The organism is Pseudomonas sp. UBA6562 (assembly GCF_002434265.1).
Classification (GTDB): Bacteria; Pseudomonadota; Gammaproteobacteria; order Pseudomonadales; family Pseudomonadaceae; genus Aquipseudomonas.
In genome coordinates this window covers 1-40,547 of sequence record NZ_DJJS01000009.1, presented here as the reverse complement: position 1 = coordinate 40,547, position 40,547 = coordinate 1, and the positions used below count along the sequence as shown (strand labels likewise).

Annotated in this window: 38 protein-coding genes; 20 read left to right on the top strand and 18 right to left on the bottom strand. The window is 64.3% G+C overall.

The window, feature by feature from the left end; genetic code table 11:
• Nucleotides 1-44: 44 nt before the first annotated feature.
• The 8 genes from B4M43_RS19240 to B4M43_RS19205 all read right to left on the bottom strand — a co-directional run bounded on the left by B4M43_RS19240 (nucleotide 45) and on the right by B4M43_RS19205 (nucleotide 9,862).
• The gene (locus tag B4M43_RS19240) at nucleotides 45-1,967 is read right to left on the bottom strand and encodes a PrkA family serine protein kinase (protein WP_296269071.1); all 1,923 of its coding nucleotides are present in this window, start codon (nucleotides 1,965-1,967) and stop codon (nucleotides 45-47) included.
• 280 nt (nucleotides 1,968-2,247) lie between these two features.
• A complete protein-coding gene (gene glpE, locus B4M43_RS19235) occupies nucleotides 2,248-2,577 on the bottom strand; it encodes a thiosulfate sulfurtransferase GlpE (protein WP_296269070.1) in 330 nt (109 codons plus the stop codon).
• 11 nt (nucleotides 2,578-2,588) lie between these two features.
• The gene (locus tag B4M43_RS19230; protein ID WP_296269069.1) at nucleotides 2,589-3,455 is read right to left on the bottom strand and encodes a symmetrical bis(5'-nucleosyl)-tetraphosphatase; all 867 of its coding nucleotides are present in this window, start codon (nucleotides 3,453-3,455) and stop codon (nucleotides 2,589-2,591) included.
• Complete coding sequence (gene apaG / locus B4M43_RS19225) at nucleotides 3,455-3,835, bottom strand: Co2+/Mg2+ efflux protein ApaG (protein WP_296269068.1); 381 nt, start codon at nucleotides 3,833-3,835, stop codon at nucleotides 3,455-3,457. The genes B4M43_RS19230 and apaG overlap by 1 nt, the downstream gene beginning before the upstream one ends.
• 121 nt (nucleotides 3,836-3,956) lie before the next feature.
• Complete coding sequence (rsmA, locus tag B4M43_RS19220; RefSeq protein ID WP_296269067.1) at nucleotides 3,957-4,763, bottom strand: 16S rRNA (adenine(1518)-N(6)/adenine(1519)-N(6))-dimethyltransferase RsmA; 807 nt, start codon at nucleotides 4,761-4,763, stop codon at nucleotides 3,957-3,959.
• Nucleotides 4,760-5,749, bottom strand: a complete 990-nt coding sequence (pdxA, locus tag B4M43_RS19215; protein WP_296269066.1) for a 4-hydroxythreonine-4-phosphate dehydrogenase PdxA — start codon at nucleotides 5,747-5,749, stop codon at nucleotides 4,760-4,762. The genes rsmA and pdxA overlap by 4 nt, the downstream gene beginning before the upstream one ends.
• Nucleotides 5,746-7,065 carry a peptidylprolyl isomerase gene (locus tag B4M43_RS19210; protein ID WP_414707881.1) on the bottom strand — a complete coding sequence of 440 codons (1,320 nt, stop codon included), beginning with the start codon at nucleotides 7,063-7,065 and terminating at the stop codon, nucleotides 5,746-5,748. Before B4M43_RS19210 ends, pdxA begins: the two co-directional genes overlap by 4 nt.
• On the bottom strand, nucleotides 7,046-9,862 hold the full coding sequence (locus tag B4M43_RS19205; protein WP_296269065.1) for an LPS-assembly protein LptD: 2,817 nt from the start codon (nucleotides 9,860-9,862) through the stop codon (nucleotides 7,046-7,048). Before B4M43_RS19205 ends, B4M43_RS19210 begins: the two co-directional genes overlap by 20 nt.
• Before the next feature lie 131 nt (nucleotides 9,863-9,993).
• On the opposite strand from B4M43_RS19205, the gene B4M43_RS19200 reads away from it, so the two are divergent.
• The 3 genes from B4M43_RS19200 to B4M43_RS19190 are packed head-to-tail and all read left to right on the top strand — an operon-like array spanning nucleotide 9,994 to nucleotide 12,456.
• Nucleotides 9,994-11,013 carry an aminoglycoside phosphotransferase family protein gene (locus tag B4M43_RS19200; RefSeq protein WP_296269064.1) on the top strand — a complete coding sequence of 340 codons (1,020 nt, stop codon included), beginning with the start codon at nucleotides 9,994-9,996 and terminating at the stop codon, nucleotides 11,011-11,013.
• Nucleotides 11,010-11,681 carry an N-acetylmuramate alpha-1-phosphate uridylyltransferase MurU gene (murU, locus tag B4M43_RS19195; protein WP_296269063.1) on the top strand — a complete coding sequence of 224 codons (672 nt, stop codon included), beginning with the start codon at nucleotides 11,010-11,012 and terminating at the stop codon, nucleotides 11,679-11,681. Before B4M43_RS19200 ends, murU begins: the two co-directional genes overlap by 4 nt.
• A 1-nt stretch (nucleotide 11,682) precedes the next feature.
• Nucleotides 11,683-12,456, top strand: a complete 774-nt coding sequence (locus B4M43_RS19190; protein WP_296269062.1) for a TerB family tellurite resistance protein — start codon at nucleotides 11,683-11,685, stop codon at nucleotides 12,454-12,456.
• A gap of 120 nt (nucleotides 12,457-12,576) precedes the next feature.
• Here B4M43_RS19190 and B4M43_RS19185 read toward each other — a convergent pair whose 3' ends face one another.
• Entirely contained in the window at nucleotides 12,577-13,584 is a 1,008-nt protein-coding gene (locus B4M43_RS19185; protein WP_296269061.1) for an alpha/beta hydrolase family protein, read from the bottom strand.
• A gap of 98 nt (nucleotides 13,585-13,682) precedes the next feature.
• On the opposite strand from B4M43_RS19185, the gene B4M43_RS19180 reads away from it, so the two are divergent.
• The 9 genes from B4M43_RS19180 (at nucleotide 13,683) to trpE (ending at nucleotide 24,412) form a co-directional block, all read left to right on the top strand.
• Complete coding sequence (locus B4M43_RS19180) at nucleotides 13,683-16,076, top strand: PAS domain-containing sensor histidine kinase (protein WP_296269060.1); 2,394 nt, start codon at nucleotides 13,683-13,685, stop codon at nucleotides 16,074-16,076.
• Nucleotides 16,073-16,702: a response regulator gene (locus B4M43_RS19175; protein ID WP_296269059.1), complete on the top strand. Its 630-nt coding sequence runs from the start codon at nucleotides 16,073-16,075 to the stop codon at nucleotides 16,700-16,702. Before B4M43_RS19180 ends, B4M43_RS19175 begins: the two co-directional genes overlap by 4 nt.
• Before the next feature lie 185 nt (nucleotides 16,703-16,887).
• Nucleotides 16,888-18,012 (top strand): ABC transporter ATP-binding protein, encoded by a 1,125-nt coding sequence (locus tag B4M43_RS19170; protein ID WP_296269058.1) that lies wholly within the window; start codon nucleotides 16,888-16,890, stop codon nucleotides 18,010-18,012.
• Between the two features lie 40 nt (nucleotides 18,013-18,052).
• Nucleotides 18,053-19,087, top strand: a complete 1,035-nt coding sequence (locus B4M43_RS19165; protein WP_296269057.1) for an ABC transporter substrate-binding protein — start codon at nucleotides 18,053-18,055, stop codon at nucleotides 19,085-19,087.
• Between the two features lie 62 nt (nucleotides 19,088-19,149).
• Nucleotides 19,150-20,397 carry an ABC transporter permease gene (locus tag B4M43_RS19160; protein ID WP_296269056.1) on the top strand — a complete coding sequence of 416 codons (1,248 nt, stop codon included), beginning with the start codon at nucleotides 19,150-19,152 and terminating at the stop codon, nucleotides 20,395-20,397.
• A 12-nt stretch (nucleotides 20,398-20,409) separates the two neighbouring features.
• Nucleotides 20,410-21,237: an ABC transporter permease gene (locus B4M43_RS19155; RefSeq protein ID WP_296269055.1), complete on the top strand. Its 828-nt coding sequence runs from the start codon at nucleotides 20,410-20,412 to the stop codon at nucleotides 21,235-21,237.
• Between the two features lie 131 nt (nucleotides 21,238-21,368).
• Nucleotides 21,369-22,043: a ribulose-phosphate 3-epimerase gene (rpe, locus tag B4M43_RS19150; protein WP_296269054.1), complete on the top strand. Its 675-nt coding sequence runs from the start codon at nucleotides 21,369-21,371 to the stop codon at nucleotides 22,041-22,043.
• Nucleotides 22,040-22,858: a phosphoglycolate phosphatase gene (locus tag B4M43_RS19145; protein ID WP_296269053.1), complete on the top strand. Its 819-nt coding sequence runs from the start codon at nucleotides 22,040-22,042 to the stop codon at nucleotides 22,856-22,858. Before rpe ends, B4M43_RS19145 begins: the two co-directional genes overlap by 4 nt.
• A gap of 72 nt (nucleotides 22,859-22,930) precedes the next feature.
• On the top strand, nucleotides 22,931-24,412 hold the full coding sequence (gene trpE, locus B4M43_RS19140; protein WP_296269052.1) for an anthranilate synthase component I: 1,482 nt from the start codon (nucleotides 22,931-22,933) through the stop codon (nucleotides 24,410-24,412).
• 59 nt (nucleotides 24,413-24,471) lie between these two features.
• Here trpE and estP read toward each other — a convergent pair whose 3' ends face one another.
• Entirely contained in the window at nucleotides 24,472-26,373 is a 1,902-nt protein-coding gene (estP, locus tag B4M43_RS19135; protein ID WP_296269051.1) for an esterase EstP, read from the bottom strand.
• A 370-nt stretch (nucleotides 26,374-26,743) separates the two neighbouring features.
• Here estP and B4M43_RS19130 point away from each other — a divergent pair, with 370 nt between their 5' ends.
• The 4 genes from B4M43_RS19130 to B4M43_RS19115 are packed head-to-tail and all read left to right on the top strand — an operon-like array spanning nucleotide 26,744 to nucleotide 29,968.
• Nucleotides 26,744-27,337, top strand: coding sequence for an aminodeoxychorismate/anthranilate synthase component II (locus B4M43_RS19130; RefSeq protein ID WP_296269050.1), 594 nt, complete (start codon nucleotides 26,744-26,746; stop codon nucleotides 27,335-27,337).
• A 16-nt stretch (nucleotides 27,338-27,353) separates the two neighbouring features.
• A complete protein-coding gene (gene trpD, locus B4M43_RS19125) occupies nucleotides 27,354-28,403 on the top strand; it encodes an anthranilate phosphoribosyltransferase (RefSeq protein WP_296269049.1) in 1,050 nt (349 codons plus the stop codon).
• On the top strand, nucleotides 28,400-29,233 hold the full coding sequence (gene trpC / locus B4M43_RS19120; RefSeq protein ID WP_296269048.1) for an indole-3-glycerol phosphate synthase TrpC: 834 nt from the start codon (nucleotides 28,400-28,402) through the stop codon (nucleotides 29,231-29,233). The genes trpD and trpC overlap by 4 nt, the downstream gene beginning before the upstream one ends.
• Before the next feature lie 30 nt (nucleotides 29,234-29,263).
• Entirely contained in the window at nucleotides 29,264-29,968 is a 705-nt protein-coding gene (locus B4M43_RS19115) for a lipoate--protein ligase family protein (RefSeq protein WP_296269047.1), read from the top strand.
• Here B4M43_RS19115 and crp read toward each other — a convergent pair.
• The gene (gene crp / locus B4M43_RS19110; protein ID WP_296269046.1) at nucleotides 29,965-30,609 is read right to left on the bottom strand and encodes a cAMP-activated global transcriptional regulator CRP; all 645 of its coding nucleotides are present in this window, start codon (nucleotides 30,607-30,609) and stop codon (nucleotides 29,965-29,967) included. The genes B4M43_RS19115 and crp overlap by 4 nt on opposite strands.
• Nucleotides 30,610-30,793: 184 nt before the next feature.
• Here crp and B4M43_RS19105 point away from each other — a divergent pair, with 184 nt between their 5' ends.
• The gene (locus tag B4M43_RS19105; RefSeq protein ID WP_296269045.1) at nucleotides 30,794-31,216 is read left to right on the top strand and encodes an OsmC family protein; all 423 of its coding nucleotides are present in this window, start codon (nucleotides 30,794-30,796) and stop codon (nucleotides 31,214-31,216) included.
• 47 nt (nucleotides 31,217-31,263) lie between these two features.
• Here the strand turns inward: B4M43_RS19105 and B4M43_RS19100 are convergent, their stop codons facing one another.
• The 5 genes from B4M43_RS19100 to hemJ all read right to left on the bottom strand — a co-directional run bounded on the left by B4M43_RS19100 (nucleotide 31,264) and on the right by hemJ (nucleotide 34,775).
• Entirely contained in the window at nucleotides 31,264-32,307 is a 1,044-nt protein-coding gene (locus tag B4M43_RS19100) for a DUF2157 domain-containing protein (RefSeq protein ID WP_296269044.1), read from the bottom strand.
• Nucleotides 32,308-32,330: 23 nt separating this feature from the next.
• Nucleotides 32,331-32,978, bottom strand: a complete 648-nt coding sequence (gene coq7 / locus B4M43_RS19095; RefSeq protein ID WP_296269043.1) for a 2-polyprenyl-3-methyl-6-methoxy-1,4-benzoquinone monooxygenase — start codon at nucleotides 32,976-32,978, stop codon at nucleotides 32,331-32,333.
• Nucleotides 32,979-33,072: 94 nt separating this feature from the next.
• A complete protein-coding gene (locus tag B4M43_RS19090; RefSeq protein WP_296269042.1) occupies nucleotides 33,073-33,411 on the bottom strand; it encodes a histidine triad nucleotide-binding protein in 339 nt (112 codons plus the stop codon).
• 78 nt (nucleotides 33,412-33,489) lie between these two features.
• Nucleotides 33,490-34,272: an SDR family NAD(P)-dependent oxidoreductase gene (locus B4M43_RS19085; RefSeq protein WP_296269041.1), complete on the bottom strand. Its 783-nt coding sequence runs from the start codon at nucleotides 34,270-34,272 to the stop codon at nucleotides 33,490-33,492.
• A gap of 80 nt (nucleotides 34,273-34,352) precedes the next feature.
• Complete coding sequence (gene hemJ, locus B4M43_RS19080) at nucleotides 34,353-34,775, bottom strand: protoporphyrinogen oxidase HemJ (RefSeq protein WP_296269182.1); 423 nt, start codon at nucleotides 34,773-34,775, stop codon at nucleotides 34,353-34,355.
• Between the two features lie 145 nt (nucleotides 34,776-34,920).
• Here hemJ and argC point away from each other — a divergent pair, with 145 nt between their 5' ends.
• On the top strand, nucleotides 34,921-35,955 hold the full coding sequence (argC, locus tag B4M43_RS19075; RefSeq protein ID WP_296269040.1) for an N-acetyl-gamma-glutamyl-phosphate reductase: 1,035 nt from the start codon (nucleotides 34,921-34,923) through the stop codon (nucleotides 35,953-35,955).
• Between the two features lie 149 nt (nucleotides 35,956-36,104).
• Entirely contained in the window at nucleotides 36,105-36,455 is a 351-nt protein-coding gene (gene erpA, locus B4M43_RS19070; RefSeq protein WP_296269039.1) for an iron-sulfur cluster insertion protein ErpA, read from the top strand.
• A 61-nt stretch (nucleotides 36,456-36,516) separates the two neighbouring features.
• Here erpA and B4M43_RS19065 read toward each other — a convergent pair whose 3' ends face one another.
• On the bottom strand, nucleotides 36,517-37,608 hold the full coding sequence (locus B4M43_RS19065) for an anhydro-N-acetylmuramic acid kinase (protein WP_296269038.1): 1,092 nt from the start codon (nucleotides 37,606-37,608) through the stop codon (nucleotides 36,517-36,519).
• Nucleotides 37,609-37,611: 3 nt separating this feature from the next.
• Nucleotides 37,612-39,021 (bottom strand): peptidoglycan DD-metalloendopeptidase family protein, encoded by a 1,410-nt coding sequence (locus tag B4M43_RS19060; protein ID WP_296269037.1) that lies wholly within the window; start codon nucleotides 39,019-39,021, stop codon nucleotides 37,612-37,614.
• A 211-nt stretch (nucleotides 39,022-39,232) separates the two neighbouring features.
• Here B4M43_RS19060 and tyrS point away from each other — a divergent pair, with 211 nt between their 5' ends.
• Nucleotides 39,233-40,426, top strand: a complete 1,194-nt coding sequence (tyrS, locus tag B4M43_RS19055) for a tyrosine--tRNA ligase (RefSeq protein ID WP_296269036.1) — start codon at nucleotides 39,233-39,235, stop codon at nucleotides 40,424-40,426.
• Nucleotides 40,427-40,547: the final 121 nt, after the last annotated feature.

Here is a 40,547-nt window from a genome sequence, read left to right as displayed (position 1 = left end):
CCGGTGCTCCATGGCTTGGCAGCCGAAGCTTGCCACTTGCCGCCTTACTGCGATTTCCTGACCCGCAGGTACCATTCCGATAGCAGACGTACCTGCTTATCGGTATAGCCACGTTCCACCATCCGCGTGACGAAGTCGTTGTGCTTTTTCTGGTCCTCTTTGCTCGCTTTGGCGTTGAAGCTGATGACCGGCAGCAAGTCTTCGGTGTTGGAGAACATCTTCTTCTCGATCACCACCCGCAGCTTCTCGTAGCTCAGCCAGCTCGGATTCTTGCCGTTGTTGTTGGCGCGCGCGCGCAACACGAAGTTGACGATTTCGTTGCGGAAGTCTTTCGGGTTGCTGATGCCTGCCGGCTTCTCGATCTTCTCCAGCTCCTCGTTGAGGGCTACGCGGTTGAGGATTTCCCCGGTTTCCGGATCGCGGTATTCCTGGTCCTGGATCCAGAAGTCGGCGTACAGCACATAGCGGTCGAAGATGTTCTGGCCGTACTCGCTGTAGGATTCCAGGTACGCGGTCTGGATTTCCTTGCCGATGAACTCGATGTAGCGCGGCGCCAGGTATTCCTTGAGGAAACGCAGGTAACGCTCGCGGGTTTCGGCGGGGAATTGTTCCTGCTCGATTTGCTGCTCCAGCACATACAACAGGTGCACAGGGTTGGCCGCCACTTCGTGCGGGTCGAAGTTGAAGACCTTGGACAGAATCTTGAAAGCGAAACGCGTGGACAGGCCGTTCATGCCTTCGTCGACGCCGGCAGTGTCGCGGTACTCCTGGATCGACTTGGCCTTGGGGTCGGTGTCTTTGAGGTTTTCGCCGTCATACACCCGCATCTTCGAGTAGATGTTGGAGTTTTCCGGTTCCTTGAGCCGTGACAGCGAGGTGAACTGTGCCAGCATCTTCAGCGTGTCCGGCGCGCAATGGGCCTTGGCCAGCGAGCTGTTGGCGAGCAGTTTGTCGTAGATCCTGATCTCGTCGCTGACCCGTAGGCAGTACGGCACCTTGACGATGTAGATCCGGTCGATGAACGCCTCGTTGTTCTTGTTGTTGCGGAAGGTATGCCATTCCGATTCGTTGGAGTGCGCCAGCAGAATCCCGGTATAGGGAATCGCGCCCAGGCCTTCGGTGCTGTTGTAGTTGCCTTCCTGGGTGGCCGTGAGCAAAGGGTGCAGCACCTTGATCGGCGCCTTGAACATCTCGACGAATTCCATCAACCCTTGGTTGGCTCGGCATAGCGCGCCGGAATAACTGTAGGCGTCGGCGTCGTTCTGCGGAAATTCTTCGAGCTTGCGGATGTCGACCTTGCCCACCAGCGCCGAGATGTCCTGGTTGTTTTCGTCGCCCGGCTCGGTCTTGGCGATGGCGATCTGGTTGAGGATCGAGGGGTAGAGTTTCACCACGCGGAACTTGGAAATGTCGCCGCCGAATTCCTGCAGGCGCTTGGTGGCCCAGGGCGACATGATGGTGCTCAGGTAGCGCCGACTGATGCCGTAATCCTCTTCGAGGAGGTTGCCGTCTTCTGTAGCGTTGAACAGCCCCAAGGGCGACTCGAAGACCGGCGAGCCCTTAATGGCATAGAAGGGTTCCTTTTCCATGAGTTGCTTGAGCTTTTCGGCCAGGGACGATTTGCCGCCGCCGACAGGGCCAAGCAAGTAGAGGATCTGCTTCCTTTCTTCCAGGCCTTGAGCGGCATGCCGGAAGTAGGACACGATCTGGTCGATGCATTCTTCCATGCCGTGGAAATCGGCGAATGCGGGATAACGGCGAATGACCTTGTTGGAAAAGATGCGTGACAACCTGGAGTTGGTCGAGGTGTCGATCAATTCCGGTTCACCGATAGCCGTCAAAAGCCGTTCGGCTGCCGAGGCGTAGGCGCGGCGGTCTTCCTTGCACAACTCGAGGTACTCCTGAAGCGAGAGTTCCTCCTGTCGCGTCGACTCGAAACGCTGTTGGAAATGGCTAAAAATGCTCATGACGTCACCTCGCTCGATACGTGGAGCCGACGTCGGATCATTCAGCTGATGCTGGCATGCAAGCGGTGCTACCGATTGCCGTTATCCCCCCAGAACACCCTTGTAACGCTGCCGATGACCCGCGCGCCGGTGTACCGGCTCTCCCCTGTTTGGATGGCCTGGGCTTAAGGATAGTTGGTTCTGCGCAAGGTCAAGGGCGGGAGGGAAAGATCGTCTCTTGCAAGGCCTTCGGTCGAGGCGCAAGCCCGCGGCGAACGCGGGCTGCAGGGACTGTGAAAATTTATTCCGGCTGGCCCTGGGCGACCTCGTCGGGGTAGGTGCCGCGCCACAGTTCGAAACCACCGTCGAGGCTGTAGACGTCGGAGAACCCCTGCTGGATCAGGTACGCCGCAGCGCTCTGGCTGGAGTTGCCGTGGTAGCAGACCACCAGGGTTGGCGCATCGAGATCGGCCTGACGGATAAAGTCGGCGACCGAGTGGTTGTCCAAGTGCTGGGCGCCCTGGATGTGCCCGTTGGCGAAGGCCTGCGGGTCGCGGATATCGACCACCACCGCGCCTTGCTCACGCAGGGCTTGGGCTTGCTCGGGGGGAACGCGCTTGAACTCGCTCATGGATGTCTCCTTCAGGGCTGGGCTATGGGGTGGGCAGGGACGGCCGCAGTGCGCAGTGCGCCGCCTTCGGCGCAATCGCAACGGTGGTATTCGCCGCTGTCGAGGTCGTACAGAGTCATGGCGCCGCCCCAGACGCAGCCGGTGTCCAGCGCGATCACGCCAGGCTCGCTGACCCGTCCTTCGAGCGCGGCCCAGTGACCGAAAATGATGTCGACGTGCCGTGAGCGGCGGCCTTTATGGGCGAACCAGGGTTTGTATCCCTTGGGGGCGTCGTCCAGGCCTTCCTTGCTCTTGAGGTCGAGCTTGCCTTCGGCCGTGCAGAAACGCATGCGAGTGAAGTAGTTGGTGATCACCCGCAGGCGCTCCACGCCGGTCAGGCGCTTGCTCCATTTGTTCGGCTCGTTGCCGTACATGCCGTCGAGGAAGGATTTCAGACGTTCGTCGTCGCGCAGTACCTGCTCGACCTCGGCGGCCAGCTCCAGCGCCGTACCCAAGGTCCACTGCGGGGGAATGCCGGCATGCACCATGGCCACACCGCGCGGCTCGTCGTAATGCAGCAGTTTCTGCTGACGCAGCCAGCCCATCAATTGCTCGGCGTCTGGCGCTTCGAGCACTTCGCGCAGGGTGTCGCCTTTCTTCAGTCGATCGATGTTGTGCCAGGCCGCCAGCAGGTGCAGGTCGTGGTTGCCGAGCACACAGACCAGCGAGTCGCGCAGGCTGTAGAGAAAGCGCAAGGTTTCCAGCGATTCGGGGCCGCGGTTGACCAGATCGCCGACCAGCCACAGGCGGTCGGCCGAAGGGTCGAACTTCACGCGCTGCAACAGGCACTTGAGCGGTTGCAAACAGCCTTGCAGGTCGCCGACCGCGTACACCGCCATCAGTGCAGCGCCCCAGGCACGGCCAGACGGAAGGGTGCGATCGCGGCTTCGAACTGCGTGCCGTCGTCGGCCAGCATCTGGTAGCTGCCCTGCATGGTGCCGACGCGTGTGGCGATCACCGAGCCGCTGCTGTAGGTGTGGGAACCACCGGGCGCAATGGAGGGCTGCTGGCCGACGACGCCGGCGCCGCGTACTTCCTCGACCTCGCCATCGCCGTTGGTGATCAACCAATGGCGGGAGATCAGAGTGGCGGCCACGCTGCCGGTGTTCTGCACGGTGATGGTGTAGGCGAAGGCGAAGCGCAGAGCGTCGGGGTCGGATTGGTCTTTGAGGTAACGGGTCACGACGCTGACGTCGATCTGGTAACGGGGATCGGACATGCAAGGGCCTTGGACAGAGAGAGGCGGCGACGGCAATGGTTGCAGTCTAGGGCATTGATGGGGATACCGGCCAGCCGATGGGCCGACCGGTATCCCTGGTGGAGCGAGCCTACCGTCGCGCTCAGGCGCCGGCTTGCTGGGCGGCCAGCTGATCGGCCAGGCGCACGAAGGCGCTCAGGTCGAGCTGCTCGGGGCGCAGGCTGCCATCTACACCTGCAGCTTCGATGGCGGCGTTTTCGAGCAATCCCTTGAGGGTGTTGCGCAGGGTCTTGCGGCGCTGGTTGAAGGCTTCGCGGACCACGCGCTCGAGCAGGGCAGGGTCCTTGGCCGGGTGCGGCGGCGTCGCGTGCGGTACCAGGCGCACGATGGCCGAGTCCACTTTGGGCGGCGGGTTGAACGCGCCAGGCCCGACATTGAACAGGTGTTCGACCCGGCAATGGTACTGCACCATGATCGACAACCGCCCCCAGTCGCCGCCGCCTGGGCCGGCGGCCATGCGTTCGACCACTTCCTTCTGCAGCATGAAGTGCATGTCGCGGATCAGGTGGGCGTGGGCCAACAGGTGGAAAATCAGCGGCGTGGAGATGTTGTAGGGCAGGTTGCCGACCACCTTCAGGCTGCGCTCGGGCACCTGCAACTGGTTGAAGTCGAGCTTCAATGCATCGCCCTGGTGCAGGCGGAAGTTGTCGCGGTCGCGGAACTTGTGCTGCAGGATCGGCACCAGGTCTTTGTCCAGTTCGACGACGTCCAGGTGCGCGCCGCTGTTGAGCAGGCCCTCGGTGAGGGCGCCCTGGCCAGGGCCGATTTCCAGCAGGTGTTCGCCCGGTTTGGCGTGGATGGCGCGCAGGATGCGGTCGATGACGCCCGCGTCGTGCAGGAAGTTCTGCCCGAAGCGCTTGCGCGCCCGGTGTTGGTAATGCTCGTTCATGGTCGGTTCTCGGCCATCTGGTAGGCGGTTTGCAGCGCAACGTGCAGGCTGCCGGTGTCGACGCGGCCGGTGCCGGCGAGGTCCAGCGCAGTGCCATGGTCGACCGACGTGCGTACGATCGGCAGGCCCAGCGTGACGTTCACCGCAGCGCCGAAGCCCTTGTACTTGAGTACGGGCAGGCCTTGGTCGTGGTACATCGCCAGCACCGCGTCGCAGTGCTCCAGATATTTGGGGGTAAACAGGGTATCGGCCGGCAGGGGGCCGCGCAGGTCCATGCCTTCGCTGCGCAGGCGCTCCAGCGCGGGTTCGATGATGTCGATTTCTTCGCGGCCCAGGTGGCCGCTTTCCCCGGCATGGGGGTTGAGGCCGCAGACCAGGATGCGCGGTCGGGCGATGCCGAACTTGTCGCGCAGGTCGTCGTGCAGAATGCGCGCGACCCGCTCCAGCCGCTCGGCGGTGATGGCGTCGGCCACTTCGCGCAACGGCAGGTGCGTGGTCACCAGTGCGACCCGCAGGTCACCGGTGGCGAGCATCATCACCACTTGCGCGGTGTGGGTCAGCTCGGCCAGGAATTCGGTGTGGCCGGAAAAGGCGACGCCCCCTTCGTTGATCACGCCCTTGTGCACAGGGGCGGTGACCATGCCGGCGAAGTCGCCGTTCAGACAGCCCAGGCCTGCACGCGTCAGGGTTTCCAGCACGAAGGCAGCATTGGCCTTGTCGAGCTCTCCAGCCACCGCAGGGTGGGCCAGGGGGGTGTGCCAGACGTAGAGGCTGCCGGCCGGTGCAGGCGCGTCCGGCCACTGCCCAGGGCCCACCGGACGCAGGTCGATCGCCAGCCCCAACTGCGTGGCCCGCTCGGCGAGCAGGTCACGGTCGGTGATGGCGATCAGGGGGTGGGGCTGGGCCTGCGTGGCGAGCAGCAGGCACAGGTCAGGACCTATGCCGGCCGGCTCGCCCGGGGTGAGCGCGAAGCGCAGTGGCTTCACTGCGCAGCCTGGTCGGCGCCAGGCAGCTTGATCTCGACGTAGGCTTCGTCGCGAATCTGGCGCAGCCAGGTTTGCAGCTCTTCGTCGTACTTGCGGTTGCGCAGCACGCTCAAGGCTTGTTGCTCACGCGCTTGTTCGGTGCTGTCGGTCGCACGACGACCCAGGACTTCCAGCACGTGCCAGCCGTATTGGGTGCGGAACGGACGGGTCACCACGCCTTGCTCGGCGGAGGCCATCTGCTCGCGGAACTCGGGCACCAGACTGTTCGGGTCGACCCAGTTCAGATCGCCGCCGTTGAGTGCCGAACCCGGATCTTCCGAGAAGCTTTTCGCCAGTTCGGCGAAGTCTTCGCCGTTCTTGATGCGCTCGTAAAGACGTTCGGCCAACTGCTCGGTGGCCGCGTCGCTACGGATCTCGGTGGGTTTGATCAGGATGTGGCGCACGTGCACTTCGTCGCGCAGCACGTTGGCGGTACCGCCGCGCTTCTCCTCGAGCTTGAGGATGATGAAACCATTGGGAATGCGAATGGGCTGAGTGATGTCGCCTGTGCTCATGCTGCCCAGCAGTTTGGCGAAGTCTGGTGGCAATTGCCCGGCTTTGCGCCAGCCCATCTCGCCGCCTTCCAAGGCGTTTTCGCTGGCCGATTGGGAAATCGCCGTCTGACCGAAGTCCGCGCCTTGGCGCAGTTTCTGGTACACATCGCCAGCCTTGCGCGCAGCCGCCTGGATGGTGTCGGAGTTGGCGCTTTCGGGGGTGGGGATGAGGATGTTGGCCAGTCGGTACTCTTCCGACAGCTGCATCTTGCCCATGTCCGAGGCGAGGAAGTTCTTCACTTCCTGCTCCGACACCTGGATGCGTTCGGCGACCCGGCGCTGGCGTACGCGGCTGATGATCATCTCGCGCTTGACCTGCTCGCGCGCGTCGTCGAACGACAGACCGTCGCGCGAGAGCGCGGCGCGGAACTGGTCCAGCGACATGCCATTGCGCTGGGCGATGGTGCCGATGGCCTGGTTCAATTCTTCGTCGGTGATGCGAATGCCGGAACGCTCGCCCAGTTGCAGTTGCAGGTTCTCGACGATCAGTCGTTCGAGCACCTGCTGCTGCAGCGCGCTGGCCGGCGGTACGCCAGCGCCGCGCTTGGCGATGGTCTGTTGGACTTCGCGGGTACGCTGGTCCAACTGGCTCTGCATGACCACGTCGTTGTCGACGATGGCCACCACACGGTCCAGGGGCTGCACGGCGGCATGCACCGCGCCACTCAGCATTGCGACGCCCAGCAGCGCTGGGCGGAGGCGATCAAAAAGCTTGTTCTTCACGTTCGCGGTAACCTTGAATGCCTTGGTCGAGGAAGGATTCGACTTTCTTGCCAGCTACGCTGCCGAGGCCCTTGAGGACGACTTGCAGGAAGATGCCGTGGTCACCCTTCTCGTTTTGTGGGGCCGCCTGGCTGTAATCGTCGAAGTCGAGCCAGTAACGGTTGATCAAGCGCAGTTTCCAGCAGCAGTTGTCGTACTCGAAACCACCCATGGCTTCCAGGGTGCGGTTGCGGTTGTAGTCGTGCTGCCAGCGGGCGATGACGCTCCACTGTGGGACGATCGGCCAGATGACCGAGAAGTCGTGCTGCTGGATCTTGTAGTAGTCCTTGACGTAGTTCGCATCGCCAGGATTGCCATAGTCGCCGCCGCCCACTTTCCAGGTGCCGGTCGAAGAGTCGAAGACGACCTGGTCGTTGCGGTAGCGGTAACCGAGGTTGACGATCTTGTTCGGCTCGTCTTCGGGCTGGTAGTGGAACATCGCGCTACCCGAACGGGTGCTGTGGCTGTCCGGATCCCAGTTGAAGTCGGAGTTGAAGCGCCAGTCGCGGTTGAAGCGGTAGCCGTAGACCAGAGCGTAAGGCGAAACGTCCGAGGTGCTGTCCTGGCGGGTGCGATAGTCGATGCCCGGCAGTTGCACTTCGCGGTCCTTGAAGTACAGGGCTTGGCCGATGCTGAAGGTCTGGCGCTCGAAGCCGTTGTCCTCGATCCAGCGGGTGGTCACGCCCAGCGATAGCTTGTTCTCGTCGCCGATGCGGTCGGTGCCGGAGAAACGGTTGTCGCGGAACAGCGAGTCGTAGCTGAACAGGGTTTCCGAGGTGTCGAAGATCGGAATGTCTTTCTGGTCTTCCTTGGGCACGTACAGGTAGTACATGCGCGGCTCGAGGGTCTGGCGGTAGTTGGTGCCGAACATCGAGGTGTTGCGGTCGAAGTACAGGCCGCTGTCGACGCTCAGGATCGGTATCGAACGGTCGATCGAGCTGCTGTAGCTGCCGTAACCTGCTTGCGAAGATTGCGCCAGCGCCTGAGCCTTGCCTTGGCTGTCCAGATCCAGATCGTACTGGGTATAGACGTATTTCAGCTTGGGCGTGACATAGCCGTAGCTGTTTTCCATCGGCAGGCTCATGGACGGCGCGAGGTTCAACCGCGTGCCGTTGGCCCGTGCGATGCCTGTGATGTTTTCATCGATGCGCTTCCCAGGGTATCCGGCATCGCCCGCGCTCAAATCGAGGAAGCCGTCTTTGTTGCGAACGAGACCATCTTTCAAATCTCGCTCGAACCGTACCGCTTCCGTCTCGTAGTCGAAATTCAACCCGCCCGGCTGGAACGGCAGCGTGCCATTCAGGGTGATCTGCGGTAGGCGGTTATAGGGCGTGATCTGCGAAATGGTCGCCATCTCATAGGCATGCGCATTCAACCGTGCGGTGTAACTGTCGCCACGGTAGGTCAGCGCGCCCTGCTGATCGAGAATGTCTTTGCTCTCGACGCCGATCTGGTCGGATTCCAGATCCTGGAAGTAGAACGGGTCGCTGATGTCGGTGTAGTTCACCTCGGTCATCAGGCGCTCGTTCAGACCGCCTTTGTGCTGCCAGTTGACCATCCAACGGCGGTCCTGGTAGTCGGTCTGGTCTGTGCGCTCGTCGCTGCGGTCGTTCAGGTAACCGCCGCCGAACTGGCCTTCGCTCGATTCGGTGAGGTAGCGGAACTCGCCTTCCATCAACATGCCGCGCTTGGTCATGTAGCGCGGGTACAACGTGGCATCGTAGTTCGGTGCCAGGTTGAAGTAGTACGGGGTGACCAGCGTGAAGCCGGAGTCGCTGCTGGTGCTGAACGACGGCGGCAGGAAACCGGACTGGCGACGGTCGTCGATGGGGAAGTAGATATAAGGTGTGTAGAACACCGGAATATCCTTGACCCGCAGGGTGACGTTGGTCGCGGTGCCGAAGCCGGTGGCCGGGTTCAGCGTGATGTTGTTGCCCTTGAGCTGCCAGGCGTTGCTGCCCGGTTCGCACGTGGTGTAGGTGCCGTCCTTGAGCCGGATGATGGCGTCTTCGGCGCGTTTGGCGTACAGCGCGCTGCCGCGGATGTGCGACTTGTGCATCACGTACTCGGCGTTGTCGACCTTGGCCGCGCCCGTGTCGAGCTGCACCTCGGCCTGGTCGCCGACCACCAGCGAGCCGTTGTCGCGCAGCTTGACGTTGCCCTTGAGCTCGCCGCGGTTCTCGGTCTGGTACAGGTTGGCCTCGTCGGCCTGCAGCTGCATGCTGCCCTGGCGCATGACCACGTCACCGGCCAGGGTAGCGACCTGCTGTTCCTGCTGGTAGCGGGAAACCTTGGCGTTGAGGTAGGTCGGCGACTCGTCCTTGGGCGTGGTGTCGTTCATGCCCGGGCGGGTGGGCTCGACGTAGGCGCCGCCGCAGTACGGGCCGGTTTCGGCCAGCTGTGCGGGGGTGAGCTTGTCGCGCGGGACCCAGTCGAGGTGGCTGTAGTCGGCGCTGCGCGACTTCAGGCCACGGCCCTTGGCCTCGGTCACCAGCACGGGCTTGTCCTGTGCGGCGTCGCTGCTTTGCGCGACGTCGCCCTGGTCACCGGCGGCTTGCGCGGCGCCCTTGTGCACAGGCCGTGGGGGGAGGTTGTCCTTGGCTTGCGGCTTGCAGTCCCAGCCACCCGAGGCGGACACTTGGCAGGCGAACTGCTCGGCGGCCATCACCTGCGGCGCGGCCAGGGGTTGCAGGGCCAACAGGCCGCCGGTCACCAGCAACGGAAACTTTCTACGAAACGCGGGGGATTTCAATGCCATCTTATTAGTCCGGGCTTCCTGCGTGCCATCTGCCCGCGTGTGGGGGCCGCACGCCTCTCGATGGTCTGAAAAAGATGCTGGATAATAAAGCATGACCCGCTTGACGGCTAGGGCCGTCGGAGACCCATGTAATGCCCGAACACGATGTACGCCTGCAACACCTGACCGAGTGGCTGAATGAGCAGCTGCCGATCCTCTTCGCGCACAATGGCTGGGGCGCCGTCCCCGCTGGAACATTGACCGCAGCCAGCAGCGACGCCAGCTTCCGCCGTTACTTCCGTTGGCAGGGCGGCGAGCGCAGCCTGGTGGTCATGGACGCCCCGCCCCCCCAGGAAAACTGCCAACCGTTCGTCGATATCGACCGGCTGCTGGGCGAAGCCGGCATCAACGTGCCGCGCATCCACGCCCAGGACATCGCCCGCGGCTTTCTGCTGCTGAGCGACCTGGGGCGCCAGACCTACCTGGACGTGATCGATGCGGACAACGCCGACAGGCTGTTCGGCGATGCCATCGAGGCGTTGCTGGCCTTCCAGCGGATGCCTGCCCAGGCACCGCTCCCCCACTATGACGACGCACTGCTGCGCCGCGAAGTCGAACTGTTCCCGCAGTGGTACGTCGGCCACGAACTCAAGCTGACCCTGACCCCTGCCCAACAGGCGGTCTGGCAGCAGGTCAGCCAGCAGCTGATCGACAGCGCCCTGGCGCAGCCCAAGGTATTCGTGCACCGCGACTACATGCCGCGCAACCTCATGCTCAGCACGCCCAACCCCGGCGTGCTGGACTTCCAGGACGCGGTCTACGGCCCGGTCACCTACGACATCACCTGCCTGTTCAAGGACGCCTTCGTCAGTTGGCCGCAGGCGCGGGTCGACACCTGGCTGCGCAGCTATTGGACTCAAGCGCGGGCGGCGGGCATTCCGGTCCAGACCGACTTCGACGCTTTCCAGCGCGCCAGCGACCTGATGGGCGTGCAACGCCACCTCAAGGTGATCGGCATCTTCTCGCGCATCTGCCACCGCGACGGCAAACCGCGCTACCTGGCCGACGTGCCGCGCTTCTTCGCCTACATAAAGGCAGTGATCGAACGCCGCCCGGAACTCGCCGCCCTGGGCCAGTTGATCGACGAGTTGCAGGCCGAGGCCCGCCCATGAAGGCCATGATCCTGGCCGCCGGCAAGGGCGAGCGGATGCGGCCGCTGACCTTGCACACGCCCAAGCCCCTGGTGCCGGTGGCCGGACGACCGCTGATCGAGTACCACCTGCGCGCCTTGGCGGGCGCAGGCTTCGCCGAGGTAGTGATCAACCATGCCTGGCTGGGCCAGCAGATCGAGGACCACCTGGGCGACGGCAGCCGTTTCGGCCTGCGCATCCGCTACTCGCCCGAGGGCGAGCCGCTGGAAACCGGTGGCGGCATCTTCCAAGCGTTGCCCTTGCTGGGCGACGAGCCCTTCGTGCTGATCAACGGCGATATCTGTACCGACTACGACTTCGCTGCCCTGCGCCGGCCCTTGCCCGGCCTTGCGCACCTGGTGTTGGTCGATAACCCCGGCCACCACGGACGCGGCGATTTCCGTCTGCTCGACGGCCAGGTGCAGGATGGCGACGAGCACGCCGGCAACCTGACCTTCAGCGGCATTTCCGTGCTCGACCCGGCGTTGTTCGAAGGTTGCCGGCCGGGGGCCTTCAAACTGGCGCCGCTGCTGCGCCGGGCGATGGGGCAGGGGCGCGTGAGCGGCGAGCATCATCGTGGGCGCTGGGTCGACGTCGGTACGCCGGAGCGTCTGGCCGAAGCCGAACGCCTGATCACCGGGCGGCCTTAGCATGTGGTGGCCAAGCACGTTGCTGGGCGCAGGCGCGGGCTTTGCCGTGGCGAGCATTCCAGGCGCCTTGCTCGGGGGGCTGCTCGGCCAGGCCATGGACAGGCGCCTGCGCGTGCGCTGCTGGGCCGATCTGGTCGGCCGTCTGCGCGGCCATGGCCCGCTGGGCGACGAAGAGCTCTTGTTCGTGCTGCTAGGGCGCCTGGCCAAGAGCGAAGGGCGCATCGAGCAGAGCCACGTGCGTCAGGCCCGCGAGGAAATGCAGCGGCTGAACCTGTCGGAGCCGGCGCGGCTGCGGGCGATCGAGGCGTTCAACCGCGGCAAGGCCGGCAAGGACCGCTTGGGCCATCACCTGCGCCGCATCAAGCAGCAGGCCCACGCCAGCGAAGGCACGGTGCGCGCCTGCTGGCGCATGGTCTGGGCCGACGGCAAGGCCGGGCGCCGCGAACAGGCGTTGCTGGCCGACTGGGGCGCGCAGTTGGGGCTTGGGCGTTTGCAGGTGCAGGCCCTGGCCCGCGACTACGCACCAGGAACGGCCCGGCCCGGCCCGATCGAAAAGCCGGCCTTGACCTATGCGGCCGCGCTGCGCTTGCTGGGGGTGGCTGCCACCAGCGAGCCGGGTGCGATCAAACAGGCCTACCGGCGGCTGCTCAGCCAGCACCACCCCGACAAGCTGCAAGGCCGGGGCGCCAGCGCCGCCCAAGTGCGCGCAGCCACCGAACGCACGCGCGAGCTGCACCTGGCCTACGCGGTGGTGCGCAAGCGGCACGGGTTGTAAACGACGGGGCCGTGCCTGGCGAGCCTTCCTAGCGCTCGCGCGTGCGTTGCTTGAGCGCGTCGGCACCTGCTCCGTGGGTGCACGCCGTGCCAGGGCAGCGGCCCTGGCGCGTCTCTGCGTTCACGGTGTTGCGCCCAGCCATCCCTTGACCCGCCTGAACACCTGCTCCTGCTGCGCGGCGCTGTCACCGGGCGCGGCAATCAGCGACAACTGCCGATACGGGCTGTCCTTGACCCGCTTGGTCGCCTGCAGGCGCTGCTCGGCCGCGCGTTTGTCTTGGTCGCGAATGGCGTAATAGATGTCGGCGGTGGGCACCTTCAGCGTCGGCAACAGACTCTGTAGCGTGTCGTCGACGCGCGCCGGGGTTTGCGCCGCCACCATCACCAGTTTCTGCACTTCGGCGGGTTGCTGTTCGCTGACGAAGCGTGCTGCCCAATAGGCGCCGCTGCCGTGCCCGAGCAGCACGATGGTCTGCGCGTTCTGCGACTGGGCATAGGCGATCGCCGCCTTCAAGCGGGCGAAGATGCGTTCGGCGTCGGCCTGCGCGTGCTGGTCGCCCGCCTGCGCCGCGTCGGTACTCTCGGCGCTGTCGGGCTCGGGCGAGGTGGCCTGGGCGACATTGGCGTTGGCGTCGTCCGGTGTGTCCTTGGCCGGTGCCGTCTGCCCGTCGGCAGGCGCGGGTGTGGTGCTGGGCGTCTCGACGCGCGCCTGCGCCTGTTCGGCGACTAGGTCGGGCAGGGTCACGCTCAGGCTGTGCCAGCCGCTGTCGGGCAGCTTGCGCCGCAGCGGGCCGACGCCATTGGGCCAGTCTGCGCTTTCGCCGGCGCCGGGCACGATGATCACTGCCCCCTTGGGTTCGGCATCGTTGGCCGGTTTCCATAGGGCCAGGAAGCTGTCGCCGCCGGCTTCCAGGGTCCGCTGCTCGTCCTTGGGCACCAGGCGCTGCAAGGCCTGGGCTTCGTCCGCGCTGCGCTCGGCCAGGGGCGGCCTGGGCGCTGGCGCGGTGGCCGACGTCGCCGGGGCAGCCTCGGGCGCTGCCGGCGCCGGTTCGTCGGCGGCGTGCGCAACGGGCAACAGGGCAGTAACCAGGCAGAAGGCCACCAGCGACGGGCGATAAAGTGAGAACATCGGCTTACCCAGCGTCAGAATGTTCCTTGCAGACTAATGGTATTTTCCTTCTCCGGCCACGCATGATGGCCACCCCTTTGCCAGGATGCGCGTTAGCGATGAATCCCGTTCGTTGGCTGTTGCTGCTCTGCTGCTGGTGCCTGTTCAGTGGGGCGGCCGTGGCGCAGGCGCCGGCGGTCAGCCTGGAGCCGGCGCAGCGGCAATGGCTCGATGCCCACCGCAGCCTGCGCGTGGGCCTGGTGCTGCAAGCGCCCTATGCCCAGTTCGACCGCCGTCTACAGCAGTTGTATGGGGCCAACGTCGAGCTGGTCACCTGGCTGGCCCAGGCCTTGCGGCTGGACCTCACCTGGCGCAATTTTCCCGATCAGGCGGCGCTGGAGCGGGCCGTGCAGGCGGGCCAGATCGACTTCGCCCCCGGCCTGACCCAGACCCAGGCCAGCCTGCGCCTGTGGCTGTTCAGCGATCCCTATATGCGCATCCCGCAGCGCGTGGTCGGCTTGCGCACCGGCGCGGTGGCCGTGGAGCTGGAGCGCCTGGGCGTCGACGAGCGCGTGGCGGTGCGCATGCCCAGCGCGCTGGCCGACTACCTGCGCAGCAACTATCCGCAACTCAACCTGCAAGGCGTACCCAACGAACGCACGGCCTTGCAGTGGACGGTGGGCGGGCAAACCGCCTATGCGGTGCTCGACGAGGCGCAACTGAGCCGGCTGTCGCGCGAAAGCGAATTCGCCGACCTTGCAGTGGTGGGCGATATCGGCCTGCCGCAACTGCTGCGCATCGGTTCGCGGCCCGACTGGCCGCTGCTGGCCGAGGTGCTGCAGCGCGGCGTGCAGGCCATGCCCGGCAAGACGCTGGAGCAGATCCATCAGCGCTGGCTGCAGCCAAAATACCCGCGCTTCGCCGAATCCGCCGGGTTCTGGCAGAACCTGGCCTTGCTGCTGAGCATGCTGCTGTTGTGCGCCGCGGCCATTCTGGTCTGGCAACGCCGTCAGCAGCGCCAGCTCGAACGGCACCTGCTGGCGACCCGCGAGAAACTCACCGAGCGGCAGTTGCGCGAAGAGTCCCTGCGCCTGAGCCAGTTCTCCCTCGACCAGAGCGCCATCGGCATTCTCTGGGTCAACTGGGACAGCCACGTGCGCTACGCCAACCAAGCCGCCGAACGCATGCTCGGCTACCGCGAAGGCGAGTTGCTGGAACGGCCGTTGATCGACATCGAACCCAGCCTGCACATGGACCGCTGGCTGGAGGTGTGGAAGCGCGCTCGCAGCGGTGACGACATCGAACATGTCGAAAGCCATTGCCAGCGGGTCGACGGCACGCTGCTGCCGGTCGACCTGTCGATGTCGTTTCTGCGCTTTCGCGATGGCGAGTACTTGGTGGTGTTCCTCACCGACGTCACCGAGCGGCGCCGCGCCCTGGCCGCCCTGCGCGAAAGCGAGGCCCGTCTGAAGGGCATCGCCGGCAACGTGCCCGGTCTGGTCTTTCGCCTGGAGCGCGACCCCAGCGAAGGCCGCCTGGAGTTTCCCTACATCAGCGAAGGCAGCCTAACGCTGGTCGGCTATTCGCCGGCCAGCCTGCAGCACCCGGACATGGGGCTGCGCGGACTGGTCCACCCCGACGACCGCGCCGACTACCACCGCGTGCAGGACCTGGCCTTGGCCAATGACCGGGATTGGTCATGGCAGGGCCGCATCCTCACCCGCGAGGGCGAGCGGCGCTGGGCCGACATCAAGGCCAGCAGCCGGCACCTGGGCGACGGCCGGGTGGTGTGGGACGGCGTGGTCTGGGACATCACCCAGAGCAAGCGTGCCGAACAGGCGCTGGAGCGCTCGCAGGAACAGTTGCGCGAGCTATCGGCGCACCTGGAAAGCGTGCGCGAAGAAGAAAAGGCGCGCATCGCCCGCGAGGTGCATGATGAGCTCGGGCAGATGCTGACGGTGCTCAAGCTTGAGGTGTCGATGTGCGAACTGGCCTACGCCGAACTCGACCCTGGTCTACAGGAGCGGCTGTCGAGCATGAAACGCCTGATCGCCCAGCTGTTCCAATTGGTACGCGATGTGGCCACGGCGTTGCGTCCGCCGATCCTCGATGCCGGCATCGCCTCGGCCATCGAATGGCAGGCGCGCCGCTTCGAGGCGCGCACGCAGATTCCCTGCCTGGTGCGGGTGCCCGAATCGCTGCCGGCCTTGAGCGACGCCAAGGCCACCGGGCTGTTTCGGGTGCTGCAGGAGGCGCTGACCAACGTCATGCGCCACGCCCAGGCGCACACGGTGCAGATCGAGCTGGTGCACGAGCATCCGTTGCTGCGCATGACCGTGATCGACGACGGCGTGGGTTTCCGCCCAGACGCTTCGCGACCGACCTCGTTCGGCCTGGTCGGCATGCGTGAGCGGGCCTTGATGCTGGGCGGTAGCATGACCTTGGACAGCGAGCCCGGCGAAGGCACCAGCCTGAGCGTGGCCATTGCAGTGGAACAGGAGGAACGCGCGTGATTCGAGTAGTGGTGGCCGAAGACCACACCATCGTCCGGGAAGGCATCAAGCAACTGATCGGCCTAGCTCGCGACATGCAGGTGGTGGGCGAGGCGGGCAATGGCGAGCAGGTGCTCGAGACCTTGCGCGGTACGCCGTGCGAAGTGGTCTTGCTGGACATCTCCATGCCCGGCGTCAGCGGCCTGGAAGCGATCGCACGGATTCGCGCGCTGAACGACCCGCCGGCGATCCTCATGTTGTCCATGCACGACGAGGCGCAGATGGCCGCACGTGCGCTGAAAGCCGGTGCGGCAGGGTATGCGACCAAGGACAGCGACCCGGCGCTGCTGCTCACCGCCATCCGCCGTGTAGCGGCCGGCGGGCGCTACATCGACCCGGCACTGGCCGACCGCATGATCTTCGAAGTCGGCCTGACCGACTCGCGGCCGTTGCATACCTTGCTCTCGGAGCGTGAGTTCTCGGTGTTCGAACGCTTGGCCCAGGGCGCCAACGTCAACGACATCGCGCAGCAGTTGGCGCTGTCGAGCAAGACCATCAGCACCCACAAGGCGCGGCTGATGCAAAAGCTGCAAGTGCATTCGCTGGCCGAACTGGTGAAATACGCCATGGCGCACAAACTGCTGTGACCCGTGGCCAGGGGCGGGCGGTCCGCGCTTCCAGGTAGCTATCCAAACGCGACAGACGTGTAGGGATCGCCCTACACGCAATCTTCCATTCGGATGATGGCATTCTCTCAGCACCGCCGATTTTCCCCGCTCCGCACCTCCACTAGCCTGTGCACACGGCAGTCATCCAATAAAAAGGTGCAGGTATGAGTGAGGTGAATTCGAGCGGCGCGGTCGGCGAGACGCTGGTCAGCTTTCGCGGCGTACAGAAGAGCTACGACGGCGAAGCGTTGATCGTCAAGAATCTCAACCTGGACATCCGCAAAGGCGAATTCCTCACCTTGCTCGGCCCGTCCGGTTCCGGCAAAACCACCAGCCTGATGATGCTGGCCGGTTTCGAAACGCCCACCGCCGGTGAAATCCAGCTCGCCGGGCGCTCGATCAACAACGTGCCGCCGCACAAGCGCGACATCGGCATGGTGTTCCAGAACTACGCGCTATTCCCGCACATGACCGTGGCCGAAAACCTCGCTTTCCCCTTGAGCGTGCGCAACCTGAGCAAGACCGACATCAGCGAGCGGGTCAAGCGCGTGCTCAACATGGTGCAGCTCGACAGCTTCGCCAAGCGCTATCCCGGCCAACTCTCCGGCGGCCAGCAGCAGCGTGTGGCCCTGGCCCGGGCATTGGTGTTCGAACCCCAACTGGTGCTGATGGACGAACCCCTCGGCGCCCTCGACAAGCAGCTGCGCGAACACATGCAGATGGAGATCAAGCACATCCACCAGCGCCTGGGCGTGACCGTGGTCTACGTGACCCACGACCAGGGCGAGGCGCTGACCATGTCCGACCGCGTGGCGGTGTTCCACCAGGGCGAGATCCAGCAGATCGCCGACCCGCGCACCCTTTACGAAGCGCCGAGCAACACCTTCGTCGCCAACTTCATCGGCGAGAACAACCGCCTCAACGGCACCTTGCTGCAACGCGACGGCGAACGCTGCCAGGTGCAGCTCGGCCGTGGCGAGCGGGTCGAGGCGCTGGCGGTGAACGTCGGCCAGCCGGGCGAGCCGGTGACCCTGTCGATCCGCCCGGAGCGGGTGCGCCTCAATGGCCACAGCGAACAGTGCGCCAACCGTTTTTCGGGCCGCGTGGCCGAATTCATCTATTTGGGCGACCACGTGCGCGTGCGCCTGGAGGTGTGCGGCAAGACCGATTTCTTCGTCAAGCAGCCGATCGCCGAGCTCGATCAGAGTCTGGCCGTGGGCGATGTGGTTCCGCTGGGTTGGGCGGTCGAGCACGCACGTGCCCTGGACCCTGTCGCCCAAGCCCATTGAAGGTGTCTGTCACCAACGTCCTACCGTGGAGAGAACAATAATGCACAAGCAGTTGAAACTGACCGCCCTGGCACTGGGCCTGACCCTCGCCGGCCAAGCCATGGCCGCCGACCTCACCGTGGTGTCCTTCGGCGGCGCCAACAAGGCCGCGCAGGTCAAAGCCTTCTACGAGCCATGGGAAAAGGCTGGCAAAGGCAAGATCGTCGCCGGCGAGTACAACGGCGAGATGGCCAAGATCAAGGCCATGGTCGACACCAAGAGCGTGTCGTGGAACCTGGTCGAGGTGGAATCGCCGGAACTGGCCCGTGGCTGCGACGAGGGCATGTTCGAAGAACTCGACCCCGCCCTGTTCGGTAACGAATCCGACTACGTGAAAGGCGCCATCCAGCCTTGCGGCGTCGGCTTCTTCGTCTGGTCCACGGTGCTGGCCTACAACGCCGACAAGCTCAAGACCGCACCGACCAGCTGGGCCGATTTCTGGGATACGAAGAAATTCCCAGGCAAGCGCGGCCTGCGCAAGGGCGCCAAGTACACCCTGGAATTCGCCCTGATGGCCGACGGCGTGGCGCCCAAGGACGTCTACAGCGTGCTGGGCACCCAAGAGGGTGTGGACCGCGCCTTCAAGAAGCTCGACGAGCTCAAGCCGAGCATCCAGTGGTGGGAAGCCGGCGCCCAGCCGCCGCAGTTCCTGGCCTCGGGTGACGTGGTCATGAGTTCGGCCTACAACGGCCGCATCGCTGCGGTGCAGAAGGAAAGCAACCTGAAGGTGGTGTTCAACGGCGGTATCTACGACTTCGACGCCTGGGCCATCCCCAAGGGTGCGAAGAATGCCGAGGAGGCGAAGAAGTTCATCGCCTACACCCTGCAGCCTGAGCAGCAAAAGGTGTACTCCGAGAACATCGCCTATGGCCCGGCCAACGGCAAGGCGGTCGACCTGCTGTCAGCCGAGGTGAAGCAGAACATGCCCACCACGCCGGACAACATCGCCAATCAGGTGCAGATCGACGTGGCCTTCTGGGCCGACAACAGCGAACAGCTGGAGCAACGTTTCAACGCTTGGGCTGCGAAGAAGTAATTCGCGCTGTGGGGCGCCGGCCTGGCCGGCGCGCCTGGTTTTTCCTGATCCCGGAGTCCGTCATGGCCATTGCAGTGCCCCTCAATGAAGGCGCAGGTCCCAACCTCAAGCAGCGCCTCAAGCGCGCCGAGCGGGTCAACCGCTGGAAGGCGCAGGCGTTGATCGCGCCGCTGGCGTTGTTCCTCCTGCTGGTGTTCCTGGTGCCGATCGCGGCGCTGCTGTACAAGAGCGTCGGCAACCCGGAGGTGGTTGGCGGCTTGCCGCGCACGGTGCAGGTCATCGAGCAGTGGGACGGCACCAGCCTGCCGGGCGAAGACGTCTACCGCGCCCTCAGCCAGGACCTGGCCGAAGCGCGCAAGAACCAGACCTTGGGCGACCTGTCCAAGCGCCTGAACATGGAGCTGGCCGGCTACCGCAGCCTGCTGGCCAAGACCGCGCGTGCGTTGCCGCTCAAGAGCGAGCCCACCTCCTATAAAGAAGCCTTGCAGGGCATCGACGAGCGCTGGGGCGACCCCGCCTACTGGCAGGCGATCCGCCGCAACACCAGCAGCGTGACCTCGTTCTATCTGCTGGCCTCGGTCGACCACCGTATCGACGACCTGGGCGAGCTGGCCAAGACCTCGCCCGACCAGGCCATCTACCTCGACATCTTCGCCCGCACCCTATGGATGGGCGTGGTCATCACCGGCATCTGCCTGCTGCTGGCCTACCCGCTGGCGTACCTGCTGGCCAACCTGCCGACCCGGCAGAGCAACCTGCTGATGATCCTGGTGCTGCTGCCGTTCTGGACCTCGATTCTGGTGCGCGTCGCCGCGTGGATCGTCTTGCTGCAATCGGGCGGCCTGATCAACAGCGCGCTGATGGCGCTGGGCATCATCGACCAGCCGCTGGAATTGGTCTTCAACCGCACCGGGGTGTACATCTCGATGGTGCACATTCTGTTGCCGTTCATGATCCTGCCGCTGTACAGCGTCATGAAAGGCATTTCGCCGAGCTACATGCGTGCGGCCATTTCCCTGGGTTGCCACCCGTTCGCCAGTTTCTGGCGCGTGTACTTCCCGCAGACCTATGCCGGGGTCGGCGCCGGCTGCCTGCTGGTGTTCATCCTGGCCATCGGCTACTACATCACCCCGGCGCTGCTCGGCAGCCCCAACGACCAGATGGTCAGCTACTTCGTGGCCTTCTACACCAACACCAGCATCAACTGGGGCATGGCGACCGCACTGGGCGGCCTGCTGTTGCTGGCCACCGTGTTGCTGTATCTGATCTATAGCTGGCTGGTCGGCGCCAGCCGCCTGCGCCTGAGCTGAGGAGCGTTCGTCATGCTGAGCCCTTACATGTCGCCCGTGGAGCGGGCGTGGTTCTACGGCCTGCGCATTCTCTGCGGCCTGGTCCTGTTGTTCCTGGTGTTGCCGGTGCTGGTGATCGTGCCGCTGTCGTTCAACAGCGGCAGCTTCCTGGTGTACCCGCTGCAAGGCTTCTCGTTGCAGTGGTACCAGGACTTCTTCGGCTCGGCCGAGTGGATGCGCGCCCTGAAGAACAGCGTCATCGTCGCCCCGGCGGCCACGGTGCTGGCCATGGTCTTCGGCACCCTGGCGGCGATCGGCCTGACCCGCGGCGATTTTCCCGGCAAATCGCTGGTGATGGCCCTGGTGATTTCGCCCATGGTGGTGCCGGTGGTGATCATCGGCGTGGCCAGCTACCTGTTCTTCGCCCCGCTCGGGCTGGGCAACAGCTTCCTGTCGCTGATCCTGGTGCATGCGGTGCTGGGCGTGCCATTCGTGATCATCACCGTGTCGGCCACGTTGCAGGGTTTCAACCACAACCTGGTGCGCGCTGCGGCCAGCCTCGGTGCCTCGCCGCTGACCGCGTTCCGCCGGGTGACCTTGCCGCTGATCGCGCCGGGGGTGATTTCCGGGGCGCTGTTCGCCTTCGCCACCTCGTTCGACGAAGTGGTGGTGACCCTGTTCCTCGCCGGCCCCGAGCAGGCGACCTTGCCTCGGCAGATGTTCAGCGGCATCCGCGAGAACCTCAGCCCCACCATCGCTGCGGCGGCGACCTTGCTGATCGCCTTCTCAGTAGTGCTCTTGCTGACCCTGGAATGGCTGCGCGGGCGTAGCGAGAAGCTGCGCACCCAACAGCCGGGCTGAGCACATCTATAAGGGAGCTGGCGCCTGCCTGCTCCCCATTGCCTCGGCCGATGCGGATTGATACCAATCAGCGCCGAAGCATTTCCCTGAGTTACAATGCGCGCCACCGTGATTCCGCCAACAGGTGCGCCATGCAGCCCTACGCTATTGCCCCCTCCATCCTTTCCGCCGATTTCGCTCGTCTGGGCGAGGAAGTCGACAACGTACTGGCCAGCGGCGCCGACATCGTCCACTTCGATGTGATGGACAACCACTACGTCCCCAACCTCACCATCGGCCCCATGGTCTGCTCGGCCCTGCGCAAGCATGGCGTCACCGCGCCGATCGACGTGCACCTGATGGTCAGCCCGGTCGACCGCATCATCGGCGACTTCATCGAGGCCGGCGCCACCTTCATCACCTTCCACCCCGAAGCCACCCAGCACATCGACCGTTCCCTGCAGTTGATCAAGGACGGCGGCTGCAAGGCCGGCCTGGTGTTCAACCCGGCCACCAGCCTTGACGCGCTCAAGTACGTGATGGACAAGATCGACATGGTCCTGCTGATGAGCGTCAACCCAGGCTTCGGCGGGCAGAAGTTCATCCCCGGCACCCTCGACAAGCTGCGTGAGGCGCGTGCGTTGATCGACGCCAGCGGGCGCGACATCCGCCTGGAGATCGACGGCGGCGTCAACGTCAACAACATCCGTGAGATCGCCGCCGCCGGCGCCGACACCTTCGTCGCCGGGTCGGCCATCTTCAACGCCCCCGACTACCGCGAAGTGATCGACAAGATGCGCGCCGAACTGGCCCTGGCGCGCCCATGAGCGGCTTCGAGCAGCTGTTCCCAGGCACGCTGCCCCGGCTGGTGATGTTCGACCTCGACGGCACCCTGGTCGACTCGGTGCCAGACCTGGCCAGCGCCGTGGACCACATGCTGCTCGAACTGGGCCGCCCGCCGGCGGGCCTCGAAGCGGTCCGCCAATGGGTCGGCAACGGCGCCCCGGTGCTGGTGCGCCGGGCGCTGGCCGGCGACATCGAGCACGCCTCGGTCGACGACGAGCTGGCCGAGCGGGGCCTGGCGCTGTTCATGGAGGCCTACGCCCGCAGCCATGCGCTGACGCAGGTCTACCCCGGCGTGCGCGACACCCTGCGCTGGCTGCGCGCCCACGACGTGCCGATGGCCTTGATCACCAACAAGCCCGAGCGCTTCGTCGCACCGCTGCTCGACCAGATGAAATTGGGCGAATTCTTCAAGTGGATCATCGGCGGCGATACCCTGCCGCAAAAGAAGCCCGACCCGGCCGCACTGCTGTTCGTCATGCAGATGGCCGGCGTCAGCCCGCAGCAGGCATTGTTCGTCGGTGACTCGCGCAGCGACGTGCAGGCCGCCAAGGCCGCGAGCGTCCCCTGCGCGGCGCTCTCCTACGGCTACAACCATGGCCGCCCGATCAGCGAAGAGGCGCCGAGCCTGGTGATCGACGACCTGCGCCTCCTGATCCCCGGTTGCGTCGTCACAGCCACTGGGATAACGTTGCCCGACCTCAAACCGTCCAAGCACAGAGAGCCTCCCGTGGTGGTCACCGGCAAATTCTGGATGAAAGTCATCAAGGCCCTGGCCCGCTGGCGCTGGCGCGCCTGACGCCCCCCGCCGACACCTGTCGGCCCGCCCGTTCGCCTTCATCCATTGCTGTCCGCCCACTTGAGGCTACCCATGACCCGCGAAGACTTCCTGCGCCTGGCCGCTGCCGGCTACAACCGCATTCCCCTGGCCTGCGAAACCCTGGCCGACTTCGACACGCCGCTGTCGATCTATCTCAAGCTCGCCGACCAACCCAACACCTACCTGCTCGAATCCGTCCAGGGTGGCGAGAAGTGGGGCCGTTACTCCATGATCGGCCTGCCGTCGCGCACCGTGTTGCGCGTGCACGGCTATCGGGTGAGCATTCTGGAAGACGGCGTCGAGGTGGAGCAGCACGAGGTCGAAGACCCGCTGGCCTTCGTCGAAACCTTCAAAGACCGCTACCAGGTCGCCGACATTCCCGGCCTGCCACGCTTCAACGGCGGCCTGGTCGGCTACTTCGGCTACGACTGCGTGCGCTATGTGGAAAAGCGCCTGGGCGCCTGCCCCAATCCCGACCCGCTGGGGGTGCCCGACATCCTGCTGATGGTCTCGGACGCAGTCGTGGTGTTTGACAACCTGGCCGGCAAGATGCACGCCATCGTATTGGTAGATCCGGCCGACGCGCAGGCCTACGACCTCGGCCAAGCCCGTCTGCAAGCCTTGCTGGCCACGCTACGTGAGCCGATCACGCCGCGCCGTGGCCTGGACCTTTCGGCACCGCCGGCCGCCGATCCGCAATTCCGCTCCAGCTTCACCCAAGGTGACTACGAGCGCGCAGTCGATACCATCAAGCAGTACATCCTCGCCGGCGACTGCATGCAGGTGGTGCCGTCGCAGCGCATGTCGATCGATTTCCAGGCCGCGCCCATCGACCTGTACCGCGCGCTGCGCTGCTTCAACCCGACGCCCTACATGTACTTCTTCAACTTCGGCGACTTCCACGTGGTCGGCAGCTCGCCGGAAGTGCTGGTGCGGGTCGAAGACGAACTGGTCACCGTGCGCCCCATCGCCGGCACGCGCCCGCGCGGTGCCAACGAGGAAGCCGACCGCGCGCTGGAAGACGACCTGCTGTCGGACCACAAGGAGATCGCCGAGCACCTGATGCTGATCGACCTGGGCCGCAACGACGTGGGCCGGGTTTCGGCCACCGGCAGCGTGCGCCTGACCGAGAAGATGGTGATCGAGCGCTATTCCAACGTGATGCACATCGTGTCCAACGTCACCGGTCGCTTGCGCGAGGGCTTGACGGCGATGGACGCCCTGCGCGCGATCCTGCCGGCGGGTACCTTGTCGGGGGCGCCGAAGATCCGCGCCATGGAGATCATCGACGAGCTGGAGCCGGTCAAGCGCGGCGTATATGGCGGGGCGGTGGGCTACTTCGCCTGGAACGGCAACATGGACACCGCCATCGCCATCCGCACGGCGGTGATCAAGAACGGCGAGCTGCACGTGCAGGCCGGCGGCGGCATCGTCGCCGACTCGGTGCCGGCGTTGGAGTGGGAAGAAACGCTGAACAAGCGTCGGGCGATGTTCCGCGCCGTGGCCTTGGCTGAGCAGACGCCCAACGTCTGACCCGTCCGGGATGGAAAAACGGCGCTCACGATGAGCGCCGTTTTTCGTGGTGCCGGGGGTTAGAAGTCCAGGCTCAGCGCCAGGCCCACCCCTTGTTGCGTCACGGCATCGCTCTTGCGCCAGTCGTAGTTGCCGCGCAGGGTGAGGCCCGGTGCCAGGGCCTGGCTCAGGCCCAGGCGGGCGCGGGTCAGGTTGCTGTCCGGGCGGTAGCCGGTGAGGGTGAAGTCGTTGTCGGGCAGGCTGGCCAGGTGCAGCGTCACGTCCTGTTGGTCGTTCTCGAACTCATGCTCGCGTGCCACTTCGGCGAACAGCCGGGTGGTCGGCGCCACTTGCAGGCTGCCGCGCAGGCCGGCGCCGAGGCGGCGCGAGGTGCGTTCCTGGTCGTCCACGCCCAGGGCCGTGGCGCGTTGGCTGCGCTCCTCGTAGCCATCGACCTTGACCCGTGCGTAGTCGGCGCTCAGGAAAGGCGACAGCTGCCAGCGGCTTTCGACCGGTGCCAGGTCGAATCCCACCCGACCGGTCACCGCCCAGGCCTCGCCATCGGTGTCGCCTTTCTCGCTGCGCTCGCTCACGCCCAAGGCGAAGGTACGTTTGAGGTCGCCATAGTCCAGATGCCCGGCGGTCAAGGCGGCATCGGCCCACCAGCGGTTCTGACGAAACTCGGCGAAGGCGCTGGCCAGGTAGCTGTCGAGGCGATAGGCCGAGTCCTGGGCGCCGGCTTCCAGCTTCTGCCGGTACACGCCACCGGCCAGGCCCACCCGCCAGGCCTCGTTCAGGCGATAGCTGCCGCCCACGGTCAGGTTGTAACCGCGGCCATCGCCTTTGGCGGCGCTGCGCTGGCCGTCGAAGTCCAAGTTCTGGACGCCGGTGGCGACGATGGCCTGCCATTGGCCGATGCCTTGCCAGGGCGTCTGCCATTGCGCGCGTAGCTCGTCTTGCTGGGCGCGGACACCGGCGTGGGCCATTTCCGGCAATAGCGTCAGTTCCCATGGGGCGGCGAGGATCGAGTAGCCGTAGTCGGCGATCAACCGCTGGCCGGCGATGGTGGGGTGGACCGAATCGTTGAACAGCAGCTTGGTCGGGTCGGGTGTAGTGCCGCCTATGCCGTAACGCGGGTTTTGTGTGCAGCCGTCGCCGCTGTAGCAGGTGGCGATCAGGTTCTGGTCGGTCGCCAGGCCGAACTCGCTGGGGTTGGCGAGCGCTTCCTTGAGCAGGGCAGGGACGTTCAGCGGGATGATCTCAGCATCGATCTGCCGCAACTGCGCCACCAACGCTTGGTTGAACACCCCGGACAACTGCGACAGCGGGCCTTGCATGGGTGTGCCGCCGTAGTTCGGCGTTTGCCCCAGATCGGGCAGCAGCCACACCATCATGTAGCGCGCGCCGCCCTGTTGCAGCGCTTGGGCGCTGGCCGCCAGGCGTGTGCCGGCCGCCGCGGCGCCGGCGGGGCTGGTGACCAGGCCTTGCAGGAAGTCGTTGCCACCGCCGGTGAGGTAGTACAGCGCGTTCGGGTCGGCGCGCAGGCCGTTGGCCAGGTAGCCGGGGCGCTCGCGCAGCACCAGGCCGGCGAAGGGTTTATTAGGCGGAATCACCAGTTCCGAGGTGTCGGTGATCGAATCGAGCACCTGCTGGGTGGTGTAGCCGCCTACGGCCCAGTTGTTGCCGTCCGGCAGCCGGTTGATCTTGTTGTACAGCGATGTGGAGGGGCCGAGTTCGCTGGCGCCAAAGCCCAGCTTGCCGCCGAGGATCATCGGCGACACGGGCGCGTAGTCACCCTTGGCCTCGCGGTTGGTGAAACGCAGGCCGGTCGCTTGCCCGGTCGCGTCGGGAAACTGCCCGGCGTCGCTCAGGCTGTCGCCGAAGACCCTCAACGTGGAGTAGGGGGTGGATGCCGCCATGGCCTGGCTGCCGGCAAGCACCAAAAGGCCCAGCAGCGTTCGCAGGAAAGGAGGTTTGCGCATGTGTGGATTCCGCTTCGTTGTTGTTATTGGATCGAGCCGGTCGAACATAGCAAATCCGCACATCGGGGTAATTCAACACTTCGTTTACCAGGCGTTGCGGCCTTGTTGCGCCCGCTTCGCCGGTAGGCTACTGTGCGATCTCGAATGAGCGAGACCTATCCCGTGTTGATCGTCAGCAAACTCTTGATGCGCGTTATCAAGGCCCACGCCCGTTGGCGTTGGCGCGCCTGACTTTATCCCCTGCCGGTTAGCCCGGCCCGTTTCCGATTGCTTCTCCAATGCGTCGATCACTGCCCAGGCAAATGGCCCGCGGCTGTGTCCGACCTCGAAGCACATATTCAAAGTCAGTGGAATCAAGAGGTTCAGCCCGATGTTACTGATGATCGACAACTACGACTCCTTTACCTACAACGTCGTCCAGTACCTGGGCGAGCTCGGTGCCGAGGTCCAGGTCATTCGCAACGACGAAATGACCCTGGCCCAGATCGAGGCGCTCGCCCCCGAACGCATCGTCGTCTCGCCAGGGCCTTGCACGCCCAGCGAGGCCGGGGTTTCCATCGAAGCCATCCTGCACTTTGCCGGCAAGCTGCCGATTCTGGGCGTGTGCCTGGGCCACCAGTCCATCGGCCAGGCCTTCGGCGGCGATGTGGTGCGCGCGCGCCAGGTCATGCACGGCAAGACCAGCCCGGTGCATCACCACGACCAAGGCGTGTTCGCCGGCCTCAACAACCCCCTCACCGTGACTCGCTACCACTCGCTGGTGGTCAAGCGCGACACCTTGCCCGACTGCCTGGAAGTGACGGCCTGGACGGCGCTGGAAGACGGCTCGATCGATGAAATCATGGGCCTGCGTCACAAGACCCTGAACATCGAAGGCGTACAGTTCCACCCCGAGTCGATCCTGACCGAGCAGGGTCACGAACTGTTCGCCAACTTCCTCAAGCAGACCGGCGGCCGCCGTTAAGGACAACCCAGTGAGCATGGACATCAAAACCGCGTTGAACCGTATCGCCAGCCATCTGGACCTGAGCACTGCGGAAATGAGCGACGTCATGCGCCAGATCATGACCGGGCAGTGCAACGAAGCGCAGATCAGTGCCTTCATGATGGGCATGCGCATGAAGAGCGAAAGCATCGACGAGATCGTCGGCGCCGTGACGGTGATGCGCGAGCTGGCCAGCAAGGTCGAACTCAAGACCCTCGATGGTGTAGTCGACATCGTCGGCACCGGTGGCGATGGCGCCAACATCTTCAACGTCTCCACCGCCTCGGCGTTCGTCCTGGCCGCGGCCGGTTGCACGGTCGCCAAGCACGGCAACCGCGCCGTGTCGGGCAAGAGCGGCAGCGCCGACCTGCTGGAGGCGGCCGGCATCTACCTCGATCTGACCCCGGTCCAGGTGGCGCGCTGCATCGACAGCCTGGGCATCGGCTTCATGTTCGCCCAGAGCCATCACTCGGCTATGAAGTACGCCGCCGGCCCCCGCCGTGACCTGGGCCTGCGCACGTTGTTCAACATGCTCGGCCCGCTTACGAATCCGGCTGGCGTCAAGCACCAGGTGGTCGGGGTATTCAACCAGCAGTTGTGCCGTCCGCTGGCCGAGGTGCTGCAGCGCTTGGGCAGCACCCACGTGCTGGTGGTGCATTCCAAGGACGGCCTCGACGAATTCAGCTTGGCCGCGCCGACCTTCGTCGCCGAATTGAAACGCGGTGAAATCAGCGAGTACTGGGTCGAACCCGAAGACCTCGGCATTCAGAGCCAGAGCCTGCATGGCCTGGCCGTCGACACCCCGGCAGCCTCGCTGGCGCTGATCCGCGACGCCCTGGGGCGGCGCAAGAGCGAGAGCGCGCAGAAGGCGGCGGAAATGATCGCCCTCAACGCCGGCGCCGCGCTGTACGCCGCCGACCATGCACCGAGCCTCAAGACCGGCGTCGAGATGGCGCACGATGTGCTGTACACGGGGCTGGCCTGGGAGAAGATGCAGGAGCTCGGCGCGTTTACGGCGGTATTCAAAGTGGAGAACCAAGCATGAGCCTACCCACGGTGTTGGAAAAGATCATCGCCCGCAAGGTCGAGGAAGTGGCCGAGCGCAGCGCGCGCGTCAGCCTGGCGCAACAGTTGGAGCTGGCCAAGGCGGCCGATGCGCCGCGCGGTTTCGCCCAGGCGCTGGTCGAGCAGGCCAAGCGCAAGCAGCCGGCGGTCATTGCCGAGATCAAGAAGGCCTCGCCGAGCAAGGGCGTGATCCGCGAGCATTTCGTGCCCGCAGAGATCGCTGCCAGCTATGAGAAGGGCGGCGCTACATGCCTGTCGGTGCTGACCGACATCGACTACTTCCAGGGCGCCGACGCTTACCTGCAACAGGCCCGCGCAGCGTGCGGCCTGCCGGTGATCCGCAAGGACTTCATGATCGACCCTTATCAGATCGTCGAGGCCCGCGCGCTCGGCGCCGACTGCGTGCTGTTGATCGTCGCCGCACTGGACGATGCGCGCATGGCCGAGCTAGCCGCCACGGCCAAGGATGTCGGGCTCGACGTGCTCGTGGAAGTGCACGACAACGCCGAATTGGAGCGTGCACTGACCCTGCTCGATACCCCGCTAGTGGGAGTCAACAACCGCAACCTGCACACCTTCGAAGTCAGCCTCGAGACCACCCTCGAACTGCTGCCGCGCATTCCTCGCGATCGCCTGGCCATCACCGAGAGCGGCATCCTCAATCGCGCCGATGTCGAATTGATGGAAATCAACGAGGTGTATGGCTTCCTGGTCGGCGAGGCTTTCATGCGCGCCGAGCAACCGGGCCTGGAACTGCAACGCCTGTTCTTCCCCGGGCGCCCGGTGCAGAGCAGCCAAGCCCTGGATTGATCATCGACGATGGCTGACGGCGAGCGCGATATGACCCACCCCGTAATGGCGTTTGCCGTCGAGCAAGGCCTCCAGGCCGAGCAGGACCTCCTGGCAGCAGTCTGTCGGGGCGAGCAGGAAACGGCGCTGCTGTTCTGGCAGCCCACCGACCGCGCGTTGGTCATGCCCCGGCGCATGAGCCGGCTGCCCGGTTTCACCGATGCGAGTGCGGCGTCGGCCGCCAGCGGCTGGCCCGTGCTGTTGCGTGAGACCGGCGGCGAACCGGTGCCGCAGTCGAGCGCCACGGTCAACATCGCGTTGGTCTACGCCGCGCCGCGCAGCGAGGGCGACCACGGGCGTATCGAGTTGGCCTACCAGCGGTTGTGCGAACCTTTGTGCCAGGCGCTGCGTGCGTGGGGTGGGGAGGCTTCGGTGGGCGAGATCGACGGCGCCTTCTGCGACGGCCGCTACAACGTCAACCTAGACGGCCGCAAACTGGTCGGCACCGCCCAGCGCTGGCGCCAGGGCTTGGGTGGCAAGCGTCCGGTGGTGCTGGTTCACGGCGCGTTGCTGCTGGAAAACGAGCGTGAATCGATGGTCGCTGCGGTCAATCGTTTCAACCTCCATTGCCAACTCGACCAACGTTGCCGCGCCGACAGCCACATCGCCCTGCGCGAAGCGGTGCCACACCTCCCTGTGTTCGAACCGCTGGCGCAGGCCTATACGCAGTTGCTCGCGGCCATTCCCCGGGACTAGCGGGTGCCGTAGACCACCATCGTCTTGCCCTTGACGCTGACCAGGTTGCGCTCTTCCAGGTCTTTGAGCACGCGACCGACCATTTCCCGCGAGCAACCGACGATGCGACCGATTTCCTGACGGGTGATCTTGATCTGCATGCCGTCGGGATGGGTCATGGCATCGGGTTGTTTGCACAGGTCCAGCAGGCAGCGGGCCACGCGTCCGGTCACGTCGAAAAAGGCCAGGTCGCCGACCTTGCGCGTGGTGTCGCGCAGTCGTTGGGCGATTTGCCCGCCAAGCGCGTAAAGAATGTCCGGTTCCTGACGCGCCAGCTCGCGAAAACGCTCGTAGCTGATTTCCGCCACCTCGCACTCGCTTTTGGCCCGTACCCACGCGCTGCGTTGGCGCGGCTGGCCGGTGCTTTCGAACAGGCCCAGCTCACCGAAGAAATCGCCGCTGTTGAGGTAGGCGATGATCATTTCTCGTCCTTCGTCGTCCTCGATCAGGACCGTGACCGAGCCCTTGACGATATAGGCCAGCGAGTCTGCTGTGTCACCCGCGCAAATGATGTTGCTCTTGGCCGAATAACGGCGGCGCTGGCAGTGCACCAGCAGTTTGTCGATGTTCTTGATTTTGGCGGAAAGCGCGGACGCGACCATCACGAAATCCTGTTCGGTGAAGCGAAGGGGGAGAGAAAAAGGATTACTGGCTATGTGCCGGTGATTTGGCGCCAGATTATCAGACACTTCCTACAGCAACGCCAGAAATCCCCACATCGCTTTTCCGTTGTCCAGACAAGGTCTAAGCTGGCAGCCTTTTTCCAAGCTTCCTGGAGTTTCACAGATGAAGGCACGCATCCAATGGGCCGGTGACGCCATGTTCCTCGGCGAGTCGGGCAGTGGCCACGTAGTGGTCATGGACGGCCCACCCGAAGCCGGTGGCCGTAATTTGGGCGTACGCCCCATGGAAATGCTATTGCTGGGCCTGGGGGGCTGCAGCAGCTTCGACGTGGTGAGCATCTTGAAGAAGTCGCGTCAGGCGGTGGAAAGCTGCGAAGCGTTTCTCGAAGCCGAACGCGCCGACGAAGACCCTAAGGTCTTCACCAAGATTCATCTGCGTTTCGTGGTCAAGGGGCGCGGGCTGAAGGAGGCGCAGGTCAAGCGCGCGGTCGAGCTGTCGGCAGAGAAATACTGCTCGGCATCGATCATGCTGGACCGCGCTGGTGTGGAAATTACCCACAACTACGAAATCGTCGAACTGGGCTGAGCTTCGCTTCAGGGCGTGGCTCATGCGGCCGCGCCTTCGATCGGCCCTCAGCGCCGTAGCGCGGGAAAGGCCTGTTGCACCCAGCCTGGCAGGCGATCGCGCAGCCGTTCGGTGAGCCGCTCGCGACGCTTCTGATAGGCCAGGCCGCCCGCAATCACGCCCAGGCCGAGCAACGTCAGCACCAGAGGGAACAGCAGCGAATCGGCGAACACGTCATGGGCGAGGTAGCCCAGGTACAGCGCCACGCCCAAGGCGCCGAAGGTCATGAAGACCGGTCGGCGCAGCAGCAGCGCCAGCGCCATCAGCACCAGGTTGATCAGGCAGTAGCCGAACTTGCCCAGCTCGCTGCCGCTGTCCAGCGCGGTCAGTCCACCCCAGAAGGCCAGCAGGCCTGCCAGGTAGCCCCAGTGGGCATAGTCGTCACGGGTTCTTCCATCGATCAGCACCGACACCAGCAGCAGTGCCAGCCCGAACCAGAGCGACACCTCATGGCGTTGCGTCCAGTCCAGCTCAGGGCTGTACAGGTAAGCGCTGAGGTCCATGGACATGAACCACAACGCCAGCGCCATGGGCATCACGATGAACGGAAAGGGCACCGCGCGCAGCATCAATAGGCCTGCGACCACCGTACTGGCTTCCATCAGCAGCCATTGGCCGCGCACGTAGCCGTAGTAGTCGGGATAGTCCGCCATCCCCTCGGCGAACGGCCAGAACCCCGTGACTCGCTGCAAGGCGAACACCGCCAGAGGCACGATGCTGACCGCTACGGCGGCCAGGGCGCCTGCGGCGATTGGCTGGTCTCGGCGCCGCAAGGCCAAGGCGAGGGCGGTGAGCGAAGCGACGTAGAGCGAGCTGATCGCCAGCAGGGCGCCATCGCCGATGCTCATCCAGGCGACGGTGAGCAGCCAGCCCATGGCCGCCATGATCAGCACCGCTCCACCGTAGAAAGCCGCGTGAGCCGACTGAAAGCTCGGTCGAGCAGCGCCACCTTGTGCCTTCAGGAAGGTCAACAAGGCCTGGTCCTGGCCGGGCTGGAGAACCCCAGCCTCGACCGCGCGGGCCAGGTCGTCGGCGTCGAAGCGCTGCTGCATGGCGTGACCCTCGGCGTTGGGTGTCAGATCCGGTAGGTGCTCTTGGTCATGACCTTGGCCAGCAGGCTCATGCCCAAGCGCACCGGCGCCGGGAAGCGGTAACCGCCGGCATCGAGCGCAGCCTCGGCGTGGTGTTCCTCGTCCGAGCGCATCTGCTCGAGAATGGCACGGGATTTGGCGTCCTCGGCTGGGAGTTGCTGCAGGTGTTCGTCCAAGTGCTTGCAGACCTGGCGCTCAGTGGCCGCGACGAAGCCGAGGCTGACCTTGTCGCTGACCAGCCCGGCGAAGGCACCGATACCGAACGACATGCCGTAGAACAGCGGGTTGAGCACGCTGGGATGGCTGTTCAGCTGGCGGATGCGCTGCTCGCACCAGGCCAGGTGGTCGATCTCTTCCTCGGCCGCATGCTCCATGGCGCGCCGCACTTGCGGCAGCTTGGCGGTCAGGGCCTGACCTTGATAGAGGGCCTGGGCGCAGACTTCACCGGTGTGGTTGATGCGCATCAGCCCGGCGATGTGGCGGCTTTGACGGTCGTCGAGCTCGACGTTCGGTTGCACGATCGCCGGCGACGGCCGGGAAGGTTGGCCGCTGAAGGGCAGCAAAGTGCGCATGGCCGTGTCGGCCTGCAGCAACAAGCGGTCGAGCGGCGAGTAGTGACGTTCGGTAGCCATCGGGCACCTCCGCAAAAGTGTGCCCGACAGTCTACCTCAAACGTGGGAAAGGCGATTGCCCAGGGTCATCTCCCTGACGCTCGCCTTGTAGGCCTCAGCCTGGAGGCCAATTCATCTGGCGCTGACCCAGCACATGCAAGTGGATATGATAGACGGTCTGGCCACCCAGTTCGTTACAGTTCATCACCACGCGGAAACCCTCCTCGCAACCCTGTTCGACGGCCAGGCGCTGGGCGGTGAACAGGATATGGCCAGCCAGGCCCTTGTCCTCTTCGGTCAGGTCATTCAGGGTGCGGATGGGCTTTTTCGGGATGACCAGAAAGTGCACCGGGGCCTTGGGGTCGATGTCGTGAAAGGCCAGCACCTGATCATCTTCGTAGATGATCTTGGCCGGAATTTCCCGGTTGATGATCTTGGTGAAAATCGTGTCCACGACGCTGCTCCATGATGATGGGGTTGGCGGGGCAGTGTACCCAGCCAGACGCCTGCCGCCCATCACTCCTGCAATCGGCTAACGCAGGCCGGAAGGGCAGTAGCGCCGGTGCAGCATGCCGGCCAGCTTGCGCGTCAGCCAACGCGGCAACAGGCGCGGCATGAAGGCCAGCCAGCGGTTGCGGCGGCCCGGCATGATCAAGGCACGGTTCTTGTCCAGCGCGCGTACGGTGAACAAGGCCACTTCTTCAGGGGAAAGGCAGCGTGTGCTGCCTTCGAGGCGTTCGATAGGCCGCTGCGCCGAACGCACGGGCCCGGGGCACAGCAGCGACACCTTGATGCCGGTGCGTTTGAGCTCCTCGCGCAAGGCCTCGGTGAAGCTCATCACGTAGGCTTTGCTCGCTGCATAAGCGGCCATCCACGGGCCTGGGGCGACCCCGGCCAAGCCAGCGACGTTGAGAATCTGCCCGCCGCCATGCACGGCCATCAGGTTGCCCACTGCGTGGCACAGACGGCTTAGGGCCAGCACGTTGACCTCCAGCAGATCCTGCTCGTCGGCCCATTCATGGGCGAGGAACGGGCCGTAGGTGCGCAACCCGGCACAATTGACCAGCAGGTCGATGCGACGCTCGCCCTCTTCCAGCTCCAGTACGAATCCGGAAAGACGCAGCGGCTGGCTCAAGTCGCAGGCCCGGAACAGCACCTCCACACCGAAGCGTTGGGTCAGCTCGAGGGCGACCGCTTCGAGCGGCTCGCGCTGCCGTGCCACCAGGATCAGATTGCGCCCACGCCGCGCCAAGGCTTCCGCCAGCGCCAGGCCAAGGCCGCTGGACGCTCCGGTGATCATGGCGTAACGGGTCATGCAGCGCTCCTGGGGCGGCTAGGGGGCGCTAGTGTACAGCGTGCCCCCCGCAGTGCCACGGCCTGTTTCGCCAAAGCCGGTCAAAACGGTTTGACCACCACCAGCGCGACGATGAGCAGCAACAACAGTACCGGTACTTCGTTGAACCAGCGGTAGAACACATGCGTGCGTGTGTTGGTGCCGGCGGCGAAACGTTTGCGCTGCGCACCGCAGACGTGGTGGTAGCCGGTCAACAGCAGCACCAGGGTCAGCTTGGCATGCATCCAGCCCTGGCTGAGCCAGCCTGGGGTGAGGTAGAGCATCCAGATACCGAAGACGAAGGTCGCGATCATCGCCGGGTTCATGATGCCTCGGTAGAGCTTGCGCTCCATGGTGACGAAGCGTTCGTGGCTGATGCTGTCGGTGCTTTGGGCGTGGTAGACGAACAGCCTTGGCAGGTAGAACAGGCCGGCGAACCAGCAGACCACGCTGACGATGTGCAGCGCTTTGATCCAGAGATACAGCATGGGAAGGCTTCCTTCAGGTTTTCACGGTGCGCAGATAGTAGTAGCCCTGTATCGCCAAGCGTTAATCGAGTGTTGTGGCAGGCGTGTGCGACCCCTATCATCGAAGGCTTTCCAGTGGCTTCGTTGATAAGGGGCAAGCGTCATGATCAAGGTCGGTATCGTCGGCGGCACGGGTTACACCGGTGTCGAACTGCTGCGTCTGCTGGCGCAACACCCGCAAGCCGAGGTGGCCGTCATCACCTCGCGATCGGAAGCGGGCACGGCGGTGGCCGACATGTATCCGAACCTGCGCGGCCACTACGACGAGCTACGCTTCACCGTGCCCGACAGCCAGACGTTGGGCGCCTGCGACGTCGTCTTCTTCGCCACCCCCCATGGGGTCGCCCACGCCCTGGCCGGCGAACTGTTGGCCGCTGGCACCAAGGTCATCGACCTGTCGGCCGACTTCCGTCTGCAAGATCCCGTCGAGTGGGCCAAGTGGTACGGCCAACCCCATGGCGCTCCGGAACTGCTCGCCGATGCCGTGTACGGCCTGCCGGAAGTCAACCGCGAAAAAATCCGTCAGGCACGCCTGATCGCGGTGCCGGGCTGCTACCCAACCGCCACGCAACTGGGCTTCCTGCCTCTGCTCGAAGCCGGTGTGGTCGATGCCAAGCGTCTGATCGCCGACTGCAAATCGGGTGTCAGCGGGGCCGGGCGCGGCGCGGCGGTCGGCTCGCTGTTCTCCGAGGCAGGCGAGAACATGAAGGCTTATGCGGTCAAAGGCCATCGTCATTTGCCGGAAATCAGCCAAGGTCTGCGCCTGGCGGCGGGCGGCGACATCGGCCTGACGTTCGTACCGCACTTGACGCCCATGATCCGCGGCATCCACTCCACGCTCTATGCCACGCTGCTGGACACGTCGGTCGATCTGCAGGCGCTGTATGAAAAACGCTATGCCGATGAGCCGTTCGTCGACGTCATGCCGGCCGGTAGCCACCCGGAAACCCGTAGCGTGCGCGGTGCCAACGTCTGCCGTATCGCCGTGCACCGTCCTCAGGGCGGCGACTTGGCCGTGGTGCTGTCGGTGATCGATAACCTGGTCAAAGGCGCTTCTGGCCAAGCTGTGCAAAACCTCAACATCCTCTTCGGGTTGGACGAGCGCCTGGGTTTGAGCCATGCCGGCATGCTGCCGTAACCGATCCGAGCGCCCGGCCTGCCCCGTGCAGGCCGGACGAAGGACAGGATATTGCGCCCTCGTCAGGACAATTGTTGACCAATTTTCTCGGAGAAGCGGATAATACGCGCCATCGAGTTTTGTTACGGCGTCCTGCCGGGAGAATCTACATGAGCGTCGAAACCTTCACTCCTACGGGTCTGGAATTCACCCATGGTGCTGCGCACAAGGTGAAGACCCTGGTCAGCGAAGAGGGCAATGATCGGCTGAAGCTGCGCGTGTTCGTCACGGGCGGTGGTTGCTCGGGCTTTCAGTACGGCTTCACGTTCGATGAAGACGTGGCCGAAGACGACACCATCGTCGAGCGTGAGGGCGTGTCGCTGGTAGTCGATTCCATGAGCTTCCAGTATCTGGCAGGCGCCGAGGTCGACTATCAGGAAGGGCTGGAGGGTTCGCGCTTCGTGATCAAGAACCCCAATGCGACTACTACCTGTGGCTGCGGGTCGTCGTTCTCCATCTGAGGCACTGGCCGATACGAAAACGCCGCGCATTTGCGCGGCGTTTTCATTTTCGGTGTACGCCTCAGGCGGGGTAGATGGCGCCCAGCACTCTCAAGCCTTTGGCCGCCGTCACGCTAGGACGGTTGCCGGGCAGGCCTTGCAGGCAGCAATGCGCCAGCCAGGCGAAAGCCATGGCTTCCACCCAGTCCGGATGTACGCCATAGGCTTCGGTGCTCTGCACTTGGGCCGAAGGTTGCAACACTGCCAGTCGACGCATCAGCGCACCATTGCGCGCACCGCCCCCACAGACCAGCAGTGTCTGCGTACCAGGCTGTGCATTATCCAGTGCCTCGCAGATACTGCGGGCGGTAAGCTCGAGCAGCGTGGCCTGTACGGTTTCATCCGACAAACCTGGCAAGGCACCCAGATGGCGGTTGAGCCAGGCCAGGTTGAACACTTCGCGACCTGTGCTTTTGGGGCCGGTGCCTGCGAAGAAAGGGTCTGCCAGCAGCGAGTCCAGCAAGGTCTGGTCCACGTGGCCGGAAGCTGCCCAAGCGCCATCGGCATCGTAGGCCGCGCCGCGCTTGCGCTGAATCCAGGCGTCGAGCAAGACGTTGCCCGGCCCGCAATCGAACCCTTTGACCGGTTGGTCTTGGGCGAGCAAGGTGACGTTGCTGAAACCGCCCACGTTGAGAACGGCAAGTCGTTCACCGAGATGGCCGAACAGCGTTTCGTGGAAGGCCGGTACGAGCGGCGCGCCTTGACCGCCGGCCGCCACGTCGCGACGCCTGAAATCGGCCACTACGCTAATACCGCTGAGTTCGGCCAGCAGCGCCGGATTGCCGATCTGCACGGTGAAACCACGGGTAGGCTCGTGGCGTACGGTCTGGCCATGGCTGCCGATCGCTGTGATTGTCGCCGGCGTCAGCTGTTGCGCAGCCAGCAATTGGGCTATGCCCTCGGCTGCCAGGCGCGCCCAGCGGTTTTCCGCCAGGGCCGAACGGGCGATTTCATCCGGGCCGCTGGCGCACAGCGCCAGCAGATCGCTGCGTAGATCCGCTGGCATCGGTAGGTAGTGCGTGGCGATCAGCCGGGGCTGCTCATCCTGCTCGATCAAGGCGATGTCCAGCCCATCCAGGCTGGTGCCAGACATCACACCTATATAACGCGCCATGGCTCAGCGCTTGTTCGAAGCGAGCATGGTGGCTTTTTCCTGGTCCATGCGAGCGATCAGAGGCTGGCTTTGCTGCAGGAACCGCTGGCGCTCGGCTTTGGCGATAGGCTCGGACATCGGCACTTTCTGGCTCAGCGGGTCGACGTGCACGCCGTTGACCTGGAACTCGTAGTGCAGGTGCGGACCGGTGGAGAGGCCGGTGGTACCGATGTAGCCGATGACCTGACCCTGCTTGACCGTACCGCCCGTCTTCACACCCTTGGCGAAGCCCTGCATGTGGCCGTAGAGGGTTTGATACTTGTTGCCATGGGCAAGGATGATGGTGTTGCCATAACCGCCGCGACGACCGGCCAGGACGACCTTGCCATCGCCGGCTGCCTTGATCGGCGTACCGCGCGGCGCAGCGTAGTCGACACCCTTGTGAGCACGGATCTTGTTCAGGATCGGGTGCTTGCGGCCTGCCGAGAAGCGCGAGCTGATGCGGGCGAAATCGACCGGGGTACGGATGAAGGCCTTGCGCAGGCTGTTGCCGTCGGCGGTGTAGTAGCTGGTGTTGCCTTGTTTGTTGGTGTAGCGCACGGCGGTGTAGGTCTTGCCGCGGTTGGTGAAGCGCGCCGAGAGGATGTTGCCGGTACCGACGACCTTGCCGTCCATGACCTTCTGCTCGTAGACCACGTCGAATTCATCGCCCTGGCGGATGTCCTGGGCGAAGTCGATGTCGTAGCCCAGCACGCGCGCCATGTCCATGGTCATGTTGTGCGACAGCCCGGCGCGTTGCGCCGAGGCGGACAGCGAGCTTTTGATCACGCCATGGGCATAGGCGGTACGCATGACTGGCTTGCTGATTTCACGGCTGAAGCTGTAGCCCTTGTCCGAGCGGGTGAGGCGAATGCTTTCCAGGTTGCTGACCTTGCTGTGCAAGCTGGCCAGTTGGCCGTCCTTGTCCAGTTCGAACTGCAGGATTTGCCCGTGCTTGAGTTGGCTGAACTGTTTCGCCTGTTTGTTGCTGGCCAGCAGATCATGCACGGCGTTTGCGGGCAGGCCGACCTTGGCGAACAACGTGGACAGGGTGTCGCCCTTGGTGACTGCCACTTCGCGGTGGCCCGGCAGGGCAGGTTTCTTCTCGACGGCAGGTTGTGCGGCTTGTTTGGTCTGCGCCTGGGCAGGGGTGTCGATTTGTGCGAATGGCGAGCGGGTGGCTTGCTCGGTTTGCGCTACCGGGGTGTCGGTGGCGCTGTCCTTGAGTGCGTCGGTAGGGTTGTCCAGCTCGAGGTTGAGGGTAGTTCGCTTGGCTTCCACTTCGCTGGAAGGGAATACCAGCAGAGCGAGACTCAGGAGCGCGGCAAGGCCGCTGGCGGCGAGTAGGTGAATTTTGGGATACAGCCGAGGCGCCTTTGGATTGTTTTTGGTCATAAGGGTGCTTTGAAAAAAGGTGAAAAGGAAAAGATGAATGACATTATGAAGATGAAATAACTGTATAAAATATAACCAAATTCATCTGCGCGCAAGGGCGCGTAGACGCTACGGGGCGTTCACTAAGTCACAAGATTTTGCAAAACTTGTATTTGACGGCCGATCTTGTATGGTTGGCTCCCTTTGAACCCTGAGCCTTGCGGATCTGTTTATGAAGTCGGTGGAAGAGCAGCTGGCGCTTATCAAGCGTGGTACGGAAGAGGTACTGGTCGAATCTGAGCTGGTCGAGAAGCTCAAGCGGGGCGAGCCTCTGCGTATCAAGGCGGGGTTCGATCCCACCGCGCCCGATCTGCACCTTGGCCATACGGTCTTGATCAACAAGCTTCGCCAGTTCCAGGAATTGGGCCATCAGGTCATTTTCCTGATCGGTGACTTCACCGGCATGATCGGCGACCCAAGCGGCAAGAGCGCAACGCGCCCGCCGCTCACGCGTGAGCAGGTGCTGGACAATGCCGAAACCTATAAGCAGCAGGTCTTCAAGATCCTCGACCCTGCCAAGACCGAGGTGGCCTTCAACTCCACGTGGATGGACAAGCTGACGCCGGCCGACTTCATCCGCCTGGCTTCGCAGTACACCGTGGCGCGCATGCTCGAGCGCGACGATTTCGACAAGCGTTATACCAGCAATCAGCCGATCGCCATCCATGAGTTCCTGTACCCCCTGGTGCAGGGCTACGACTCGGTTGCATTGAAGGCCGACGTGGAGCTGGGTGGCACCGACCAGAAATTCAATCTGCTGATGGGGCGCGAGTTGCAGCGCGCGTATGGGCAGGAGGCTCAGAGCGTGGTGACCCTGCCATTGCTCGAAGGGCTGGACGGCGTGAAGAAGATGTCCAAATCGCTCGGCAACTACGTGGGTATTCAGGAAGCGCCGGGTGTGATGTACAGCAAGCTGGTGTCGATTCCCGACACGCTGATGTGGCGATACTTCGAGCTGCTCAGCTTCCGCAGCATGGAAGAGATCGAGCAATTGCGGGCTGACGTGCAGGCGGGCGCCAACCCGCGTGACGTCAAGATCAAGCTGGCCGAGGAAATCGTCGCTCGCTTCCACGGAGAAGAAGCTGCCGCCAATGCGCACCGTGCGGCCGGCAATCGTATGAAGGATGGTGAACTGCCGGAAGATCTGCCGGAAGTGGTGCTGGAAGTGGGCGAAGACATGCCTATCGCCGCCGTCCTTAATAAAGCAGGGCTGGTGAAGAACTCGGCGGCGGCACGTGATCTGCTAGCGGCGGGTACCGTGAAGGTCGATGGCGAGGTTGTCGATCGCAGCTTCGTGTTCGTTCAGGGCTCTACCCATGTTTGCCAGGCGGGTAAAAAAGCCTTCGCGCGGATCGTCCTTAAATAGAAGCACCTGGGTTTGCAGTGATTGCATAAAGGAGGCGAAGCCTCCTTTATGCATTTAAGGGCATGCGAAACTATTTTGAAATAAGCCCTTGACGCTTCCTCAGATCTCTTTATACTGCGCA

Bases quoted from the DNA above. Each gene is read 5' to 3' on its own strand.
- B4M43_RS19240 (WP_296269071.1), bottom strand. From the start codon at position 1,967: ATGAGCATTTTTAGCCATTTCCAACAGCGTTTCGAGTCGACGCGACAG.
- glpE (WP_296269070.1), bottom strand. From the start codon at position 2,577: ATGAGCGAGTTCAAGCGCGTTCCCCCCGAGCAAGCCCAAGCCCTGCGT.
- B4M43_RS19230 (WP_296269069.1), bottom strand. From the start codon at position 3,455: ATGGCGGTGTACGCGGTCGGCGACCTGCAAGGCTGTTTGCAACCGCTC.
- apaG (WP_296269068.1), bottom strand. From the start codon at position 3,835: ATGTCCGATCCCCGTTACCAGATCGACGTCAGCGTCGTGACCCGTTAC.
- rsmA (WP_296269067.1), bottom strand. From the start codon at position 4,763: ATGAACGAGCATTACCAACACCGGGCGCGCAAGCGCTTCGGGCAGAAC.
- B4M43_RS19205 (WP_296269065.1), bottom strand. From the start codon at position 9,862: ATGGCATTGAAATCCCCCGCGTTTCGTAGAAAGTTTCCGTTGCTGGTG.
- B4M43_RS19200 (WP_296269064.1), top strand. From the start codon at position 9,994: ATGCCCGAACACGATGTACGCCTGCAACACCTGACCGAGTGGCTGAAT.
- murU (WP_296269063.1), top strand. From the start codon at position 11,010: ATGAAGGCCATGATCCTGGCCGCCGGCAAGGGCGAGCGGATGCGGCCG.
- B4M43_RS19190 (WP_296269062.1), top strand. From the start codon at position 11,683: ATGTGGTGGCCAAGCACGTTGCTGGGCGCAGGCGCGGGCTTTGCCGTG.
- B4M43_RS19185 (WP_296269061.1), bottom strand. From the start codon at position 13,584: ATGTTCTCACTTTATCGCCCGTCGCTGGTGGCCTTCTGCCTGGTTACT.
- B4M43_RS19180 (WP_296269060.1), top strand. From the start codon at position 13,683: ATGAATCCCGTTCGTTGGCTGTTGCTGCTCTGCTGCTGGTGCCTGTTC.
- B4M43_RS19170 (WP_296269058.1), top strand. From the start codon at position 16,888: ATGAGTGAGGTGAATTCGAGCGGCGCGGTCGGCGAGACGCTGGTCAGC.
- B4M43_RS19165 (WP_296269057.1), top strand. From the start codon at position 18,053: ATGCACAAGCAGTTGAAACTGACCGCCCTGGCACTGGGCCTGACCCTC.
- B4M43_RS19160 (WP_296269056.1), top strand. From the start codon at position 19,150: ATGGCCATTGCAGTGCCCCTCAATGAAGGCGCAGGTCCCAACCTCAAG.
- B4M43_RS19155 (WP_296269055.1), top strand. From the start codon at position 20,410: ATGCTGAGCCCTTACATGTCGCCCGTGGAGCGGGCGTGGTTCTACGGC.
- rpe (WP_296269054.1), top strand. From the start codon at position 21,369: ATGCAGCCCTACGCTATTGCCCCCTCCATCCTTTCCGCCGATTTCGCT.
- B4M43_RS19145 (WP_296269053.1), top strand. From the start codon at position 22,040: ATGAGCGGCTTCGAGCAGCTGTTCCCAGGCACGCTGCCCCGGCTGGTG.
- trpE (WP_296269052.1), top strand. From the start codon at position 22,931: ATGACCCGCGAAGACTTCCTGCGCCTGGCCGCTGCCGGCTACAACCGC.
- estP (WP_296269051.1), bottom strand. From the start codon at position 26,373: ATGCGCAAACCTCCTTTCCTGCGAACGCTGCTGGGCCTTTTGGTGCTT.
- B4M43_RS19130 (WP_296269050.1), top strand. From the start codon at position 26,744: ATGTTACTGATGATCGACAACTACGACTCCTTTACCTACAACGTCGTC.
- trpD (WP_296269049.1), top strand. From the start codon at position 27,354: ATGGACATCAAAACCGCGTTGAACCGTATCGCCAGCCATCTGGACCTG.
- trpC (WP_296269048.1), top strand. From the start codon at position 28,400: ATGAGCCTACCCACGGTGTTGGAAAAGATCATCGCCCGCAAGGTCGAG.
- B4M43_RS19115 (WP_296269047.1), top strand. From the start codon at position 29,264: ATGACCCACCCCGTAATGGCGTTTGCCGTCGAGCAAGGCCTCCAGGCC.
- crp (WP_296269046.1), bottom strand. From the start codon at position 30,609: ATGGTCGCGTCCGCGCTTTCCGCCAAAATCAAGAACATCGACAAACTG.
- B4M43_RS19105 (WP_296269045.1), top strand. From the start codon at position 30,794: ATGAAGGCACGCATCCAATGGGCCGGTGACGCCATGTTCCTCGGCGAG.
- B4M43_RS19100 (WP_296269044.1), bottom strand. From the start codon at position 32,307: ATGCAGCAGCGCTTCGACGCCGACGACCTGGCCCGCGCGGTCGAGGCT.
- coq7 (WP_296269043.1), bottom strand. From the start codon at position 32,978: ATGGCTACCGAACGTCACTACTCGCCGCTCGACCGCTTGTTGCTGCAG.
- B4M43_RS19085 (WP_296269041.1), bottom strand. From the start codon at position 34,272: ATGACCCGTTACGCCATGATCACCGGAGCGTCCAGCGGCCTTGGCCTG.
- argC (WP_296269040.1), top strand. From the start codon at position 34,921: ATGATCAAGGTCGGTATCGTCGGCGGCACGGGTTACACCGGTGTCGAA.
- erpA (WP_296269039.1), top strand. From the start codon at position 36,105: ATGAGCGTCGAAACCTTCACTCCTACGGGTCTGGAATTCACCCATGGT.
- B4M43_RS19065 (WP_296269038.1), bottom strand. From the start codon at position 37,608: ATGGCGCGTTATATAGGTGTGATGTCTGGCACCAGCCTGGATGGGCTG.
- B4M43_RS19060 (WP_296269037.1), bottom strand. From the start codon at position 39,021: ATGACCAAAAACAATCCAAAGGCGCCTCGGCTGTATCCCAAAATTCAC.
- tyrS (WP_296269036.1), top strand. From the start codon at position 39,233: ATGAAGTCGGTGGAAGAGCAGCTGGCGCTTATCAAGCGTGGTACGGAA.